Source organism: Kutzneria sp. NPDC052558 (genome assembly GCF_044547355.1).
Taxonomy (GTDB): domain Bacteria; phylum Actinomycetota; class Actinomycetes; order Mycobacteriales; family Pseudonocardiaceae; genus Kutzneria.
Genome location: NZ_JBIUAG010000047.1, coordinates 13,722 through 65,866, shown reverse-complemented (window position 1 = coordinate 65,866; position 52,145 = coordinate 13,722). Strand labels below are relative to the sequence as shown.

Below are 52,145 nucleotides of genomic sequence, written 5' to 3'. Positions count from 1 at the left end.
CAGTGGCTTTGTCGGTGACCCGCTGGCGTCCGTTTCCGTCCTGCCCTGCGGTACGTGGAGAACATTAGCAGCCGATCCAACACGCTTCCAAATCGACCCCCCGACCATCGGGTCCAAGATCGATCGCCGCAGGTCAGGGGCCACGGGCGGGCAAGCGGGGCGCCGATCGAACGGGCCGAAGCGACCGCGGCCCATCTCCGCCCGCCGGTCCAGGTGTAGACGACGAGGCCGACAGCCGCGGCCGCCATTGCCGTCTCCCTCCGGCACACCCAGCCAGCCGCCCCGATCGCCCCTCGGGTTCTCTGATTCGAGTGACCCCCGTCACATCGAATTCAGGCGGCGTACTTCGTGTCGTGGTCACCACCGAGGTCTGAGTCAGGTGTCCCAGGTCACGGGCAGGGCGGCCACGCCGTAGGCCAGTGTGCTCGCCTTGAACTCGAGCTCCTCGAACGGCACGGCCAGCCGCAGCGACGGAATCCGTCCGAACAGCCGGGAGAACACCTCTCGCAGCTCCACCCGGGCCAGCTGCTGGCCGATGCACTGGTGCGAGCCGAAGCCGAAGGCCAGGTGCTTGGTCGGGGCCCGCCGCAGGTCGAAGGTGTCGGGGTCGGCGAACACCGAGCCGTCCCGGTTGGCCGAGGCCAGCGAGGCCACCAGCCACTCGCCGGCCCTGATCGTCTGCGAGCCGTGCACGATGTCCTCGGTGGCGTAGCGAAGAAGTCCGTAGTGGACGATCGACAGATAGCGCAGGGTCTCCTCGACCGCGGACTCCGCCAGCGCGGGATCGGCCCGCAGCAGCGCCAGCTGCTCGGGATGGCGCAGCATGGCCAGGGCGCCGAGGCCGATCATGTTGGCGGTCGACTCGTGGCCGGCCATGAGCAGGAACAGGCCGAGGTTGGCCAGCTCCAACACGGTCGGCGGCTGCTTGCTGTCCCGGCCCCGCTGGATCATCCGGCTCAGCATGTCGTCGCGGGGACGCTCCATCCGGGCCGTCACCAAGCCGGTGATGTACTCGAGGACCTCCTGCACCGTCGCCATGAACAGATCGGGATCGCCATCGGTGCTGATCATGACGGTGGCCTGCTCCTGGAACCGCGCGCGGTCCTCCTGGTCCGCGCCGAGCAGCTCACAGATGACCAGCGACGGCAGCGGCAGCGCGAAGTCCCGCACGAAGTCGACGGGGCCGCCCTTGGCCAGCATCGCGTCGATGTGCGATTCGACCAGCTCCCCGATGCGGCCGCGCAGCGCGCGCATCCGCTTGACGGTGAACTCCGGGGTGAGCATCCGCCGGTACCGCACGTGCTCCGCGCCGTCGAAATGGATGATCGAGCCCGGCATGGCGTCGACGACGACGGCGCGGTCCCGGATCACGTGGTTGGACGGGGCGCCGCGGGTGCTCGTGCGGGGGTCGTTGAGCAGGGCCCGCACCTGGTCGTAGCCGCTGGCCACGTAGGCGTCGATGCCGGCCGGGCACTCGAGCACGGGCAGGGTCTCGCGGGCCCGGAACTCGGCGTATTCGGCCGGCGGGTCGAACGGGCATCCGGCCGGCCGCTCCATCGGGAAGGCACGGGACGGGGAAACGCTCGACGTGTCGGCCACCGGTGGCACCCCTTCAACTGAGACGGCGAACCAAGGGGAATAACGCCATTGTCACCAGTTGATCACTGGCGTTCGGAGCGTAACACGCCCGCATGCCGCCGAACGCCCGCGCGGACGAAGGTGCCGATATCAACTCCCGTCACGTCGCCCGGGCTTTGTGGCGGCCGCGTCGGTCCGGTATACCGCCGGCATCGGGTTCCGCGCACCGGAGGGGAATCTCATGCCTGAGCCGAGGGACGAGCTCACGATGCCGCTGCTGGAGGAGCAGACGGACGTGATCGGCGGCCCCACCACGCTGGCGCTGGCCGGCGCCACCGTGGAATACACCTACTCCACGGGCGGCCAGTACCGCATGACGTTCGGCGCCCACGAGCTCGTCTTTCACCGCTGGGACTACCCGGGCGCCGAGGAGATCGGACCGGTCCCGTATCGGGCGCGCGAGATACGGGAGGAACTGTTTCTCGTCTCCTGGCTGATGAAACCCGGTGTGCACACGGCCATGCTCTTCGATTTCCGGTCCGCCGCGGTGCACACCACCGCGGTGGTGCCGCCGAACCAGTGGGAGTTCTTCGACATCGGCGAGATCACGCGCGTCGATCGCGGCTGAGCACATCGGACACGGGGGCTGGACGACGCCCGCCAAGGAGCAGCACCCTGGGTGGGCCAACGGATTGGAGCAGGCCATGTACCCGGGCGCGCACGCGGTGACCGATCCCGACCGGCCGGCGGTGATCATGTCGGCCACGGGGGCGGCGATCACCTATCGGGAGCTGGAGGAGAACTCGCTGCGCCTGGCGCATCGGTTGCTGGACAAGGGGTTCCGGCGCGGAGACGTGGTGGCGTTGCTGTCGGGCAACGATCCCCGGGTGTTCGAGGTGTACTGGGCGGCGCAGCGCATCGGGCTGTACGTGACGGCCGTGAACCGCCACCTGAGCCCGGACGAGGTCGACTACATCCTCACCGACAGCGGGGCGCAGGCGCTGTTCCTCGGCCCCGGCATGACCGCGGCGGCGCCGGACCGTATCCGTTATGTCGTGCGGATGGACGGCCCCGACTACGCCGCCGAGCTGGCCGCGGGGTCGACCGAGCCGCTGGCCGACCAGCCGCGCGGCGGGGACATGCTGTACTCCTCGGGCACGACCGGGCGACCCAAGGGGGTGCGGCCGCCGCTGCCCGACCGCCAGGTGGACGAGCCGGGGGATTCGATGGTCCGGCTGTTCGGCGGGCAGCTCGGATTCGGGCCGGACACCGTGTACCTCTCCCCCGCCCCGCTCTACCACGCGGCGCCGCTGCGGGTGTGCGCGGCGGTGCAGGCGCTGGGCGGCACCGCCGTCGTGATGGACCGGTTCGACGCCGAGGAGGCGCTCAAGGCGATCGAGCGCTACCGGGTCACGCACAGCCAGTGGGTGCCGACGATGTTCGTGCGGATGCTGAAGCTCCCCGACGAGGTGCGCGCCCGCTACGACCTGTCCAGCCACCGGGCCGCGGTGCACGCCGCCGCCCCGTGCCCGGTCGAGGTGAAGCAGCGCATGCAGGACTGGTGGGGCCCGATCCTGCACGAGTACTACTCCTGCACCGAGGCCATCGGGTTGACGTGGATGCGGCCCGAGGAGTGGCCGGCGCATCAGGGCTCGGTGGGGCGCGCCATCCTGGGCGTGCTGCACATCTGCGACGAGCAGGGGCGAGAACTGCCGGCCGGCGAGACCGGCGTCGTCTACTTCGAACGGGACGAGCAGGTCTTCACCTACCACAACGATCCCGAGAAGACCCGCGGCGCCGAGCACCCCGACCATCCACTGTGGACGACGGTCGGCGACATCGGCCACGTCGAGGACGGTTACCTGTATCTCACCGACCGCAAGGCCTTCATGATCATCTCCGGCGGGGTGAACATCTACCCGCAGGAGGTGGAGAACGTGCTGGCGCTGCATCCGGCGGTCGCCGACGTGGCGGTGATCGGCGTGCCCGATCCCGAGATGGGCGAACGGGTCCTGGCCGTGGTGCAGCCCGCGCCGGACGCCGCCCCGGACGCCGCCGAGCTCATCGAGTACGTGAAGGCTCGGATCGCCGCCTACAAGGCGCCCAGCGCCGTGGAGTTCGTCGACCAGCTGCCGCGCACCCCCACCGGCAAGCTGGTGAAAGGCCCGCTGCGGCAACGCTATGCGCAGGCCGGGAAATAGCGGCCTGGCCTTGGCCGGTCGCGATCACCATGATGGGTCGGCACCGACACGAACCCGAGGGGTGGAGGGCCGAATGGCGGACAGGGCACGCTTGACCAGGCGGGCGATGGTGGCCGGCTCGATCGGCGCGGTCGCCGGCCTGGCCGGTGCGGCGACGGCCGAGGCAGAGCCGGACTCGCGGCCGGGCGGGGTGTCGTTCGCGCTCACGGTCACCGGGGTGAAGCCGACCGCCGGCCGCGCGTTCGTGATCATCGCGCGCACGGGCGACCTCAGCGACGACGCGCCCGAACCGAGGGACAACCTCCAGGACAGCGTGCCGCTGAGCGTGCCGTTCTTCGGCCTGGACGTGCCGATGATGCGCCCAGGTGCCGCGATCGTGTTGAGGGACGGGAACGAGGTGGTCGGCGCGCCGCTGGCGAGCTTCGCCGACATCCCGCCCGGGGAGTACGTCGTGCAGGGCTTCTTCACCACGTACGAGACCAACCGCCGCTCGGACGGCTCGGTGGTGCAGGTGCACTGGCCCAGCGGCGACGGCGGCGACATCTGGCACTCGCCCGGCAACGTCTACTCCACCCCGAAGACGATCCGCATCGACGGGCGGACCGGCACCGTGCGTCTGACGCTGGACCAGGTGATCGGCCCGGTGGACCCGATCCCGCCGGGCGGCACTGGGCAGCAGGGCAATCCCGCCGAGTCCAAGCACGTCAAGCGGATGAAGATCCGCTCGGAGCTGCTCAGCCGGTTCTGGGGCCGCGACGTCTACCTCGGCGCGGACATCCTGCTGCCCGAGGGCTACGACTCACCGGCCAACCAGCACGTGCGCTACCCGATGGAGCTGGAGGTCGGCCACTACGCGGAGGGCGGCGGCCGGCCGCACGGGTTCGACGAGGCGCTGGGCGACGACTTCTCCCGCTGGTGGGTGTCGGCCGACGCCACCCGGTTCATCTCCGTCCAGGTCCGCAGCGAGAACCCGTTCTACGACGACTCGTACAACGTGAACTCGGCCAACCTCGGCCCCTACGGCGACGCCATCAACACCGAGCTGCTGCCGGCCGTCGACCGGCGGTTCCGGACCATCGGCCAGCGCTGGGGCCGCACCGTCACCGGCGGCTCCACCGGCGGCTGGATCGCGGCGGCCACCCTCGTGCTCTACCCCGATCTCTACGCCGGGGCCTGGGCCGGCTACCCGGATCCGCTGGACTTCCGCGCCCACCAGCTGGTCAACCTCTACGACGACGCGAACGCCTACGTCATCGACAATCCCTGGGAGGTGGTGCCCCGCCCGTCGGCCCGGCGCAGGACCGGCGACACCTGGTGGACCATGGGTCAGGAGAACGCCTACGAGCGGGCGGTCGCCTCGCGCGGCCGCAGCCAGGGGCAGTGGGACATCTGGCAGGCGGTGTTCGGCCCGCAGGGCAAGGACGGCTATCCCAGCCCCATCTGGGACAAGCGCACCGGCGCCGTCGACCACACCGTCGCCGCCTACTGGCAGCAGCATTCCGAGCTGTCGAGCATCGTCACCGCCAACTGGGCGACGCTGGGCCCGAAGATCGCCGGCCGGCTGCACGTCTACGTCGGCACCGAGGACACCTACTTCCTCAACAACGGCGTCCAGCTCTTCGAGCAGAAGACCGACAAGCTCACCGGTCCGAAGCCGGACTTCCAGTTCATCTACGGCGTCGGCCAGCCGCACGGCTGGCAGCCGGTCAGCGACCAGGAGATCTTCACCACCATGGCCGACTTCCTGGCCCGCCACGCGCCCGCCGGCACGGACACCAGCGGCTGGCGCGGGCGTGAGCAGCCACCGGCGGTGATGCTCAAGCCCGGCCGCCAGGTCGTCTAGTGCGCCCGCTCGCACGCGTCGAGGTCGGCCACGGTCCGTCCGAGCAGCAGCCGGTCGAAGGACGCGCCGCCGCCGAGGGTCTGGAGGTTGAGTCCCTGCAAGGGAATCGGCTGTCCGCCCATGGCCGTCCACAGGTCGATGTCGCCGCCGGTGGCCCGGCTCCAGCCGGCGCCGGGCATGTCGGCGTTGATCTCGGCGCGGTAGATCTTCTCCGTCGGGAAGTGGAACGCGCCGGCGACGACGCACACCCCCGGCGCCACGCCGGCAAGCCCGACGCGCAGGCCGATCCCGGCCGGTGGCTTGGTCGTGCTGGCCTTCCAGTAGAAGCGCAGGTACCGGTACTGGCCGGCGGTCGGGTTCTCGGCGATCACGAAGTCCCAGTTGGGCAGCGCCTCGCCGAACTGGTAGGTGTAGTACCCGGTGGCGTACGACTCGTCCGGCAGGTCGAGGTAGTTGCCGCCGGCGACCCCGCCGCCGGCCACGGTCCGGAACGGCTTGCCCGATCCCGGCAACGTGGCCACATCGCGCTCCTGGCCGTCGAACAGCACGGCCACGGCGTTGCCGGCCACGACGTCCGGATGCGAGTTGCCGAGCATCTGGCCGTGCAGAACGAGTTCGCTCAGCCGCAGGTTGCCGCTGGGCCAGCCGCCGCCGGCGGTCTTGACCAGACGGAACTTCGACGCGACGACCGGGTCGAACCGGTGGCTGTGGACCACGGTCGGCGAGCCGTCGCGCTGGATGTCGCCCAACACCATCGGTCCGTCGTGCCAGACCCCGGTCGCGTTGTCGTACCACTGCAACAACACGTCGGTCAGCCAGGACTCGGGGTGGTCCGGGTGCTCGGCCACGCTGATGCCGTCGACCCGCACCAGGGTCCGGAAGGCGTCGAGCTGGATGGCGACGTCGGTGCCGACGGCGTTGCCGACGTCCCGCCAGCGCAGCCATGGCCGGTTCGGCGGCTGGAGACGGCCGTCGTACCAGTCGGTGCTCTGGTAGCTGATGAGGTGCGGGACCTCGTGCTCGGGGTTGACGTTCCACTGCAACGCCGCCTCGTTCGAGGGAATCGGCAGGCCGTGCCGCAGCCACATCGGGGTGATCAACGCCGTGGTCTGGGCCAGCAGGTTCGGGCTCAGCGGCCGGCGCGGGACCGTGTTGCCCCAGCCGCTCATGCGGGACGTCGGCGTCTGATCCGGGGTCCGCAGGGTCCTACGGGCGTCGGTTTCGGTGGGGGCCAACACAGTTCGCCACTTCACCCGGAGATCCGGGCCGAAGCGCACCACGGTGCCCATCCACGTCGCCGCCAGCAGATCACCGCTCGGCAGCCACGCCGGCACCGGCAGGGCGCGCAGGTCCGGCGTGCCGACGACAACGCCGGCCCCGGTCAGGACCACCAGGGTGCCCAACTCGCTGCCGGCCGCGACTCGTGAGCCGTCCGGCGAAACCCTGGGACGGCGCAGCAGATCGTCCCCGGTGTACGTCCACAGTAGACTGCCGGCCGCGTTGTAGGCCTTGAGCTGGCGGCCCGAGACGCCGACCAGCAGCGAGCCGTCGGCCGACACCGACAGCTCGGTGATCGAGGCCGGGATCGTGGCCGTGAGCACGCCATCGCGGATCACGAGCACCCGGCCGCTCTCGGCCCGGGACCAGACCACCACGGTGTGGCCGTCGGCGCTGGCCACGCCGCCGCCGAAGGCGCCGGACTGCGGGGCGGTGACCGCCCACCGGATCGAACCGTCCACTGTGGCCAGTGCGGTCACCGTGTTGTCGGACAAGGTGACCAGGGTTTCGTTGTCCAGGGCCAGCAGCCGCTGCGGGTCGCGGCGCGACTGCCACCACTCGTGGGCCCACCGCTTGGTGCCGTCGGCGCTCCACACCGCGAGGCCGAGATCGCCGGAGGTGGCGACCCACGAACCGTCCGGCCCGACGGCGAAGTTCACTAGCCCCGGGTCGTACTGCCACTCGGTGAACGCGAAGTCGGTGGCCTTCTTCGGCAGCCCGAACAACGCGAACCGCCGCTGGGCCTCGCCGGATCCGTCGAGGAGATAGAGGTGATGCCCCTCGGCGGTGTCGAGGTCGAAGCCGGCGGCGGCAAACCCGGCGGCGTGAGTCGTTGGTGTGTAGGCGAAGAAATGCCCGGCCTTCTGCCGCCACGTCGTCGCGCCGGTCTCCAGGTCCAGGCCGTAAAGGTTGTGGTCCCAGTTGAAACAGGTCAGGGCGGCGCTCGTGCCGTCGGCGGCGACGGCGAGGTCGCGCACGTGCGGGCCGAACAGATTCCGGCTCGGCGACCGGTAGATCACCGCAGGAAAGCGGGGCCACGGCGTACATCCGGGCCGGTGCGGTGCGCAGGTCGGCGGTGAACCGCCCGCCCTCGGTCGGCACGATCGCCCCGGTCAGCAGGTCGACGAGCTCGTGGCCCGGCGGCACGTCGACGGTCAGCTCGGCCAGCACCGGCAGCCGGTGCGCCACGGTCATGCTGACCCGCCACATGACCCCGGGCTCCCAGCCGATCATGGTGTTGTTGGCGACCCAGAGGTAGCGCACGTCGCCCGCGATCCATTCGCTGAGCAGCACTTCCGGGTTGTCGCACTCGGCGACCGGGCGGACGTCGGCCAAGGCCGCGCGCAGGCCGGCGGCCTGTTGGAGGAAGTACGCCCGGTAGCGCAGCGCCGCGGCGTCGTCGTCGGACGGGCCAAGCCCCTGCCGGACGGCCTCCAGCGCGATCCGGTCGAACGAGAAACCCAGCGGCACGAAGTAGTACGGGGTGATGTTGAAGTTCCCGCCGAGCCGGCAGGTGTCGTCGTAGTACACGGTGACGCTGCTGTTCTTCAACGCCAGGTACAGCGGCTCCTCAAGGTCCACCCGCTGCCCCACCAGCAGTACGGCGTCGTACTGCCGCAGCACGTCGGCGCTGACGTCCTCGGTGAACACGAACGACGCCGGGCGGTGCGCCATCAGGCAGGCGTTGTAGGCCTCGAACAGCGCGTCGAAGTACTGCGAGCCGATCGAGCCGAAAAACGTCTGGTAGTAGTCGTTGTCGTTGAGGGTCAGGCCGCTGCCGCCCTCATAGCGCAGCATGCGGGTGGACACCACGATCGCCACGCGGTTGGCCGACCGGGCCGCGGCGGTCGCCGGGCCGAACCGGTTGAGCATCTCGAAGGCGGCCCGCAGCACGGAAGCCTTGCCCGCGCCGCCGGAACGGGGATCGCCGGGGTCGGGGCCGTTGGCGGCGCCGCGCGGATCGCCGGGATCCCCGAAGCTGTGCAGGGTGTCGCCGAGCGAGACGTAGCCGGTGCCGTTCGCGCCCCGCATCGCCATCTGCGTCAGCGCCGGCAGGATCTGGCCGCCGGTGCCGTCGTCGTTGTAGATCTCGACGTGCCCCCACACCGGCTTGCCCGGGCGGCGGTAGTAGTCGACCTGGAACGCGCTGGTCATCGCCGGTCCGAGCTGTTCCCACTGGTTCTGGAGGTCGACCTCGTCGGCGTTGGCGAAGATCACCGCCGGCGGGCTCTGCAAGGCGCGGAACGGCGAGGTCATCGCGCTGATCCGGCCCGGCGTCGCCAGGTCGGCCACCTTCCGGAAGCGCGCCTCGGCGGCCGGCTTCTGCGCGAACACCCGGTCGGAGACGGTGTCCAGGATCGGCGACCACTTGCCGGTGTCGCGGGCCTGGTTGAGGGCGGCGGTGTAGGCGTCCCGTTCCGCGCCGGCGGTCGCCGCTTGCGTGCCGTAGTTCGCCACCCACCAGTTCGCGGCCCAGCTCCAGCCCCGGAAGGCCGCGTAGTCCTGAAGCCAGCGCGTCACGTTCGTGACGGCGTTGTCCATCTGCTCGGGCGTGCGGGTGTCGTTCGCCAGGCCCACCGGCAGGCCAGCGTCCATCATGAGCAGGATCGCCTGTTCCTCGATGCCGTTGGCGCCGTAGCCGGCGATCGCCTGGTACTGCGGGTCCTCGAGGCCGAGCTTGTCGGTGGCGACCCCGTCCTGCTGGTGCTGCAACGCGCTCAGCAGCGCATATCCTTGCACGTCAAGGGAAAGCGCCGGCGATGGCAGCTTCGGGTCGTCCGTGCGCAGGCCGCCGAGGCGGTCGACGAACAGGGTCAGGCCGAGCTTGGCCGCCCGGGCCACGTGATCGGCGATGACGTCGGCGGCGTCGGACAGCAGGAGTGCGTCGAAGCCGCGGTTGAGCGGGTCGCTGGGCACGCTCGCGTTGTAGTCGCCGTGCTGCACCAGGTGGTAGTTCGGCCGCTGCTGAAGACCGGGCCCGATCTCCACGTGCTGCGGGGCGACGGTGAATCCCGGCACCACCGCGTCGAGCACGTGCCGGCCGAGCTGCCAGGTCCCGGTGAACTTCGCATCGAGGATCACCTTGCCCTGCATGCGTTTGGTGGTCGGATCGATGCTCATCGCGACATCGCGGTAGCCGACCGGGATCCCGTCCCGCAGCACGGTGAGGCGGACGGTGGTGGGCAGCGCGACCGCCGGGGGCGCCTGGATGATCACGGTCACGGCGATCGCCTCGCCCCGCCCGAAGGCGAACCGGTTGCGATCGGTCATGATCGACACCGTGCCGGTCGAGCCCGGCGACCGCACCTCGACGTAACCGTCCACACCGTACTCGGAGTACCGGCCGGCGACGTCCGGTGACACCCGGATCTGGTACAGGCCACGGGCATCCGGCGGCACGACCACGGTCGTGGACCCGCCGACCGGGGCCGGCTCCACGGGCAGCTCGGCGAACTCCGGCACGCCGAGCGGCCGCAGCCACGCCCGCAGCCGGGGCGCGGACGGCCACCGACCGCCTTGGTAGCCAATGGAGAAGTCCATCCGGCTGCCGGCCGTCCACCTGATGTCCGGATAGGACACTGTGACCACTTCGACGTCGCCCGGGACGCTTCGCACGAACGTGCCGTCGAGCGCGTAGACCTCGAACAGGGTCGCCGGGTCCTCGCGCTTGAGGATGATCTGTTGGTTCAGGATCCGCAGGTCCTGGACCGCGAAACCCGGATCGCCGGCCGGCAGCCGCAGCTTCACCGCGCCGGCGGTCGCGGCGCCCGTGGTGTCCACAATGGTCACCGCCACGTACTTTCCGGTTGTGTCGGTCTGGATCGCGGTGTCGGACGGGGCCAGGAACACCCGGCCGTCCGCCGTCACGTCGAACGCGCCCCGGAAGGTCCCGGCGACGGCGGCGGATTTGGTGCTCCAGACCACGTTTCCGCTCAGGTCCGTGGCGCACAGCAGTCCCGACGGCCACGCCGTGTAGATCCGGTTCGCCGCCTCCGCCACCCGCAGCCCGACCGCGTCGGCCGTGTTGCTCTGGGTGGTGGAGTTGATCCCCGTGTTGTCGAGGCCGGTCAGCGTCACCGCGCCCTGAAGGCCGGTCGGGCCGATCACCAGGATCCTCGACGCGTGCGGGTCGACCGCGTAGATGCGGCCCGACCGCTCCCCCGTCGCCAGCCCGCTCGGCGCGCTGAACTGGTTGTCCACCGCAGTGAAGTCGTCGACCCGGGCCACCGCCCCGAAATCGCGGTCCCGGACGACGACGGTCGGCGGGTGCGGCAACGGCTCCGCGGTCGCCACCAGGCCGGTGGCGTCGGCCGCCACCGCCAGCGCGTCGCCGCCCACGTCGCCCGCGCTCAGGGGTGTCCCGTCCAGCCCCACCCGGATCACCCGCGCCCCGCCGCCGTGCCGGCCGACGAGGTAGACATTCCCGTCCAGCCCCAGGCCGATGTTCGCCGACGTCAGGTCGAAGGAGGAGGAGTACCGCGAGACGACGGTCCGCAACTGCACCATGTGGACACTCTCCCGTGGCGAACGGGCGCACACGCCGTTGCCTCGGGGATCGGGGCCGAAAGGGCGGCCGAGCGGGCGGGCCCCACCGGGATTGCCCGATATGGGAGCCTGATCACCATGTCAGCTGCGGAGCTCGTCGCCGATCTGTGGCGCCAGCAGTCGTTGTGGTCGCGGACCGCGGATCGGATGAAGCGGCGGATCAGCCGGGCTCGGACGGCGGCGCTCGCCGTCACGGTGACGGTCGCCGTGTTGGCGGCGCTGGCCGGGGTCTTGGCCGCGGAAGTCCCGGTGGCGAGCCGGGTGCTGGCGGTGGCGGCCGCGTTCGGCGCGGCGCTGCTGCCCCGGCTGCGTCCGGCGTGGAGCGGGCGGGCGTTGCGGGACTGGACCCGGGCCCGGTCGGTGTCCGAAGCCCTGAAGAGCGAGGTGTTCCTGTGGCTGGCCAAGGCCGGCCCCTATCGCGGTGACCCGGACGGGGTGGGGCTGCTCGAACGCAGCAACCAGCTGCGGGACGTCGGCGGCGACCTGCTCCGCCACCAGGCCGGCGTCACCCCCGACCAGCGGCCCACGCCGGACGTGCACGATGTCCCGTCCTACTTCGAGGCCCGGGTCAGCGACCAGATCCACACCTACTATCGGCCCCGAGCGGCGGAGTTGCAGAAGGCGTTGCGGCGTTTCCGCGCGGTCGAACTGGGGCTGGCGGTGCTCGCGGCGGCGATCGGGGCGGTCGCGGCCGTGCTCGGCGGGTCGGAGTGGACGGTGTGGATCGCCGTCGTCACGACGATCGGCGCGGCGCTGGCGGTGCACGTGGCGGCGGCCCGGCACGAGTACCAGCTGATCGAGTTCCTGCACACCGCGCAGCGCCTGGAGGTGCTCAGCGCCCGGGCCAGCACCGAGTCCACGGCGGACGGCCTTGACGCGCTGGCGGTGGCGGCGGAGCAGGTGATCTCCATCGAGAACGAGGCGTGGATGGCCAAGCTGGCCGAGGACCCGCCCGATCATCGGGCGAAGGACACGGCGTGACCACCCGGTAACGCGATCGGCCCAAGCCCCGATGACCCCACTGCGCGCTCCAAGCCCGGGGAGGCAGAGGCATGGCGACCGTGTTCATCAGCCATGCGAGCGCGGACACCCCGCACGCGGCGACGCTGCGGGAGTGGCTGGTGGCCGACGGGCACGACGTCTTCCTCGACCGGGACCTCAGCGACGGCATCGCCGTCGGCGACGAGTGGGAGCAGCGGCTGCACGAGCGGCTGCGCTGGGCCGACGCCACGGTCTGCGTGGTCACGTCGGCCTACCTCGATTCCACTTGGTGCACGGCGGAAGTCGCGATCGCTCGCGCCCGCGGCGGCCGGATGCTGCCGGTCCGGGCCGAGGCCGGGGCGCTGCATCCGCTGCTGAAATCCCTCCAGCACACCGACATGATCCGGGATCCGGCGGCGGCACGGGCCGCCCTGACCGCCGCGTTGCGCCGTGTCGACCAGAGCGGCGGCGTCGGCTGGGCCGACGGCCGGTCGCCGTTCCCGGGGCTGCGGGCCTTCGATGCCGACCTGCACAAGGCGTTCTTCGGTCGTAGCGGCGATGTCGAGGCCCTGGCCGGGCTGCTGCGCTCGCCGGCCGAACGGGCCGAGAACACGGTGTTGCTGGTGGTCGGCCCGTCCGGCTGCGGCAAGTCGTCGCTGGTGCGGGCCGGGTTGCTGCCGACGATGGCCGAGGAACCGGACTGGTGGACGCTGCCGGCGTTCACCCCCGGCGTCGATCCGACGGCCCGGCTGGCCCAGCAGCTGGCCGGCCTGGCCCGTGACCTCGACGTCGACCTGCGCCTCGGCCCGATCGAGGACGACCTGGCCGCCGGCCGGATCGTGGACGTCGTGGAACGGCTGCTGGCGGCGACGCCGGGCCCCCGACGCAAGCGGCTGTTGGTCGTCATCGATCAGCTGGAGGAGTTGCTCACCCAGACCCCCGACAACAAGGTCGTGGACTTTGCCGCCGTGCTGCGGGCCGCGTTGCGCGGGCCGATCGACATCGTCGCCACGCTGCGGCCGGAGTTCCTGAACCAGCTGCTGCTCAACCCCGATCTGGCCGGCCTGCCGACCCGCACGCACACGGTTCGGCCGCTCCGCCGGGAGGCGTTGCGGACCGTCATCGAGGGCCCGGCGCGGCTGGCCGGGATCAGGGTGTCGGACGAGCTGGTGGCCAAACTTGTCGACGACACCGACACCGGGGATGCCTTGCCGCTGCTGGCTTTCACACTGGCACAGCTGGCCGAGGGCGTCGGGCGCGGCGACGAGCTGTCGATGGCCCGCTACGACTCGATCGAGGGTGTGCAGGGGGCGTTGTCCCGTCAGGCCGAGGCGGCGCTGGCCGAGGCCATGGCGGCAACCGGCCGCGACCGCGCCGCCGTGATCGCCGGGCTGCTGGGCCTGGTCACCGTGGACGAGCAGGACCGGCCGACCCGCTGGCACGTGCGGCGGGCGGACCTGCCGGCCGAGGTCTCGACCGAGTTGGACGCCTTCGTCGCCCACCGGCTGCTGACCGTCGACACCGTCGACGACGAGGCCCTGATCGGCGCTTCGCACGAGAAGTTCTTCACCGCGTGGCGGCCCCTGGCCGAGGCGATCAAGTCCACCGCCGACGCGCTGCGCGCCCGGGCCAAGATCGAGGAGGCCGCCGCCGGCTGGGACCACGCCGGGCGCAAACCCGAAGCACTGTGGGAACGCGGGCAGCTGTCGGTCGCGGTCGGGTCGGTCGGCAAGGTCGACCTCAGCCCCGTCGGCAGAGAGTTCCTCCGCGCCAGCGCCCAACGCAACCGGTCACGCCGCCGCCGGTTGATCGCCACGGCGACCGTGCTGCTGGTCATTGCTTTGGTGGCCGGTGTCATCGCGTTGGTGCAGCAGGGAATCGCCGGCGAGCAACAACGTCAGGCCCGCGAGCAGGCCATGGTCGCCACCGCCCGGCAGCTCGTGGCCAAGTCCGACGCCTCGCTGGCCACGGACCCCCGCACCGCGTTGCAGCTGGCCGTGGCCGCGCACCGCATCAATCCCGGCCCCGAGACCTATTCCGCGCTGCAACGGGCGCTGACCACCACGCCGTACGCCGGGCAGCTGACCGGGGTGGCCAGTCCGGTCAGTTCCATGGCGTACTCGTCTACCGGTCGATACCTGGCCGCCGGGTACTCGTCTGGCGCCATCATGCTGTGGGATCTGCGCGATCCGTTGCACCCCAAGCAGGTCGGCGATCCCTTCATCGGTTTCGACTCACCCGTCCGGCTGGCGTTCGCCGCCAACGACAGCCGGCTGGTCACGGCCGGCGGCCGGGGCGCGGTGGTGATCTGGGACCTGGCCGATCCCGCGCATCCCCGGCAACTCGGCAACCCGGTGAAGGACCAGAAGAACGTCGACCTGGACGCTTGGCTGTCGCCGGACGGGACGGTGCTGGCAACGTCCGGAAAGGACAGTCCCGGGATCCAGCTGTGGGATCTGACCGATCCGGCCCAGATCCGACCGTACGGCCCGCCGCTGGCCCCCGAATCGGGTGGAATCGTGGTGCTCGCGTTCAGCGCCGACTCGACCGTGCTGGCTGAGAAGCCGAGCAACTCCCCGGTGACGCTGTGGGACGTCCGCCAGCGCACCGCGCCGCGGCAGCTCGGCCAGTTCCAGCCGGTCCCGGACGATGTCGTGGACAACATCGCGTTCGCGGCCGACGGCAAGGAACTGGCCGTCAGCGGCACGTTCCGTGGCATCCAGCTGTGGAACATCGCCGACCCGGCCGCGGCGAAGCCGGCCCGGGACCAGATCCGGGTGAACTTCGGGTCACGAGTGACCTTCTCGCCCCAGGGCCCCACCCTGGCCACCATCGGCGGCCGTGACGTCGGAGTGCTGCTGTGGGACGTCTCCAACCCGGACTTTCCCCAGCGCATCGACACGCTGGTGGGTGGCGAGGACGACCGGACACCGGCATTCGCCCCCGACGGCAAGACGCTCGCCACCGGCAGCAACGGCGGCGGGATCACCCTGTGGAACCTCGGTCGCGCCGGCCGACCCCAGGCGTTCGCCCCGCCCTTCGTCGGCCACACCGGGCGGTTCAACGAGATCTACGCGCTCGCATTGTCCCAGGACGCGTCGATGGTGGCGACCGGGGGCCGGGACACCACCACCGAGTTGTGGGACGTCGTCGATCCCCGCCGCCCCCGCAAGCTCGCCGTGCTGACCGGGCACACCGAGGAGGGCATCGACGCGGTGAGCTTCTCTCCGGACGGCAAGCTGTTGGCCACCGGCGGCAGCGACCACAAGGTCATGCTCTGGGACCTCGGCGACCGCGAGCATCCCCACACACTCGCGTCGTTCGGCGGTCCGACGGACATCGTCCGCTCGCTGCTGTTCTCCCCGGACGGTCGGACGCTCATCGCGGGCGGCGACCAGGCGACGATCTTCTGGGACGTGCGGGACCCGGCCAAGCCGCGCCAGATCGGTCAGGTTCTGTCCAAGCAGGGGGTGCTGGGCATCTGGCGGGTGCGGGACGGCCGGGTGCTCGCGGTCATCAGGGGTTCCGGCATGGCACCCAAGACCACCGCCGTCACCGCCCCGACCCTGCCCCCGACCACCGACGCGGATTCGGCCGGCAGCGCCGTTTCGAATGGCGGCAGTGCAAGCGGGCCGACCGACGGGCCGGGCGACCCGAGCGGAGTCCGGCTGTGGGAGATCACCGACCCCACCCATCCGCACCAACTGGGATCGGCGCTGCTGGGGCACCAGAGCGAGGTCTCCACCGCCGCCGTGTCACCGGCCGGCGACCTGCTGATCACCAGCGAACGCAACGGCCCGGCCATCCTGTGGGACATCAGCGACCCCAACCACGCCCGCCGGCTCGGCGATCCCCTCAACCCGCACAGCGGCACCTACGCGCTCACCGCAGCGTTCGCGCCGACGACCGACCTCATGGTGACCGGCGGCATCGAGGGCCAGGCATTTCTCTGGGACCTAGGCACCCCGATCCTGCCGCGCCAGCTGGGCACCGCGCTGACCGACAACGTCGACGCCGTCTACCACCTGCTGTTCTCCGCCGACGGCTCGAAGCTGGTCTCCGCCGGCAGCGAGGGTGACGTCGTGATGTGGGACCTGAAACCGACCTACGACCTGCGCGCCCACCTGGACGAGACCAGTTGCCAGGTGACCCGGGGCGGGCTGGATCGGGACCAGTGGGCCCGGTTCATCCCCGCGCTGGACTACCAGGACACCTGCTCGGCCTGATCCTCCAGCGGGCGCAGCGTGCCGGTCGCGGTCGGCCGGCCATGGATGTCCCGAACCGTCGTCACGACCGACTGCCCGTCCGGCACGGCCCGTACCACCATGCCCTGATGGTCGAACAACGGGGCCAGCAAACGGTATTCGTACAGCGTCGGGCCGGACCAATCGAGCTTTCGCGCGGCTTCGGCCATCGCGAGGGCCTGGAGCGGGCCATGGGTGAGCAGGCCCGGATAGCCCTCGACCTCCCGGGCGTAGTCGCGGTCGTAGTGGATGCGATGGGCGTTGTAGGTCAAGGCGGAAAAGCGAAACAGCAGGGTCGGCGTGATCTCGACCGACCACTCGTCCTCCTCCGCCGGCACCACGGGCCCCTCCTCGCCGAACGCGATCGTGCCGGCGGCGTCGCGGTAGACGATGTCCTGCTGCTCGTCCACCACCACCCGTCCGGCCTGCGCGATCTGGTGCCCCACAACAACAAACGTCAGCGGGCCCGACCGCCCCTCCTTGTCCCGCACCGACAACACCGTCGACCGCCGCGTCGCCGGCTCCCCGCAGCGCAGCGGCCCCAGGGTACGCACGCGACCCCCGGCCCACATGCGCCGCCGACCGGGCCCCGGCGGCACGGCCGTCACGTTGCGGATCGGATGCCCGTCCGGCCCGAGATCGCCCTGCGCCGGCCGGTCGAGCAGGTAAATCCAGTGCCACAGCAACGGAAGCCCCTGGTCCAGGTCTGGCACCGGCACATCCAACAGAGCTCCCAACGCGAGCGCCGGCCCCGGCACCAACAGCTCGTTCACGCCGAACGCTCCCCGAACTCGACTCGAATCGCGGCATTGTGCTCGCCTCGCGCCGGCACCCGCCCCATCACCGGCTCCCACGCATCGGACACGACCGGCGGCAGCAGGGCATCGACAACACCACCGGGTGTGTCGACCGGTCGCCATCGTTGCCGCGCCAGCAATTGCGGATGCCGGGCGAGCTCGGCCGGGCTGCGGACCCGGGCGTTGGCGATGCCGGCCTCGTCGAACAGCGTCGACACCTGCTCGGCGTCCAGGTCCGCGAACGCCCGCTCGATGATCGCGGTCAACTCGTCGTTGTTGGCCACCCGATCGTCGTTGGTCGCGAACCGTGGATCCTCGACCAGACCGGGCTGTCGCAACACATCCCGGCACAGGACCGCCCACTCCCGCTCGTTCTGCACGCCGAAGAACACGGTGCCGTCGCCGGTCCGGCACGGCCCGTACGGCGAGATCGACGGATGCCGGGCGCCGGTGCGCCGGGGCGGTTCGCCGCCGTAGCCGGAGAAGTACGCGGGCTGGCTCATCCACTCCCCCAACGCGTCGATCATCGCCACATGCAGGCTCGCGCCACGGCCGGTGCGGCGACGATCGTAGAGGGCGGTGAGAATACCGCTGTAGGCGTACATTCCGGTCGCGATGTCGGCGATGGACACACCGGCCTTAGCCGGGGCGTCCGGCGTTCCGGTCGACGCTACCAGCCCGGTTTCGCACTGCACCAACAAGTCATAGGCCTTCTTCGACCGGTACGGCCCGTCGGGCCCGTAGCCGGAGATCGCGCAGTGGATCAGCCCGGGCCGGCCGGCGCGCAGGGTCGGGGCGTCCAGGCCCAGGCGGTCGACCGCGCCCGGCGCCAGGTTGTGCACGAACACGTCCGCCTCGTCGATCAACGCAACCAGCAGTTTCCGGTCAGCTTTGATGTCCAGCTCCAGGCTTTCCTTGCCCCGGTTGAGCCAGACGAAGTAGCTCGACTGCCCGCGCACGGTCCGATCGTAGTCACGGGCGAAGTCGCCGACCCCCGGCCGCTCGATCTTGATCACCCGCGCGCCGAGGTCGGCGAGCTGCCGGGTGGCCAGCGGCGCGGCCACCGCCTGTTCCAGCGCGACAACAGTGATGCCGCGCAACGGTTCCTGCATCGGTTGGCCCCTCAGGACGGAAGTCGGTGGCGGTGAACCAACTGCCGGGCGATCACGGTGCGCTGGATCTCGTTCGTGCCCTCGCCCACGATCATCAGCGGCGCGTCCCGGAAGTAGCGCTCCACGTCGAACTCGGTCGAATAGCCGTAGCCGCCGTGGATGCGCACCGCGTCGAGCGCGATCTCCATCGCCGTCTCCGACGCGAACAGCTTGGCCATGCCGGCCTCCATGTCGGCCCGCTCGCCCGAGTCGTAGCGGCGGGCCGCGTAGAGCACGAGCTGGCGGGCGGCCTCCAGTTTCGTGGCCATGTCGGCCAGGTAGTTGCCGATGGACTGGTGCTGCCAGATCGGTTTGCCGAAACTCTCCCGTTCCTGGGCGTACCGCAGGGAATCCTCCAACGCCGCCCGGCCAACGCCCAACGCCCGGCTGGCCACCTGGATACGCCCGATCTCCAGGCCCCGCATCATCTGCGCGAACCCGTGGCCTTCGGAACCGCCCAGCAGCGCGGAAACCGGGGCCCGGAAGTCGTCGAACGCCAGCTCGCAGCTCTCCACGCCCTTGTAGCCCAGTTTCGGCAGGTCCCGCGAGACCTGAAAGCCCGGCCCCGGCTCGACCAGCAGGATGCCCATGCCCCGGTGCGCCGGCCTCGCAGCCGGATCTGTCTTGCACAGCAAGGCGATCAGCCCCGACCGGCGAGCGTTGGTGATCCACGTCTTCGAGCCGTTGACCACGTACTCGTCACCGTCCCGCCGCGCGGTCGTGCGCATGGCCTGAAGGTCCGAGCCGCCGCCGGGCTCGGTCAGCGCCATCGTGGCACGGATCTCCCCGGTGGCCAGCCTCGGCAGGTAGGTGTCCTGCTGCTCCCGGGTTCCGTGGTCCACCAACAGTTTCGAGACGACGGTGTGGCCGCCCATGGCCCCGGCCAGGCTCATCCAGCCCCGCGCCAGCTCCTCGGTGACCGCCGCGTAGCACTGCGCCGACACCCGCGCCTCGCCCCACGGCTCCGGGATCGCCAGCCCGAAGACGCCCATCTCCTTCATCTGCTCGATGAGCCGCTCGGGATAGGCGTTGTCGTGCTCAAGCTCCTGGGCGACCGGCCGCACCTGTTTGTCGACGAACTCGCCGACCAGCGCGACGATCGCCGACTCCTCCTCGCTCAGCCCGTCCATCAGCGCGCCGACAGCAGGTCGAGCGGCGGCAGTTCCCGTTGCAGCGGCAACAGTTTCTCCCGAGCCTCGTCGAGGGTGATGAAGTCATCGGGGCCGATCTCGATCAGCTCGGCCCCGTCGGAATGCCGGTAGACGTGCTCGCCGATGAGCCGGCCGCGGTCGTCGTAGGGCCAGACCATCGCGGTCGCCTGCCGGTAGATGTAGAGCTTGTCGGGATCGGCCGTCATCCAGGCCGGCACGCAGCTGCCCGGCATATACGAGTGGAACACCGCTTCCGAGGCGAAACCCCAGTCCGCGACCGCGAGCTTCTCGTCGGCGATGACCATCACCGTGGCCTGCCGCTGCTGCAAGGACGAGTAGTAGCCGAGAATCTCCTCGGTCCCCTCCAGCCGCAGGCAGGCCACCGGGCCGTTGAACAGGTACACCGGATGCTCCACGGTCATCTCCGGGGTGAAGATCTTGTCCTTGTGCCCGGTGATCTCGAAGATCGCGTGCCGGCGGTAGTTCTCGATGATCCGGCGGTGCAGCGGCTTGTCCAGGGTCGCCAGGAACGCGTCGATGCCGCGGAACTGGCTGGTGATGTCGAGTTTGGTCACTGGCCTTCCCTTCACTTCCCCGGCACGAGCACGAACTTCACGCCGTCCCCGGCGGCCGTGCGGGCGAACGCTTCGCTCCAGTCGGACAGCGGGAGCCGCTCGCTGAGCAGCGGTTCGAGCCGGACGTGGCCGTCCCGCACCAGGCGTTCGGCGCGGGCCCAGGACCGAGGCGTGCTGGCGAACCCGCTCGACAGGACGACTTCCTTGAGGCAGAACAGATCCAGCTCGACCGGAATGGCTTTGCCGCACAGTCCGATCTGGACGAACCGCCCACCCTTGCGCACGTGCCGCAGACCACTGGCGACGCCGGCCGCGCTGCCGCTGCATTCGGCGACAACGTCCACTTCGAACGATTCGATCTCATCACTGGTCGCGGTGGCGAAACCCAGCTCGTTCGCCACCGCCAGCCGCCGGCGATCACGCTCGGCGCCGACGACCAGGACCCGGCATCCCTGCGCGCACAACACTTCCGCGGCCAGCAGCCCGATCGTGCCCGGCCCGATCACCAGGGCCGAGTCGCCGGGCGAAGCCACCGCGGGATCGCACAGGCAGTTGGCCACGCAGGCCAGCGGCTCATAGAGCGCCCCCGCCTCGTCCGACAGCTCGTCGGCGATCACGTGCGCGTTGACCTGCGGCGCCACCACGTGATCGGCGAAGCCGCCGTCCAGGTGCACGCCGATGGACCGCCGCGCCGGGCACAGGTTGATCTGCCCCGAACGGCAGAACTCGCAGGCCCCGCAGACGAATCCGTAGGTCTCCAGCGCCACCCGTCGGCCCAGCAGCTCGGTGTCGCCGCCCGTTCCGACCTCGTCGACGACACCGGTGATCTCGTGCCCCATCACCACCGGCGGCGCGCTGGGGTACTCGTCGTGCAGCAGGTGCAGGTCGGTGCCGCAGATGCCGGTGGCCGTCACCCGCAGCCGGATCTGCCCCGGCCCGGCGTGCGGGACCGGCACGTCCAGCAGCTCCGTCGCCTCGGGTCCGCGCCCGGTCTTGACCAGCGCGAGCATCACGCGCTCGGGGTGAAGTAGCGGCGGACGTTGTCCACCATCATCGTGGTGATCTGCTCGTCGGTGACGCCCTGGGCCCGCAGCGCCGGCAGCACGTCGTCGCAGATGTGCCGGAAGTGCCAGTTCGGCACCGTCTTGGCCAGCAGCTCCTGGCTGGCCTCGCCGGAGAAGAAGTCGTTGTAGCAGGCGACATCGTGGGACAGCACGATGCGATCGGCGTAGCCCTCCCCGACCAGCCGGACGATGGTCTCCACGCGCTGCGCGGTCGGGTTGAACATGTCAAGGCCGAACCGGTCGCAGCCGATCGTCGCGCCCTGGTCCATGATCCAGCGCAGGTAGTCGAGGTCGTTGGTGTCCCCGGCGTGCCCGACCACGACCTTGGTCAGGTCGACCCCGTGCTCGCGGTAGAACTCCAGCGCCAGCCGCCCGGTCTGGTGCGCGGAGTTGGTGTGCACGGTGATCGGGACGCCGGTCTCCCGGTGGGCCTCGCTGATCGCGGTGTGCACCCGCACCTGGTCCGGGGTGATGCCGGCCTCCTCGACCGCGCCCTTGAGCACCGCGGCCCGGACGCCGGTGGCGGCGATGCCCTCGCGGATGTCCTTGAGGAACATGTCGGTGAGCAGCTCGGGGCCGCCGAGCAGGGTGCCAGGGCCGCGGTAGTGGAAGTAGTGCGGCAGGTGGTCGAACATGTAGAGCCCGGTCGCGGCCACGATGTTGATGTCGACTTCGGCGTTGACCCGCTGCACCCGGGGCAGGTAGCGGCCCAGGCCGAGCACGGTCAGGTCGACGATGGTGTCGATGCCGGCCGCCTTGAGCTCGGTCAGCTTCCGGACGGCGTCGGCGACCCGGGTCTCCTCGTCCCACCAGGCGTCTCCGTAGTTGTTCATCACCTCGGGGGTCTGCACGAACACGTGCTCGTGCATCAGGGTCATGCCCAACGTGTCGGTCTCGACCGGTCCGCGAACGGTTGTCACTGCCACCATGCCTGCCTCCTCGCAGCACAGCTCACCCGACCGCGACCATCATGAAACAGAATGGCCGTGGCAGGGATATAACCATCTGTGATGCTCCGATGCCCGCTGGAGATGACATGGACGTGCGGCAGCTCAAGGCCCTGGTGACGGTGGTCGAGGTCGGCAGCGTGACCCGCGCGGCCGAGCTCCTGCACCTGGTCCAGCCGGCGGTGACCCGGCAGATCCGGTCGCTGGAGCACGAGCTCGGGGTGCCGCTGTTCGAGCGGACCCGCCAGGGCATGCGGCCGACCCCGGCCGGCGTGAGCCTGGCCGAGCGGGCCCGGCGGGCGCTGACCGAGCTCGACCGGGCCCGCGCCGAGATCACGCCGACGCCGGGCGTGGTGGCCGGGATCGTCGCCGTCGGCCTGTTGGAGAGCACCGCCGAGCTGCTGGCCGAGCCGCTGGCGCGGGCGGTCATGCGCAGCCATCCCGACATCGAGCTACGGCTGCAAACCGCCTACTCCGGACACTTGCAGCGGTGGCTCGACGACGGCGACCTCGATCTGAGCCTGCTCTACAACCTGACCAGCACGCCCTCGTTGAACGTGACATCGCTCGTGCGCGAGCAGCTGTGGGCGGTGGCCCCGGCCTCGGCCGGCCTGGATCCCGCGCACCCGGTGCGTCTCGCCGATGTGGCCGGCCGACCGCTGGTCATGCCCACACCCGGGCACGGCCTGCACACCTTGATCACCAGCGGCGCCCGGCAGGCCGGCGTGGAGATCACGGCGGTCGTGCACACCAACGCCATGAACCTCCAGAAGCAGCTGGTGCGGGGCCTGCACGGCTGGACCGTGCTGCCGGCCGTCGGCATCGCCGCCGACCTGGCCGCCGGCACGCTCAGCGCGGCCCCGCTGAGCGAGCCGGAGATCTGGCGTTCGATCGTGCTGGGCATGCCCCGCACCGGCCAGGTCCCGCCGGCGGTGGAGGTCGTCGCCCGGGAGCTCGTCGTCCAGGTCGAGTCACTGGTCCACAGTGGACAATGGCCGTCCGGCCGGCTCGACCGGGGGCGATGACATCGCCTTGAGGCGGTCGAGGATCAGGTCGATGTCGGCCGGGGTGGTGCGATGGTTGGTGATGCACGCGCGGATGCCGTGACGGCCGTCGAGCAGCACCGGCCCGAGCAGCGCGGTGTTGTCGGCGGCGAGGGCTTGGAGCGCGGCGGTGTGGTCCACGCCGTCAATGGCGAAGCACACGGCGGTCAGCGTGACGGGCGCCAGCAGGGTCAGGCCGGGTGTGGCCTCGATGCCGTCGGCGAGACGCCGGGCGAGGTCGAGAGTGCGGGCCATGGTGGTGCGGAAGGCGTTGACGCCGAACGCCTGCAACGCGCTCCAGACCTTCAACGCCTTGAAGCCACGGGAAAGTTGCGGCCCGTAGTCCATGTAGTCAGTCAGCAGCGGGTCTTCGGCGACCGTGAGGTACGAGGAGTCGAAGGCGTAGGCGTCGCGCAGCTTGGCGCCGTCGCGAACCAGCAGACAGCCGGCCTCCAGGGGTGCGAACAGCGTCTTGTGGGGGTCGAGGCTGATCGAGTCGGCGCGGGCGCAGCCGCCCATCACCGCCCGCATTTCCTCACACAGCAGGAAAAGGGCGCCATACGCGCCGTCGACATGCAGCCACAGGTCCTGCTCGGCGCACAGGTCGGCGATGGCGTCCAGCGGATCCACCGCGCCGGTGTTGACCGTGCCGCAGGTGGCCACCACGCACCACGGCTGTCGGCCGGCGCTTCGGTCGGCGGCGATCGCCTCGGTGAGCGCGGTAACGTCCATGCGGTGCTGACTGTCGGTGGGGATGTGGCGCACGTGGTCCAGGCCGATGCCCAGGATTGCGGCGGCCTTGTCGACACTGCGGTGCGCCTCGACCGACGTATAGACGACCAGCGCCGGGGCCGGGCGCTGCAAGCCGGTGGCGCGGAACCCGGGCACGCGGTCGTGCAGGGCGGCGGCCAGGGCCTGAAGGGTGGCAAGCGAACCGCCGCCGGTGAGAATTCCCTTGGCGCTGCTGGGAAAGCCCACCACCTCGGCGAGCCATTCCAGCACGGCTCGCTCCACCACGCTGGCCGCCGGCGACAACTGCCAGAAGTTGCAGTTCTGGTTGATCGCGGCGGCCACCGCCTCCGCGTAGGGGCCGATGCCGTTGGGTGGGCCGAGCACGTAGGCGAGGAACCGGGGGTGCGCGACGGTGGTGGAGTTGGGCAGGATCTCGTGCTCCCACCGGTCGAACAACGCGTCGACGCCGATGCCGTCCTCCGGCATCGGGTCGGACAGCAACGCTGTCAGCGTCTCGCGGTCAGGTTCGGGCAAGACCTGGGCTGCCGGGATGCCGCGCTCGTGCCCGTTGAGGAGGGTCAGCAGCCGTGTGCCGGCCCGGTCCCGTTCCTCGTCGGTCAGCAGTAGCTCGCTCATGAGCAGCACGTTAGGCTAGTATTCGCGGCACGCGATGCTCACTTTTGGCGCTCACTAGCGTGTTGGTGGCATAATTTGCCAATGGATCGGGTTGACTGGGCAATTATCCGCCACCTCCAGGCCGAGGGGCGGCTCAGCAACACCGAACTGGCCGACCTGGTGGGCCTGACCCCGTCACCGTGCCTGCGACGGGTGCGGGCACTGGAGGAGGCCGGCGTGATCACCGGCTACCACGCGACCGTCGACCCCGCCGCCCTCGGCCGCGCATTCCGGGTCCTCGTGCACATCGACATGGCGGCCCAGGACACCGCCACCATCGAGGCCTTCGAGGAGGCAGTCGGGCGGGTCGACGCCATCGAGCAGTGCCTGCGCATGTTCGGCCAGCCCGACTACCACCTCTGGGTCGCCGTCGCCGACCTGCCCGCGTACGAGCAGTTCTACATGTCCACCCTCACCCGACTGCCCGGCGTCGCCCGCACCAACTCCCAGTTCCCGATGAAAACCGTCAAGTAGCCGCGGAATCAGGGGCGAGGCCGGGGCTCGCCCAAGGTCGGCTCACGCCGCGGCTGCGGGGCCATGCCGGCCGACGGGTCGTTGCTGACCTCGTACCCGTTCGGATGCTGCCGCTCGTTGCGGAGCTCCCGGACCTGCGCGTCGAAGCCGGAGACCACTTCCTCCTGCTTGCGGCGGGTCAGCATCCGCAGCGCCACCGCGTAGGCCAGCGCCACCAGGATCAGCAGCACCCCGATGCGCACCAGGAAAACCGTCGTCTCGCCGCCGCCGAACGGAATCGCCGCCAACAGCGCGCCCAGGCCCAGCGTCACCAGGTGAAACAGCATCGACACCAGCTGGGCGACCGAGCCCGCCGACTCGCGTTCTCTCGCCGAGACCTGCGCGCCGGCGAGGTAGCGCTTCCCGCTGAATGCCAACAGCCGTCCCACGATCACGATGACGGCCACACCGGCGACCAGGTAGTACACCGTTCCCGTGTCCACGCGAAACCACCTCTCTCGACTACCTGGGGAGTACCCAGACAGTCGAGACGAAACCCCTCTGTCTCAGGGCTTCGCGGCTCACGGCCTCGCGGCGCGGCCCAGGGTGGCCTAGCCGGCCAGGGTGGCGTAGCCGGCCTGGTGGATGAGCGAGGCGCCGGCGAGGGTCGAGAGGGCGCCGCTGATGATCATCCGTTGGCGGCGACGAAGGGGGCTGAGGGGCGGAAAATGTTTTGTCTGATGATTGCGGGATGGGGTCCGCTCGGTAGTTGAGGCTGGGTAATGAGGTGGTGAGGCGGGGGCGGGGGGTGTTATCCAGGTGACTCCGGGTGGATTTTGCGCGGAGACCTCTGGGCGATGGCGTATCAAGGCGCTATCGGGCAGGCTCCGCCTGCCTCGATACGCAAGAAGCTTATGCCATCGCCCCCCTCCGCGCAAAATCCACCCTCCGGAGCCTGGAGGTACAGATGATTGTCGCCGTGGTGCTGCGGGTGGGGTCGTGATGCCGTTTGTGGCGTCGTGATGCCGTTTGTGGGGTCGTGGTGCTGGTTGCGGGGTCGTGGTGCTGGTTGCGGGGTCGTGATGCTGGTTGCGGGGTCGTGATGCTGGTTGCGGGGTCATGATGCTGTTGGTGGGGTCGTGATGCTGTTGGTGGGGCGTCGCGATTATGCATGAAACGCAGGTTCACCCGTTAGTGATTCGATTTGGATCTTGACCGAGAGTATTCTTGAGGTATGTCAGAAATCACCCGAGAGCTGGAGTCCGTGGAGCCCTCGGGGGCGGTCATGGACCTGCTCCTGGGCGCAGATCTAGACCAGGTTAGCGATGAGCAGAAGGTCACCATGCTCGTCCTGGTCCGCAAACTCCTCGGACCATTGCAGCACCTGGAATTGGCCCTGCTGGCCGGTGTTGAGGACCTCACCGAGGCCGCCATGGCCATCCACGAACCCGAACAAGCCCTGGTCCGGGAAAAAGAACACAGCACCGCCGCCGACATCCTGCCCCGCCTGTTCGACCTGCTCCGCCAAGGACAGCTGGACGCCCGCCGGCTGGAGATCGTGCGGGAACGCGTGGTCAACCTCCCGAGCCTGGCCATGATCACCCAGGTCGAGGACGGCCTGATCGACCAGGCCTCCACCCTGACCCGCACCGAGCTGGCCCGCCTGACCACCAAGCTCGTCGCCACCATCGACCCCACCGGCTACGAACAACGCCGCCAGAAAGCCACCACACGCGACCGCCGCGTCGAATACAAGCCTCTGCCCGAAGGCCAAGCCGAACTCCGCGTCCGCCACGACGCCCTCCACATCCGGCAGATGTTCGACACCCTCACCGCCGACGCCCGCGCCCTGACCAACGACGACCGCACCACCGACCAGAAACGCGCCGACGCCGCGCTCGACCGCTTCATGGGCAACGGCGTCAACCGCACCGTCCAGGTGCATGTGACGGTCTCCCTGGAGACGTTGATGGGCCTGACCGAGGACCCCGGCCTGCTCGACGGGTACGGACCGATCTCCGCCGACGCCGCCCGCGAACTGGCCATGCACAACCCCTGGCGCGGGATCCTGCTTGACCAGTACCGCCACGCCACCGCCATGACCACCGACAAATACCGGCCCGACGCGCGGTGCCGGGAGTTCGTCAAGGTCCGCGACGGCGGCACCTGCTCCGCGCCGGGCTGCACCACCCCCATCCAGGAGATCGACCACACCGTGCCGTGGCCGCAGGGCAAGACCGACCCCGCCCAACTCCGGGGCTACTGCATGACCCACCACCACAAAAAACATGCCAACCACACCGTGACCCTGGACCCAGACGGCACCACCCACTGGACCACTCCCCAGGGCCGGCACTACACCACCCAACCCCACCAGTACTGAGCCCAGCTGACGCACGACCTGGACGCGAACACGACGAAGGGGTCTTGCCCGCCTCGACGGCGGACAAGACCCCGGGGTCAGCGACTCAGCACTCGCCGGTCCAGTCGACCGAGCCGATCAGCGGGTAGAAGTCCGGCGCGACCTGGACGTTGGCCTTGACCCGCTGGAAGGACTTCTGCTCCCAGGCGTTGTTCAGGTCCGGGCTGTCCAGGCCGCCGCTGACCGAGACGATGAACGTGCCCCGGGCGGTGCGGAACGTGAAGGACTGGTGCCAGGTGTCGTGCCACGCCGGCTGCGGATGGGCGCTGTAGACGGTGGCGGTCCACACCAGCGTGGCATTGCCGTTGTTGTCCGGACGCGTGAGCGTGACGGACGAGCCCGCCAGCTCCGCGCAACTGCCCGCGTGGTGCTCGACGGGCAGCACGGACACGACCTGGCCGAGCTCGTCCCGGCTCACGCCGACACCCGGCAGGGTGCTGGTGGAGCTCATCGGGGCCGCCGTGGCGGTCGCGGGCAGCGCGACGAGACCGGCCAGCAGTGCGCCGGCGAGACCGATTCCGACCCGCAAACTGAAGCTGCGCATCATTTCCCCTCATGTGTGACAGCGGACTCTCCGCTACGCCACACACCTTGGCGTGATCGACATCGGCGATGAATACGCAGAAGTGCGTACTACTCGGCACTCGGCCGCGGCGGGCACGATGGACAGTTCAAGATCAACCCAGAGGCAGTTTCACGCCAAGGCCTTGATCGGGCGACCACTGTCCGGTATGGACGCTCGCGAGGTCGCCGCCGGGTCCCGGTCATCCCACGATCCGAACACCCGGAGTAGGGACACCGATGTCCCTACTATCCAGCAGATAGTTCATGAGGCAAGCTGGAGGCGACGGCCGCGGCACAGGAGCGGCCGGCAGACACGGTCCTCTGGAGGGAAACAAGTCATGGCTACGGTTGTGGTGTTCGGCGCGACTGGCTACTCGGGACAGGCCATCGCCGCCGAACTCGCCCGACGGGGACACCAGGTCACGGGCGTGAGCCGGTCGGCCGACCCGGATGTGACCAAGGACGGCGTGCGGCTGGTGCGGGGCTCGGTCGAGGACCCGGCCGGCGTCGCGGAGCTGGCCAAGGGCGCGGACGTGGTGGTGGTCGCGGTGCACGCCACCGGCGGCGAGCGGAAGCTGACCGAGTACCTGCCCGACCTGCTGGCGGCGACCAGCGGCGTCCGGATCGGGTTCGTGGGCGGCGCGGGCAGCCTGAAGGTGGCCGAGGACGGGCCGCTGCTGGTGGAGACCCCGGACTTCCCGGACCAGTTCAAGGACGAGGCCTCGACGCACAAGGCGGTGCTCGACGCCCTGCGCGCGACCGACGAGTCGGTCGACTGGTTCTACGTCAGCCCGGCCGCCGGCTACGGCTCGTACGCCCCCGGCGAGACGACCGGCACGTTCCGCACCGGCGGCGACGTGCTGCTGACCGACGCCGAGGGCAACTCCCGGCTGTCGGCCGGCGACCTGGCCATCGCCTTCGCCGACGAGATCGAGCGCCCGGCGCACCGGCGCGCCCGGTTCCACCTGGCCTACTGATCGCCTATCGCGGGACGGGGCGGCCGCGCTGCCACGGCGTGCGGTCCGCCCCGTCCAGCTCGTCGTCGAAGACGCGGCGGGCGGTGTAGATCTGGTCCACGTTCTGCTCCGCCCAGTCCCGCAGCGGCGCGATGACCTGGTCCAAGGTCCGGCCCAGCGACGTCAGCTCGTACTCCACCGCCGGCGGCGAGACCGTGAGCAGGGTGCGTCGCACGAGACCGTCGCGCTCCAGATCGCGCAGGGTCCGCGACAGCACGCGCGGGCTGACGCCCTCGGTCGCGCGGGCGATCTGCCCGTAGCGGCGCGGGCCCGCGGCCAGCACGCCGATGATCAGGCTCGTCCACTTGTCCGCCACGCGATCCAGCACCTCACGCGTGGGGCACGCCGCCGAGTAGACGCTGCGCTCCATGCCAACCTCCCTCAGTACTATCCAACAGATAGTACAGGTTCGGCGGCGACCGGTCAGCGCGATCCGCCGGCCGCCTGGGCTGGCCCGGCAGTGGAGGTCGGGACACCAGGGCTGAGCACTGGCTTCCGGCCCATGGAATGATCCCGCTCGTGCGCGAAGCCTTCCACGGTGACCTGAAGCAGCTCGGCCGGCAGCTGGCGACCATGTGTGAGTCGGCGGCGGCCGCCATGCGCGATGCCACGCGGGCGCTGTTGGCGGCCGATCTCCGTCTGGCCGAGCAGGTGCTCAGCGCCGACGCCGAACTGGACGTGAAGCGCACCGAGTGCGAGGAGCAGGCCTACTCGCTGCTGGCCCTGCAAGCACCGGTCGCGCGGGACCTGCGCATCGTGCTCGCCGCCACGTACTGCGCGCAGAAGATCGAGCGCATGGGCGATCTCGCCGCGCACATCGCCGACACCGCCCGCTTCACCCACCCCGAGCACGCCGTGCCGGCCGAGTTGGCCGACGCCTTCACCGAGCTGGGCGAGGTCGCCGCCGGCATGGCCGACCGGCTGGCCGCGCTGGTCGTCGCCCCGGTCGCCGGCGCGTTCGCCGAGCTGGAGGAGATCGACACCCGGGTGGACCGCCTGCACGCCGCCGTGCTGGCGCGGATCAGCGCCGCCGACTTCCCGCACGGCCCGCAGACCGCGGCCAGCCTGGCCCTGGTGGCCCGCTTCTACGAGCGCTTCGGCGACCAGGCCGTGTCGGTGGCCAAGCGGCTGGACTTCGCCGCCACCGGCGAGACGCCCACGATCTGAGCAAGCGCCGGTCAGCGTGCCCGTACGGTGTGGCGCTGACGGTAGGTCGCGGAGCTGGCCTTCTCGCCGCAGGCGGCCATCGCGCACCAGCGGCGGGAGCCGGGCCGGGAGCGGTCGACGAAGTACAGCGAGCAGTCGTGGCCCAGACAGGCGCGGATGCGGTGCCCGTATCGGCCGCCGAACAGCTCGACGGCGTCCCTGGCCACGATGGAGATCACCGACGCCAGCGGCGCGGCGGCCGGCGGGCGCAGTGATTCGCCGTCCGGGGCGAGCAGCGACGGCGGCGGCCCGGCCAGCGCCGCGGCATTGACCACGGCGACCGCGTTGCGGGGCAGCCGCTTGCCGGCCACGCGGGCCCGGGTCATGCCGTGCAGGGTCTCCCGGAGTTCCCACACGGCGGTCATGTCGGCCGCCGTGACCGGCCCCTCGACCGCCGGCAGCCCGGCCACGTGCAGCCAGATCGCCAGCTCGGCCGGACCCTCGAGCAGCTCGCGGTCGCCCATGCCGCGTTTCGCCACGGTGGCCACGAAATCCAGGCACAGCGAGCCGGACCGGAACGGGAATCCCGCCCGGCGCAGGTCCTTGGTGGTCACCACCGGAATCGTCGAGGACACCGTCCTCTAGTACCTCAGCCGGGGCCGCTTGTCCAGGGCGTCCCACCCTGCGTGAGGGGTTTGACAACTCACGCGGCCGAGGCGACCCTCGACGCCGTGCGAGCGACCGCTCCGAAGAGCACCACGCCCCTGACCTTCGCCGAACCCACCGGCCTGAACCCCCGTGGCACGCTGGTCGTGCTGCCGGGTCGCGGCGAGCAACCCGGCCTGTACGAGCGGTTCGGCCGCCGGCTGGCCACCGACGCCTACCGCGTGCACGTGCTCGGCGAGTCGGCCGAGGACGTCGAGATCAAGGCCCTGCTGGACGAGGGCACGCCGGCGCCGGTGGTGCTGGTCGGCTCCGACACCGGCGCCCTGCGCGCGCTGCGGCTGGCCGCCGCCGGCACGCTCCGGGTCGACGGCCTGGTGCTGGCCGGCCTGCCCGACGCCGAGTCCACAGTGGACGTCGACGCGGACGCCGAGCCGGAGCTTCGGGCCTCCTGTCCGAACCACCAGAAGCTGCTACGGGACGAGAACCTGGTGCGGGCCGGCGCGCTGGCCGACTTCCCGGCGGCGCTGCGCGAGCCGGTCGACCTGTCGGCCGTGACGGTTCCCGTGCTCGGCCTGCACGGCGACAACGACGCCGTCAGCCCGGTCGACCGGGCCCGCGACACCTACGCGGCGCTCGCCCACGGCCGGCTGTCGACGGTGGCCGACGGCCGCCACGACGTGCTCAACGCCGCCAACCACCGCAGTGTCGCCGCGACCGTGGTCCTGTTCCTGGAGCGGCTGCGGCTCGGTCCCGAACTTCCCGAGGTCGTGATCCCGACATGAGCAGATACGTGATCATCGGCGCCGGCGCGGTCGGCGCCACGCTGGCCGCCGAGCTGCGGTCGGCCGGGCTGCCGGTTGTGGTCGTCGCCCGCGGCGCGAACCTGGATGCCTTGCGGTCCAACGGTTTGCGCTACATCCGCCCGGACGGCGAGCGCCGGGTCGAGCTCGACGTCGTCGGCGGTCCGGCCGAGGTCGAGCTCGCTCAGGACGACGTGCTGGTGCTGGCGACCAAGTCCCAGGACACCGAGGAGGTCACCCGCGCCTGGGCCCACGCGGCGCACCTGCCGATCGTCGTGGTGCAGAACGGGTTGGAAAACGAGCGGGTGGCGCTGCGCCGCTTCGAGCACGTCTACGGCGCGGTGGTCTGGGTGCCCAGCAGCCACCTGCGGCCGGGCGAGGTCGTGTCGCCCGGCGAGCCGGCCGCCGGCGCGCTCCAGCTCGGCCGCTACCCCGGCGGCGTGGACGACCGGATCCACGCCATCGCCGAGGACTTCGCCAAGGCCGGGCTGATCACCGAGGTCGTGCCGGACATCCAGCGGTGGAAGGCCGGCAAGCTGTTCGGCAACCTGGTCAACGGGCTCGACGCCCTGTACCGGCCGAGCCCGCTGCGGGCGGCGGCGGACCGGGCGCTGCGCCGAGAGGCCCGCATCGCGCTGGCCGCCTTCGAACCGACCCGGTACTCCCCCGGCCTGTCCATCGCGACCATCCCGGGCCATGAGCGCGGCGGCAGCTCGACGTGGCAGAGCCTGACCCGCGGCGCACCGCCGGAAACCGACTACCTCAACGGCGAGATCGTGTTGCAGGCGCGGCTGAACGGCCACCGCGCCCCGTACAACGAGGCCCTGATCGAACGGCTGCGGCGGGCCGGCGACCGGCCGCCGGGAACGCTCGACGACGCCGATCTCCTGGCCACTCTGCCGGATCTGGCCCGCCGGGACGTGCTGGTGACGGCGTCGGAACTGCACGACCTGATCGAGGCCGGGGCCGCCCCGACCTTGCTGGACGTCCGCTGGGCCCTCGGCGATCCCGACGGCCACCGGCACTACCTCGACGGGCACATCCCCGGCGCGGTCTACGTCGACCTGGACACCGAGCTCGCCGGCCACGGCGAGCCCGCCGACGGACGGCATCCGCTGCCGGACATCGCCGCCCTCCAGGCCGCCGCGCGCCGATGGGGCGTGACCACCGGGAAAGCCGTGGTGGCCTACGACAACAGCGGCGGAACCGCCGCCGCCCGGGCCTGGTGGCTGCTCAAGTGGGCCGGTGTCGAGGACGTCCGCCTGCTGGACGGCGGGCTCGACGCCTGGCGGCGCAAGAGGTCCACTGTGGACGTTCATCCCCAGGCCGGCGATATCGTGCTCACCGCCGGCAATCTGCCCACGCTCACCGCCGATCAGGCCGCGAGCGTGCCGGTGCTGCTGGATGCCCGGGCCGCCGAGCGGTATCGCGGCGAGGTCGAGCCAGTGGACCCGCGTGCCGGTCACATACCCGGCGCGATCTCCGTGCCGACCGCCGGAAACCTCGCCGCCGACGGCACTTTCCGGACCACCGAGGAGCTGCGCCGCCGGTTCGCCGCGTTCGACGGCGAAGTCGGCGTCTACTGCGGTTCCGGCGTCACCGCCGCGCACGAGATCGCCGCGCTGGCGGTGGCCGGCATACCGGCGGCGCTGTATCCGGGCTCGTGGTCGGCATGGTCCAACGACCCGTCGCGACCGGTGGAGGTCGGCGAATGAGCACCGTGTCGTCCACCCGACCGCCGGCCCCGGCCCTCGACCTCGTGACGATCGAACCGGAGCACGCCCGCCGCCGGTGGAGCCCGCCGCGTCCGCTGCGCCGCGCCGCCGGACCGGTCGCCACCCTGCTGCTCTGGTACGTGCTCAGCGCCACCGGAGTGCTGGCGCCGGACGTGCTGGCCGGGCCCGGCGTGGTGTTCGGCAAGGCGCTGAGCATGATCGCCGACGGCGAGCTGCCGACCGCGATAGCCGTGTCCGCGCAACGGGTTCTGTTCGGCTTCCTGATCGGCGCGGCCGCCGGCCTCGCCCTGGCGCTGGCCGCCGGCCTGTTCCGGCTCGGCGAGGACCTCGTCGACGCCACCGTCGGCATGTTCCGCACGCTGCCGTGGGTCGGCCTGATCCCGCTGTTCATCATCTGGTTCGGCATCAACGAGGAGCCCAAGATCGCGCTCGTCGCGCTTGGCGTGTCCTTTCCCATCTACTTCAATGTGTACGCCGGCATCCGCGGCGTGGACGCGCAGCTGGTGGAGGCCGGCCGGGTGCTGGGCCTGACCCGCTGGGGCCTGGTCCGGCACGTGGTGCTGCCCGGCACGGTGCCCAGCGCCCTGGTCGGCCTGCGCTACGCGCTCGGCACGGCCTGGCTGGCGCTGGTGTGGGCCGAGCAGGTCAACGCCTCGCAGGGCATCGGCTACCTGATGAACAACGCCCAGCAGTTCTTCCAGACCGACGTGATCGTGGTCTGCCTGGTCACCTACGCCGTGCTGGGCCTGCTCTGCGACCTGGTCGTCCGGCTCGGCGGCAAGTACCTGCTGGCCTGGCGCTCGTCCTTCGAAGGGGCCTGACATGACCGCCGTGCGCATTCGGGGCCTGACCAAGACCTTCGGCGACCGGGCCGTGCTCGACCGGCTCGACCTCGACGTCCGGCCGGGCGAGTTCGTGGCCCTGCTTGGCCGCAGCGGCTGCGGCAAGAGCACGCTGTTGCGCATCCTGGCCGGCCTGGACCGGGAGATCGACGGCGAGGTGACGGTGCCGCGCCGGCACGCCGTCGCCTTCCAGGCGCCCCGGCTCATGCCGTGGAAACGCGTGTGGCACAACGTGGTTCTCGGCCTGCCGGGCCGCCCGGACCGGGCGCTCGCGCAGCGGTACCTGGACGAGGTCGGGCTGTCGGCCAAGACCACCGTCTGGCCCAAGACGCTGTCCGGCGGCGAGGCGCAGCGCGTGTCGCTGGCCCGGGCGCTGGTCCGCGAGCCGGATCTGTTGTTGCTGGACGAGCCTTTCGGCGCGTTGGACGCGCTGACCCGGGTCAAGGCCCAGCAGCTGGTCGCCCAGCTCTGGCAGCGGCACGGCTGCGCGGTGCTGCTGGTGACGCACGACGTCGAGGAAGCGCTGCTGCTCGCCGACCGCGTGCTGGTGATGGACGGCGGGGTGATCGCCCACGAGGTCGCCGTGGACCTGGACCGGCCCCGCGACATCGGCCACCCCCATCTTGTCGGCCTGCGGGCCGAACTGCTCGGCCGGCTCGGCGTGACCGCCCCGGTCTGATCTTCAGGGAGAACCATGTTCAGCACAAGGATTCTGGCCGTGGTCGCCGCCGCCCTGCTGGCCGCCGGCTGCGCGAGCTCGCAGGGCGCCGAGTCCGGCCAGGTCACCCTGACACTAGGTGACCAGGCCAATGGGTTGCAGACGCTGCTCAAGGCGGCCGGCACCCTCGACGGCGCGCCGTACCAGGTGAAATGGGCCGAGTTCCAGGGCGCGGCCCCGCTGTTCCAGGCCATGCAGAGCGGCAGCGTGGACACCGGCACGGCGGCCGACCTGCCCACCCTGGCCGCGATCAGCGGCAAGCTGCCGATCAAGCTGGTGGCCGCCCTGCGCAGCGGCGGAGCCGGCACGGTCATCCTGGTGCGGGACGAATCCCCGGTCCACACGGTCGCGGACCTCAAGGGCAAGACCGTCGTCGTCTCATCGGCCCGGGGCAGCATCGCCGAGTACCTGCTGGCCACCGCGCTGCAACAGGCCGGCCTGAAGTACTCGGACGTCACCGTGCAGTTCGTGCTGCCGACCGCCGCGCAGGCGGCGTTCAACTCCGGGCAGACCCAGATCTGGGCGACCTTCGACCCGTACGGCTCGATCGGCGTGGCCTCCGGCGGGCGGGTGCTGGTGGACGGGCAGGACGGCCGGGTCAGCGGCATCGGCTTCATCTCGGCCGCGCAGTCCTCTTTGGACAATCCGGCCAAGAAGGCGGCCATCGCCGACTTCCTGACCCGGCTGGCCAAGGCCGAGGACTGGGCCAGCAGCCACCAGGACCAGTACGCGGCCATCTACGCCAAGACCAACGGCGTGGCCGCGCCGATCGCCGCCAAGGTCGTCGCCCACGGCAGCACCCGGCTCGGGCCGGTGTCGCCGGACGTCGTGTCCAAGGTGCAGGCCGTGTCCGACCTGATGCACCAGATCGGCTCGCTGCCGGTGGACGTCAAGGTCGCCTCGGTCGCCGACAGCACCGTCTACCAGGGGAGCTGACATGCGCGCCAGAACCGTCGCCGCCGTCCTCGCGCTCGCGGTCCTCGTCTCGGCCTGCGGCGCCACCGCGGCTTCCACCGACACCGGTTCGTCGGTGACGCTCCGGGTCGGGGCCACCGGCTGGACGCAGGCGCAGGCCGCGCTGGCGGTCGCCGGGCTCGACCAGACCCCGTACAAGGTGGAGTGGTCGGTGTTCTCCGGCGGCGACAAGCAGTTGCAGGCGTTGCAGGCCGGCGCGCTGGACGTCACCGAGACCAGCGAGATCCCGCCGATCTTCGCCGCGGCCGGCGGCAGCCCCAAGTTCAAGGTGGTCGCCGTGCAGCAGGCCAACACCCTGCTCCAGGAGGTCGTGGTCGGGCCGGGCTCGCCGATCACCGTCATCGCGCAGCTCAAGGGCCGCAAGGTCGGCTACGTGCAGAACACCACCGCCCAGTACTTCCTGGACAAGCTGTTGGAACAGAACGGTCTGCACTGGTCGGACATCACGGCCGCGCCGCTGAGCCCCAACGACGGCGTGACCGCGCTGCACAGCGGCGCGATCGACGCGCTGGCCAGCTACGGCAACTCGATCATCACCGTGCACCGGGACGGCGGCCGGACCATCGGCAGCGGCAAGGACATCCTGTCCGGCAACTTCCCGTGGGAGGCGTCCACCGAGACCATCGCCGACCCGGCCAAACGACAGGCCGCCGCCGATCTGCTGGCCCGGATCGACAAGGCGTACGCGTACATCCGCGACGGCCACGAGCAGGCCTTCGCGCAGAAGACCGCCGACGCCACCCACCAGACCCTGGCCGACGCGCTCAGCCAGTTCCACGACGGCGAAGCCCAGCGCCCCAGCAGGCTCGTGCCGACCAGCGCCGCCGCGATCGCCTCCCAGCAGGCCGTCGCCGACGTGTTCACCGATTTGAAGGTGTTGCCGCGCAAGATAGACACGGCGTCGTTCTGGACCGACGAGGTCAACGCCGACCTGACGAAGGCCCTCGGATGAGCGTGACCGCGCTGCGGGCGGCGCTCGGCGACCGGGTGCTGGTCGACTCGCTCGACGACTACCGGCACGACCGCTCGGGCTGGGAGCCGCCCGGTCGGCCGTCGGCGGTCGTGCTGGCCCGGGATGTCGCCGACGTGCAGACGACGCTGCGGATCGCCCACGAGCACCGGACACCGGTGGTCGTGCGCGGGGCCGGCACCGGGCTGTCCGGCTCGGCCACCGCCGTCGACGGCGAGATCGTGTTGTCCACCAAGGGATTGGACGCGATCACCGACCTGTCGCCGGTCGACCAGACCGCCGCCGTGCAACCCGGCGTGATCACCGCCGACCTCGACCGCGCCGCCATCGCGCACGGCCTGCGGTACGCCCCCGATCCCGGCAGCGTCGAGATCTCGACCATCGGCGGCAACATCGCCACCAACGCCGGCGGCCTGCGCTGCGCCAAGTACGGCGTGACCGGGGATTCCGTGCTGGGACTGGATGTCGTGCTCGCCGACGGCACGCTGCTCAGCACCGGCCGGCGGACCGTCAAGGGTGTCACCGGATACGACCTGACCAGCCTGTTCGTCGGCTCCGAGGGCACGCTCGGCGTTGTGGTCGGGGCGACCGTCCGGCTGCGGCCGACGCCCCCGGCGACCGCGACCGTCGCCGCCTACTTCGACTCGGTGGCGGCTGCCGCCGCGGCCAGCATCGCCATCGGGACGGCCGGCATCCAGCCGTCCGTGGCCGAGCTGCTGGATTCCGTCACGCTGTCGGCCCTCGGGCTCCAGGACCGCGGCGCGGCCCTGCTGCTCGTGCAGGTCGATGGCTACGGCGCCCGCGCCGAAGCCGACGCGGTGGTCGCCGCCGTCTCACCGCACGCGGTCGACGTCACCGCGACCGATGACCCGACGGTGGCCGACGAGCTCGTGTCCGCGCGGCGGCTTGTGCTGCCGTCACTGGAAAAGCTGGGGCGGGTGCTGATCGAGGACATCGCCGTGCCCCGCTCCCGCCTCGCCGACGCCGTCGTGGCCGTCGGGGAGATCGCCGCCCGGCACGGCGTCACGGTGGCGACCCTCGCCCATGCCGGGGACGGCAACCTCCACCCCATCTTCGTCGTCGACCGCGCCGAACCGGCCGTGCCGGACGTCGTGTGGACCGCGGCGGAGGAGGTCTTCCGCCTCGCGCTGCGCCTCGGCGGCACGCTCACCGGGGAACACGGCGTCGGACTGCTCAAGCGGCGCTGGCTGGCCGACGAACTCGGCGCCACCGGGATCGCGGTGCAGCGGGACGTCAAGCGCCTGTTCGATCCGCACGGAATCCTCAACCCGGGCAAGGTGTTCTAGGGACTCTAGCCGAGCACCCGGCGGCCGGCCGCCGCCAACGCGGCGTCCTCCTGCGGCGGATGGACCCGCACGCACAGCACGTCACGCAGGTGCCGCTCCAAGGAGTTCCGCCGCGACAGCCCCGGATTCCCCAGCGCCGCAACCGCGGTCTGCACGGCCGCGACAACCGCGCGGGCGATCGCCACCTTGATCACCGACAGCTGCGGCAGCACCGTCTGATCGCCGGCCTCGATGAGCAGCAACGCCCCGTGCAGCAGGGTTTCCGCCTGGGCGATCTGGAGATCGATCTCGCCGGCCACCGCCTGGATCCGCTCCGTGGTGGCGATGGGCCGCCCCAGCGCCGCCGGCACCCGGGACCGGGCGAAGTCGGCGAACGCCCGCCGCGCGGCCCGGGCCACACCGAGGTACAGAGCCGGATGCCCGAAGCTGTTGGGGCCGGCGGCAGCGGCCGGGTCCCGGTAAACCCCGTCCGCGCCACGGGGAATCTCCACGAACGCGTCCTCGGGCACCAGAACCCCGTCGTACACGACATCATGCGTGTTGGAGGCACGCAGCCCGAGGTGGTCCCAGGTGTCGATCCACGTGATGCCGGCCCGGTCCCCCGGCACGATCACGTGCCCGACGCGCGGCGAGTCCGGGTCGCCGCCCGGCTCGTCGGCCACCACCCACACCACGTGGTAGGCCAGCGCCGGCCCGCCGGTGGCGTAAGCCTTGTGCCCGTTGACGATCCAGCCCGAGGAGGTGCGCAGGGCAGTCGTCCTGGGCAGGCCGCCACGGGCCGGCGCGCCGAGTTCCGGCTCGGCCCGGATGGCGTTGATCGGCGAGGGTTCGACCGCCGAGCGGGCCAGCGCTTCCTCGTAGAGGCCGACGGGCCAGTGGGCGTTGGCGGCTTGGGAAGCGTGCGCCATCAACGTGTTCGCCGCGATCAAGGCAACCGACGGGTCGCCCTCGCCGAGCGCGGTGAGGATGCGCGCCGTCTCGCGCGGGCCGGCCCCGGCGCCGCCGTACTGACTTCCGACAGTGGCGGTCAGAAGCCCGGCTCGGTGGACAACTTCCAGTCCACGGACCGGAATGGCTCCGCTCTGGTCGTACTCCGCCGCCGTCTCCGCGAGTTGAGCCGTCACGGCCGCGAGGGCCTCGTCGCTGAGATCCAGGGCGGGAACGATCCGCGTCACGCCTGGCCCGCCGTCGCGTGCCGCCGGTATTCCTCGGTGTAGTTGCCGAGATGCTCGGCCTGCAGGGTGCCCCGCCGGCCGGTCGCCTCCCGGTGGGCCAATTCCTGCCGTACCAGGGGAAGAATGTGCCGCCCGTAGTCGACGGCGTCGGCCAGCGTGTCGTAGCCGCGGATGCTCACCAGGTCCGCGCCGCGGTCGACGTAGTCGAGGATCGCGGCCGCCACGGTCTCCGGCGAGCCCACCAGCGCCGTCGACGCCCCGGCGGCGTTGGTGACGGCGGCCGTCCGCGTCCACAGCGCGCGGTCGTACAGCTCGGCTCGTTCGGCGAACGCCAAAGCCCGCTGGGATCCGACGTTCTGCGGCGAACCCGACTGGAAACGCTGCTTGCCGTAGGCGGCCTTGCCGAAGGTGTCGGCGATCCGGGCCACGTACTCGTGGGCCTTGCGCCAGGCCAGTTCGTCGGTCTCGGCGACGATCGGCCGGAACGTCACCCAGATCCGGGGCAGCGTGGTCCGCCCGGCGGCCCGGGCGATCGCATGCACCCGGTCGATCTCGCCGCGCAGGTCGGCCAGCGGCTCGCCCCAGAAGCTGAAGATGTCCGCCTTCTCGCCGCCGACCTGGAACGCCTCGTCGGACTGGCCGCCGATGGAGATCGGGATCGGCCGCTCGTACGGGGCGAACCCGGGCCCGAAGTCGTCGAACCGGTAGAACTCCCCGGCGTGGCTGAACGGGGCCGGCTCGGTCCAGGCCCGGCGCAGCAGGTCGATGTACTCCGAGGTGCGGGCGTAGCGGCGGTCCTTGGGCAGGTAGTCGCCCTGGCGGGCCTGCTCGGCGTCGCTGCCGCCGGAGATCAGGTGCACCACCGCGCGGCCCTCGGTGAGCTGGTCCAGGGTGGCTAGCTTCTGCGCGCCCACCAGCGGAAACGTGGTGTTGGGCCGGAGCGCCACGATCGGCCTGATCCGCTCGGTGAGCTGGCCGACCGCCGAGGCGACGACGAAGGAGTCCGCGCCGGCCGCGCCGTAGGGCAGCAGCGTGTAGTCGAAACCGCCGTCCTCCAGCGCCCGGACGTAGGTGCGGAAGTACTTCAGGTCGATGCCCCGGGTGGGGATCGGGTTCAGCTCCGTCGAGGGGTTGAGGTGCGACAGGCTGATGAACTCGACCTTCCGGGCAGCGGTCGCCGGAATCGCCTGGTCGAAGGAAGGCGCGCTGGTCATGGCGGTTCCGATCCCCTTGTCTGCCGTGCTGTGGGCCGCTCTCGCACCGTAGGTCGGCGGCGGGCGGGCCGTCCAAGACAAGTGCGCGATGAGTTCCGATAGCCCCGCCTTATCGGATCACGCGCCCGCGGGCACGAGGCGAAGATGGGGCCGCTGCTGGAAGAACTGCACGCCGGCCGCGAGCGCCGCCTGCTCCACGTCGGCGGCCAGCCCTCGCCGGGCGACCATCCGCAGGTGCACCGTGCCGGCGTCGGGCAGCTCGCCGCGCACGGTCAGGCCCGACGGGCGACCGCCGGCGTTGGGCAGCAACGCGACGCCGAGACCGGCCCGGACCCCGGCCAGCACCCCTTCGAGCGTGGTGGACTGGGCGACGACCTCGATGCCGTGTCCTTCGTCGCCGAGGAGCGAATGGGCTCGCTCGCGCAGTCCGCACGGTTCCTCGAACGCGATCAGCGGCCACGGCCGGCCCGGGGCGGGCGGCTGCCAGCCGGCGGCCGCGTACCAGACCAGCGGCAGTTCGCCGACAAGATGCCCCGCGCCCCGACCGCCGGGGTCGAGCACGAACGCGAAGTCGACCGTGCCCTTGCCGACCGCCTCGGCCAGCTGCGTGGACCGGCCGATCTCGAATCGCGTCGCGCAGTCGGGAAACGCCGCCCGCAGCGCGCGGATCATCTCCGGCAGGATCTGCCCGGCGCTGTGCTCGGTGGAGCCGACCACGATCGTCCGGCCCTGCTCGGCGGCCAGCCGCCGCAGCGCGGCGTCGTGGACCTCGATGATGCGCCGCGCCTCGGCCAGCACCTGCTCGCCGGCCGAGGTCAGGCGCATGTTCCGCCCGTCCCGCTCGAACAGCTTGCGCTTGAGGCCCCGTTCCAGCAGCCGCACATGCTGGCTCAGCGCGGGCTGGCTGATGCGCCGCACCGCGGCGGCCCGGTTGAAGCCGCCGCACTCCGCGATCGCGACCAGCGTGCGCAGGTGTTCGAGATCGAGCGATGCCGTCATCCCCCGATTACAGCCGATCCCGGCCCCGCCCGGGCCGGCCGACCGCCATGTGGGAATCTCGCCGCCCGGTCTTGCCGCACGCCGCGCGGCCAGTGCTCCCGCCATGTGGACATCGCCGTTCGCACGGGGTGGGCACCGGCGCGCGCCTATGACACCGCCGGATCGACGGCGACCGGGAATTGCAACCCTTGCCCATGCGCCGGCGACGATTCCGGTAATCGCGAATTCGGAACGTAACGTCCGACACAGCGACGCGGCGCACATTCCGGGTACATTCGGGAAACCCGCGCCGGTAACAACGTGCACCCGCCTGTCGCCCAGGTCACAAATACAATCGATCGCGGCGATGTCGGAGATTTCAACGATTGCCGCGACAACGACTACTAGGGAAATTCACACGTGGCCGCTGGTACATTCTCTCGGGGCTCTTCATGGGCAAATCGAGGGAAAGGCGATCGAGGTGACGCGTGTTCGCACGGGCCGAGCTGGCTGATATCGGGGATCTGCTCCAACTGTACCGCCGGGTGTACGGGACCAGCTACGCGCTGCCGCTGGGCACCGACCCCGAGGTGATGGCGGCGGAGATCGCCTCGGACCGCACGATCTGGCTGGTGGCCCGGGATCCGGCGACCCACCGGCTGCTGGCCTCGATCATGGCCACCGTCGATCCCGCCGACCGCATGGGCAAGCTCCAGGGCCTGGTCGTCGACCCCGAGCACCGGCGCGGCGGCATCGCCCACGACGCGGTCGGCACGCTCGCCGACATGGTGCTGGCGCAGGGACTGGCCGATTCGGTGTACGGCACCGCCCGCACGACGTCGACCGCGCCGCAACGGATCTGCCAGCGCAACGGCTTCCACGCCATGGGCATCTTCCCCAACCTGCGCAAGGCCGACCGGCACGAGACCATGGTGCTGCTGACCCGCTACCGCGAGGGCGTGCTCGACCAGCGGCACCCGGTCGCCCGGGTCCCGGCCGAGCTGGCCGGCCTGATCGACGCCGTCGAGCAGCAGATCCCGTGGCGGCGCCGGCCGGAGATCGCCGCCGCGCCCACGGCGAGGCCGGTCCCCGCGCCGACTCCGTCCACTGTGGAGCTCGTGGACGCGCCTCGGTTCGTGCTCAAGCGGTTCGACGAGATGGTCACCGACCCGGTGCGCCGGTTCTACCCGTTCCACACGCCCAACGTGATGCTCACCGACACCGAGGCCGGCTACGAGCTCTACGCCCACCTCAGCCCGGGCGACGGCTACTGCACGCTGGTCGGCGCGGCCCCGACGCCGATGGCGGTGGCCGACCACCTGGACCGGATCATCACGCAGCTGAACAACTTCGGCGCCTACTACGTCGAGTCGCTGGTGCCGATGGACGCGTTCGAGGAGCTGACCGCGTTGCTGGGCAACGGCTTCCTGCCGGTGGCGGCCTATCCGGCGATGCGCCGGGACGGCGAGCTGTTCCGCGACTACGTGGTGATGGCGCGGACCATGCAGCCGCTGGACTTGCGCGGTCTGGCCATCGACAACGCCTTCCGGCCGTTCACCGAGCAGTACATCGACCTCTGGAAACAGCAGTACCTCAACACCCACGGAGTCTTCCGGTGAACCGCTTCCTCGGGCCGGTGACCGTGCCCGATCCGACCGCCCTGGCCGACGTGCAGCGACTGTGCGACGTGGCCGAGGGCTACACCCACGACGACGACCTGTTCCTGCGGGCCATGAACGAGTCCAACGCCTGGCACGCCGAGCGTTCGCCGTTGTTCGCCTCGCTCTACGGCGACCGCGGGCCGATCGGCGAGCTGTCCGAGCAACCGTTCGTGCACGCCAACTTCTTCAAGATGCACCAGGTCGTCTCAGTGCCCGAGAAGGACGTCCGGGCCCACATGACTTCTTCGGGCACTACCGGCCAGAAGTCGCAGATGCACTTCGACGACTGGACGCTGGGCGCGGGCCGGCGCATGGTCGCGCGACTGTTCGAGCACAACGGCTGGATCAGCGACGACCCGGTGAACTACCTGCTCTACTACTACCAGCCGCAGCCCGGCCTCCAGCTGGGCACCGCCGCGACCGGGCAGCTGACCTGCCAGTTCGCACCGGCCAACGCCACCGAGTACGGCCTGCCCAACACCGGCGCCGGCCACGAGTTCGACCCGTTCGGCGCGATCCGGGCGCTGCTGCGCTTCGCCGCCGACGGCCGGCCGGTGCGGATCTTCGGCTTCCCGTCGTTCCTGGCCTTCACCCTGGACCGGATGCTGGCCACCGGCGTGCCGACGATCGAGCTGCCCCAGGACTCGCTGGTCATGCTGGGCGGCGGCTGGAAGGGCAACGCGGACAAGCAGATCGGCAAGCCCGAGCTGTACCGACGGATTCACGAGCAGCTGGGCATCGCCGAGGACCGGATCCGCGACAGCTTCGGCTCCGTCGAGCACTCCGTGCCCTACTTCGAATGCAGTGGCCACAGCATGCACGTGCCGAGCTGGTCGCGGGTGCTGATCCGGTCGGTGCGGACCCTGGAACCGTTGCCGTACGGCGAAAAGGGCTACCTCCAGTTCCTCTCCCCCTACATCACCTCAGCCCCGGCGCAGAGCGTGCTGATGGGTGACCTGGCTTCGCTGCACCCGGCCGAGGAGTGCGGCTGCGGTCTGTCCACGCCGTGGTTCACGGTGCACGGGCGGGCCGGGGTCAGCCGCAACCGCAGCTGCGCGATCGCCGCGGCCGAGATGCTCAAGGGACGGTCGTGATGCATTACTGGCAAGGGGAATGGGTCGACGACGCGGCGGCCGACAAGCGGCTGGACACGCTGGCCGACTGCGCGCAGCGGGTGCTGGCCGGTCCGCCGCCCGGCCCACTGGTCGTGCTGAACGCCTGCGACCGGCTCGGACGCGAACTGCTCGACCCGGCCTCGCCGGTGCGGGAGCGGCTGGTCGCGCGGCTGCGCGAGTGGGACCTGCCCGAGGACGAGGTGCAGCGCACCTTCACCGACCTCGCGTCCGCACTGGACCGGGAAGCCTTGGAGCGCAAGGTGTTGCGCGAGCTGGGCGATCTGGACCCGGCCCGGTTGGCGCGGTTCGACCTGCGTGAGCCGGTGTTCGAGGCGTGGGTGCCGGTCGGCCTGCTGGTGCACTTCGCGCCGGGCAACGCCCCGGCCGCCGGCGCGCTGAGCGCGTTGGAGGGCCTGCTGGCCGGCAATCTCAACGTGGTCAAGACCAGTGGCGACGACTCGTCGTTCACCGCCGAACTGCTGGCGGCGCTGGCCGAGCAGGACGTGAGCGGCACGCTGGCCGAGCGGCTGATCGTGCTGCGCTGCCCGTCGAGCCGGCGGGACTGGCTGGTGCGGATGTGCGAGCCGGCCGACGCCGCCGCCGCGTGGGGCGGCGAGGAAGCCCTTGCCGCCGTGGCCGAACTGCTGCCCGCCGGCTGCCGGCTGATCGACTGGGGCCCGAAGCTCTCGTTCGCCTACCTGACCGCCGACACCTGGACCGACGGCCCGACGCTGGCCGCCGTGGCCGCCGACGTGTGCCGGCTGGACCAGCAGGCGTGCTCAAGTCCGCAGGTCATCTACCTGGACACCGCCGACAAGGCCGAGGTTTTCGCCTTCGCCGAGCGGTTCGCGCCGGTGCTGGCCGAGGTCGGCGCGCGGACGCAGCCGCGGGAGCCCAGCCAGCAGGAGTGGGCGGAGATCACCAACACCGTGCTGGTGACCGGCCTCGAACAGCATCTGGGGCTGACCAAGGTGATCGAGGACCCGGACGGCGGCTGGCGGGTGCTGGCCGACACCAGGTCGGCGCTGCGGGCCTCGCCGCTGTACCGAACGGTGTGGGTGAAGCCGTTGCCACGCAACGAGATCGCGGCGGTGCTGCGCCCGATGCGGCGCTACCTCCAGACGGTCGGCCTCGCGGCGGATCGTCCGGACACCGCGGCCCTGGCCCGGTTGTTCGTCGGCATCGGCGCGCAGCGGATCACGATGCCGGGCGAGATGCTGTCCAGCTACCACGGCGAGCCGCACGACGGCGTGTACGCGTTGCAGCGCTACAGCCGCCGAGTCGACGTCCAGCTGGACAAGCGGTTCCGCACGGACGCCTGCCTCGACGACCTCATCGGGTCCCGTGAGCTGCCGGCCCCGCGCGTGGCGATCACCGGCAAGGGCGAGTTCGAGCAGCTGCAAGGCGATCTGAGCCGGGCCGACGTGTTCTTCCACAGCGGCGGCAGCTCCGGCAAGCCCAAGCTGTCGGCGTTCAGCTGGGACGACTACCACGAGCACATGCGCTTCGGGGCCGAGGGACTGCTGGCCGCCGGCCTCGACCCGAGCACCGACCGCGTGATGAACCTGTTCTACGCCGGGCACCTCTACGGCGGGTTCACCAGCTTCTTCTCCACACTGGAAGTCATGGGGGCCAAGCAGTTCCCGATGGGCGCGCAGCCGGCGGCCCAGCTGGAGGTCGCGCAGTCCATTGTGGACCACGAGGTGGACACACTGGTCGGCATGCCCAGCAACCTGTTCTCGCTGTTCACCGAGGGGGCCGAGATCCTGGGCGCCTACCGGGGCGTGCGCAAGATCTTCTACGGCGGCGAGCACTTCTCCCAGCGGCAGCGCGATATCCTGACCGAGCGGTTCGGCGTCGAGGTGATCCGCTCCGCGGTCTACGGCAGTGTCGACGGCGGTCCGCTGGGCTACCAGTGCGAGCACTCCCCCAACCGCGTGCACCACCTGTTCACCGGCGTGCACACGCTGGAGATCATCGACGCCGAGCGGGACGAGCCGGTCGGGCCCGGGCAGACCGGGCGGCTGGTGTTCACCGCGCACACCCGGCGCGGGCAGCGCCTGGACCGCTACGAGATCGGCGACCTCGGCCGCTGGCTGGCCGAACCCTGTCCGTGCGGGCGGCGCACGCCCCGGTTCGAGCTGCTCGGCCGCACCGGCGACGTGTTCCGCATCGGCCCCAACTTCCTGAACTACCGCCGTTTTGTCGCCGTGGCCGAGGACTTCGGCCACACCGGCGCGCTCCAGATCGTGCTCGGCGAGAGCGGCGACCGGGAGAGCCTGACCATCCGGCTGGAGCGGGGGTGCGCGCCCGAGGACGCCGCCGAGCGCTTCTTCGCCGGCTACGAGGACCTGCGGACCATGCTGAAGCTGACCGATCTGGTGTCGGTGGACGTGGAACTGTTGCCGGTCACCGAGTTCGACCACGCCGCCGGCAGCGGCAAGCTGCGCGCGGTCGTCGACACCCGAACGAGGAACACGTGATGCTGTCTGAGCTGGTCGCGTTCGCGCGCGAGAACTCCCCGTTCTACCGGGACCTCTATGCCGGGCTGCCGGCCAAGGTGGCCCTGACCGACCTGCCGTTGATCGACCACGCCGCATTCTGGGCCGCGAACACCGTGCACGACAACACCTTGCGGACCGGCCCGCACACCGACGGCATCGTGTTCAAGACCGGCGGCACCACCAGCGCGCCGCGGATCTCGGTCTACACCAGGCCGGAGTGGCGGGAGATGGCCACCACGTTCGCGAGCGGGCTGCCCGCCGCCGGCGTGCGCGCCGGCGACCGCGTGGCGAACCTGTTCTACGCCGGCGAGCTGTACTCCAGCTTCGTCTTCACCCTCAACCTGTTCCAGGTCGCGCCGGTCGACACCGTGCAGCTGCCCATCGCCGGCGGGGCGGACCCCGAGTTCGTCGTGCGGGCGCTGACCGAGTTCAGCGCCACCGTGCTCGCCGCCCCGCCGACCTCGCTCTGCCAACTGGCCCAACACGTTCGCGACACCGTGGGCTCGCTGCCGGACGTCCGGGTCGTGCTGTTCAGCGGCGAAGCCTTCTACGGCGACCAGCGGGCCCTGCTGGCCTCGGCGTTCCCCAACTCCTCCGTGCGGTCCATCGGCTACGCCAGCGTCGACGGCGGCATCCTCGCCGCGCCAGTCGACGGCGAGCCTGATTCCCGTGTGCACCAGGCGTTCGCGCCGTCCCGGCTGTTGGAGATCCTCGACCTCGAGACCGGCGAACCCGTCACCACCCCCGGCCAGGCAGGCCGGGTTGTCGTCACCGACCTGGTGCGGCGGCTCCAACCCGTCATCCGTTACCCCGTCGGCGACCTCGCCGAGTGGGTCGATCCCGCGGCGGGCACGTTCCGGCTGCTCGGTCGCTCGGACGAGGGCGCCCGCGTCGGGCCCGTCACCCTGTACCTGGACGATCTTCGGTCCATCGTCGAGCAGGCCGTCGGGCCCGTCAGCGGCATGCAGGTGGTGCTTCGCCGGCAGGACGCCAAGGACCAGCTCGTGCTGCGGCTGGCCGGCAGCGGATGCGGCGACTCCATCGCCACGCGGCTTTCCCAGGCACGGCCGATGTTCGCCGACCACGTCCGGCGGGGCCTGATCCAGCCGCTGGCCGTCGAGTGGGTCCGGACGACGGACCTGCGCACCAATCCGCGCACCGGCAAGCTGGTTCGCCTGCTCGACGAACGCGGCGTGAATGACGGGATCGTTGGATGACGGCGTGACATCGCAAGAGTCCTTACCGGACAACGGTCTTCCGATCAAGACTGCAGTGTGAAACTGCCGGTCGCAGTCGCCGAGCACTACGCACTTCTGCGTATTCACCGTCGGCGGTGATCCACGCGCCCCGCACTCGACAGACCAGCAATGCTTGCTTGCGCGCTCAAGTTCTTGGTGGTCAGTGGAGGTTGAGCTTCGCCTCGTCGTCGATCAGGTAGCCGCAGAACCGGCGGCTCGGGTCCCGGGCGAGGCGGATCTCCCGCAGGCGCTCGAAGTTGTCGTCGGCGACGAAGCGGTCGCCGCGCCGGGTGAAGTCGGTGTCGCCGAGATAGACGCCCTTGCCGAAGTCGGCGGCGAGTTCGGCGGTGGCGCCGTGCACGAAGTCGGCCAGGGGCTCGTCCAGGGTGGGGTCGTCGTAGCAGACGTAGGTGGAGACCAGACCGGTTCCCTCGACGGAGAAGGCCATGTCAGGCAGCTCCCCCGACGGCGACCAGCCGTACCACATGGACCAGGAACGCTCGGTGGGCAAGGTGGCCCAGAACTCCCGCAGCCGGGGTGCGAGCGTCGCGGCCGGGGCGTCGGTCCAGGTGCAGTCGACGCGCCAGCGGAAACCCTCGGGGTTCTGCGGGGAGAGCAGCGCGTTCTGCTCAGGAATGCTGGTCCCGCCACGCACGCGACCGAGGTGGCGGACCGGGCACGCGTCGAAGGCAGCCAGCAGCGGCGCGATCTCGGCCTCGGAGTCTCCGATGGCGGTGGTGTGCATGATCACGATGGTGCCCTCGGGCCGGGAGACGCCGGCGTCGAGCGGAACCTCGGGCTGTCGGGTGGCGATCAGGATGGGCTCCACCCGACGGTCGAGCGCGGGCAGGATCCGTTGCAGCCAGGCCAGAAGCTCGTCGAGATCCGCGAGACGGAACGTCCTCGTGTCCTGTGCGAAGGCCGGCCGCGCGAACGTGCGGAGGTGGAATCGCGTGATGACACCGGGAAAACCCGGTCCGGCGCCGCGGGCGGCCCACAGCAGGTCCGCGTTCTCGTGCGCGCTGGCCCGGACCTTGCGACCGTCGGCGAGCACGACGTCGATGGCCTCGATGCTTTCGCAGGACCACCCGTAGTGCCGGGTCTGCCAGCCCATCCCGCCCTGCAACAGGAAACCGCCGAGCCCCACGGATTCACAGTGCCCCACCGGGAAGAACCGCCCCCGCTCGGCCAGGAACGGGTCCAACTCGGTCGCGCCGGCCACGGCCGGCGTCGCCGTGACGATGTTCGTCGCCGGGTCGAACGCCATGTCCTTCATCGCGCCGAAGTCGATGAGCAGCGCGTCGTCGCGGACACCCCAGCTCGCCCAGGAGTGGCCGCCGGCGCGGACGGACACCGGCCAGCCTTCCGCAGCGGCCAGCTTCACTCCGGCAACCACGTCGTCCTCGTCGGCCGGCCGCAGCACCGCGGCGGGCATCCGGCTGCTCAGGCGTCGGTTGAACACGTGCCCGACGCGCAGCTCCTCGTAGCGGGCGTCGCCCCGCCGGGCGAAGGTTCCTGCGAATTCCGCCATCGTGCGCTCCGTTGTGCTCAGGCGAAGACCGGCGTCATGTCCATGAAGATCTGGTACCTGGCGATCAGGCCGTCGTCGGTCAGGTCGAAGATGTTCGCGCAGGGCAGCACCAGCTGGCCGCCGTCGTGCCGGGTGTAGGTGACCCGCAGCTCGACGAGGACGGTGTCGCCGACCCGCCAGGCCCGCAGGACCTCGTGGCCGATGCCGGCGATCGCCTGCTCGAACCAGCGCACCGCGGCACGGACGCCGTCCCGGCCGGCCGCCGGGTTGTCGTTGACGCTGACCAGCACGCCGTCCGGCGCCATCCGCGCGGCCACGCCGTCGGCGTCAAACCGGTCCACGAACTCGAACAGGGACTCTGCCCAGCGATACGGGTCCGTCATGGCTTGCCTCCGGGTCTATCTTCTCATGTGTCGAGTATTCGACGCAGGCGAAGACATGTCAACCGGGCGCGTGGTAGCCTCGGCTGAGTTAGCTGTCCGAGACAGTTATTTGCCTCAAGGAGTGTCACGTGAAAGCGATCCAGTTGACGGAGCAGGGCCCGGCCGAGGTGTTGCGGCTGGTGGACCTGCCCGACCCGGTTCCCGGACCGGGACAGGTGGTGATCCGAGTGGCGGCGGCCGCGGTCAACTTCTCGGACGTGATGCGTCGCCGCGGCGACGTCTACCCGGTCCCGACGACGCCGCCGTTCGTGCCCGGCGCCGAGGTGGCCGGCACCATCGCCGCGGTCGGCGAGGGGGTCGACCTCGAACTCGGCACGCGGGTGTTCGGCATGGTCGGCGCCGACGCCTCCGGCGGCTACGCGGAGCTCGCCCTCGCCTACGCCAACGGCCTGATCCCGGTCCCGGCCGGGCTCGACCTGGACGTCGCCGCCGGCATCATCGTCACCGGCCTGGCCGCCACGGTGATGCTCGGCGACGCCGCCAAGCTCGCCCCGGGCGAGACGGTGTTCGTGCCGGCGGCGGCCGGCGGGCTCGGCAGCTACGCCGTGCAGATCGCCAAGCTGCTCGGCGCGGGCACGGTCATCGCCGGGGCCAGCACGGCCGAGAAGCGCGAGATCGCGCTCAAGCTCGGCGCCGACCACGCCGTGGACTACACCAAGCCGGGCTGGACCGACGAGGTCCGCGAGCTCACCGGCGGCCGCGGTGTCGACGTGGCGCTGGAGATGCGCGGCCCGGCCAGCCTGGCCGAGACGCTGACGATCCTGGCGCCGTTCGCCCGGCTCGTCGTCTACGGCTCGGTCTCCGGCTCCGTCGAGGGCTTCGACCCCAAGTCGCTCGAGCCGCTACTCTACGACCCCGCGCCCAGCCAGGTCCTCACCGGCTTCAACCTGGGCGTGTGGTTCGAACACCGGCTGCCCGAGGTGGGGGCATCGCTGGAGCGGCTGGTCCGCTGGGTGGCCGGCGGCGACGTCGCCACGCCCGCAGTGCAGGCGCTGCCGCTGAGCGAGGCCACGCAGGCGCACCGGCTGCTGGAAACCGGCGCCACGACAGGAAAGCTCGTGCTGAAGCCATGACCGCCGAACGGGTGGCGGTGGTCACCGGCGGCGCCGGCGCGATCGGATCGGCGATCGTGCAGGCGCTGCGGACGACCAGGCATCGCACCGTCGTGCTCGACCGCGACGGTGACGTTGCGGTCGATCTCGCGGACGAGCAGTCCACCCGGCGGGCGGCGGCGGAGGTCCTCGACCGGCACGGCCGCTGCGACGTGTTCGTGCACTGCGCGGGCGCGTTCGACGTGGCCGCGCTGGCCGATCTCACCGCCGAGACCTGGCGGCGCGTCCAGGCCGTCAACGTCGAGTCGGCGTTGTGGCTGGCGCAGGCCTTCACACCCGGTATGGCCGAGCGCGGGGTCGGTCGCATCGTGTTCATCACGTCGGACACGCTCTGGGATCCGCCTACCCCGGTGCTGCTGCCGTACGTGGCGAGCAAGGGCGCGTTGATCGGGATCATGCGATCCCTGGCCCACGCGCTCGGGCCGGACGGCATCGCGGTGACCGCCGTCGCGCCCGGCCTCACCGACACGCCGGGCTCGCGCACCGTCAACACCGAGGAGCAGTTCGACGCGGTGGTCGCCCGGCAGGCCCTCAACCGGCGGCTCACGCCGGACGACACGGCGGCCGCGGTCGCCTTCCTGGCCTCGACCGGCGGCGCGGCCCTGACCGGGCAGGTCCTCTGCGCCGACGGCGGGGCGGTCCTCCGCTAAGACGGGCGGGGGGGGGTGCCCGCCCCGCCACCCCCCCCCCCCCCCCCAACCCCGGGGCCCCGGAGGGGGTGTTTGCCCCGGGGGGGGTGGCCCCCCCCCCCCCG

Annotated in this window: 41 protein-coding genes; 23 read left to right on the top strand and 18 right to left on the bottom strand. The window is 71.0% G+C overall.

Features of this window, described 5'->3' with window-relative positions; genetic code table 11:
- Positions 1 to 375 precede the first annotated feature (375 nt).
- Positions 376 to 1,599 carry a cytochrome P450 gene (locus tag ACIG5F_RS45385; protein WP_396526474.1) on the bottom strand — a complete coding sequence of 408 codons (1,224 nt, stop codon included), beginning with the start codon at positions 1,597 to 1,599 and terminating at the stop codon, positions 376 to 378.
- A 220-nt stretch (positions 1,600 to 1,819) separates the two neighbouring features.
- On the opposite strand from ACIG5F_RS45385, the gene ACIG5F_RS45380 reads away from it, so the two are divergent.
- From ACIG5F_RS45380 to ACIG5F_RS45370, 3 genes are all read left to right on the top strand, one after another.
- Positions 1,820 to 2,206: a MoaF-related domain-containing protein gene (locus ACIG5F_RS45380; protein ID WP_396526473.1), complete on the top strand. Its 387-nt coding sequence runs from the start codon at positions 1,820 to 1,822 to the stop codon at positions 2,204 to 2,206.
- A 76-nt stretch (positions 2,207 to 2,282) separates the two neighbouring features.
- Positions 2,283 to 3,779 (top strand): acyl-CoA synthetase, encoded by a 1,497-nt coding sequence (locus ACIG5F_RS45375; protein ID WP_396526472.1) that lies wholly within the window; start codon positions 2,283 to 2,285, stop codon positions 3,777 to 3,779.
- 73 nt (positions 3,780 to 3,852) lie between these two features.
- Positions 3,853 to 5,622, top strand: coding sequence for an alpha/beta hydrolase-fold protein (locus tag ACIG5F_RS45370; RefSeq protein WP_396526471.1), 1,770 nt, complete (start codon positions 3,853 to 3,855; stop codon positions 5,620 to 5,622).
- A 1,308-nt stretch (positions 5,623 to 6,930) separates the two neighbouring features.
- Here ACIG5F_RS45370 and ACIG5F_RS45365 read toward each other — a convergent pair.
- Positions 6,931 to 11,406 carry a hypothetical protein gene (locus ACIG5F_RS45365; RefSeq protein WP_396526470.1) on the bottom strand — a complete coding sequence of 1,492 codons (4,476 nt, stop codon included), beginning with the start codon at positions 11,404 to 11,406 and terminating at the stop codon, positions 6,931 to 6,933.
- 117 nt (positions 11,407 to 11,523) lie between these two features.
- Here ACIG5F_RS45365 and ACIG5F_RS45360 point away from each other — a divergent pair, with 117 nt between their 5' ends.
- Positions 11,524 to 12,426 (top strand): DUF4231 domain-containing protein, encoded by a 903-nt coding sequence (locus ACIG5F_RS45360; RefSeq protein WP_396526469.1) that lies wholly within the window; start codon positions 11,524 to 11,526, stop codon positions 12,424 to 12,426.
- A 71-nt stretch (positions 12,427 to 12,497) separates the two neighbouring features.
- A complete protein-coding gene (locus ACIG5F_RS45355; protein WP_396526468.1) occupies positions 12,498 to 16,652 on the top strand; it encodes a TIR domain-containing protein in 4,155 nt (1,384 codons plus the stop codon).
- Here the strand turns inward: ACIG5F_RS45355 and ACIG5F_RS45350 are convergent.
- From ACIG5F_RS45350 to ACIG5F_RS45325, 6 genes are read right to left on the bottom strand one after another with little or no spacing between them, the layout of a single operon-like run.
- Positions 16,628 to 17,443, bottom strand: coding sequence for a MaoC family dehydratase N-terminal domain-containing protein (locus tag ACIG5F_RS45350; RefSeq protein WP_396526467.1), 816 nt, complete (start codon positions 17,441 to 17,443; stop codon positions 16,628 to 16,630). The two genes, ACIG5F_RS45355 and ACIG5F_RS45350, sit on opposite strands and share 25 nt — an antisense overlap.
- Positions 17,440 to 18,579 (bottom strand): CaiB/BaiF CoA transferase family protein, encoded by a 1,140-nt coding sequence (locus tag ACIG5F_RS45345; RefSeq protein WP_396526466.1) that lies wholly within the window; start codon positions 18,577 to 18,579, stop codon positions 17,440 to 17,442. The genes ACIG5F_RS45350 and ACIG5F_RS45345 overlap by 4 nt, the downstream gene beginning before the upstream one ends.
- 11 nt (positions 18,580 to 18,590) lie before the next feature.
- Positions 18,591 to 19,748, bottom strand: a complete 1,158-nt coding sequence (locus tag ACIG5F_RS45340; RefSeq protein ID WP_396526465.1) for an acyl-CoA dehydrogenase family protein — start codon at positions 19,746 to 19,748, stop codon at positions 18,591 to 18,593.
- The gene (locus tag ACIG5F_RS45335; protein WP_396526464.1) at positions 19,748 to 20,344 is read right to left on the bottom strand and encodes a hypothetical protein; all 597 of its coding nucleotides are present in this window, start codon (positions 20,342 to 20,344) and stop codon (positions 19,748 to 19,750) included. The genes ACIG5F_RS45340 and ACIG5F_RS45335 overlap by 1 nt, the downstream gene beginning before the upstream one ends.
- Positions 20,345 to 20,355: 11 nt before the next feature.
- A complete protein-coding gene (locus tag ACIG5F_RS45330) occupies positions 20,356 to 21,354 on the bottom strand; it encodes a zinc-binding dehydrogenase (RefSeq protein WP_396526475.1) in 999 nt (332 codons plus the stop codon).
- Entirely contained in the window at positions 21,354 to 22,337 is a 984-nt protein-coding gene (locus tag ACIG5F_RS45325; RefSeq protein ID WP_396526463.1) for a phosphotriesterase, read from the bottom strand. The genes ACIG5F_RS45330 and ACIG5F_RS45325 overlap by 1 nt, the downstream gene beginning before the upstream one ends.
- 89 nt (positions 22,338 to 22,426) lie before the next feature.
- Between ACIG5F_RS45325 and ACIG5F_RS45320 the strand changes: the two genes are divergently transcribed.
- Positions 22,427 to 23,380, top strand: coding sequence for a LysR family transcriptional regulator (locus ACIG5F_RS45320; RefSeq protein WP_396526462.1), 954 nt, complete (start codon positions 22,427 to 22,429; stop codon positions 23,378 to 23,380).
- Here the strand turns inward: ACIG5F_RS45320 and ACIG5F_RS45315 are convergent.
- On the bottom strand, positions 23,327 to 24,766 hold the full coding sequence (locus tag ACIG5F_RS45315) for a pyridoxal phosphate-dependent decarboxylase family protein (protein ID WP_396526461.1): 1,440 nt from the start codon (positions 24,764 to 24,766) through the stop codon (positions 23,327 to 23,329). The two genes, ACIG5F_RS45320 and ACIG5F_RS45315, sit on opposite strands and share 54 nt — an antisense overlap.
- An 81-nt stretch (positions 24,767 to 24,847) precedes the next feature.
- Between ACIG5F_RS45315 and ACIG5F_RS45310 the strand changes: the two genes are divergently transcribed.
- Positions 24,848 to 25,279 carry an Lrp/AsnC family transcriptional regulator gene (locus ACIG5F_RS45310; protein WP_396526460.1) on the top strand — a complete coding sequence of 144 codons (432 nt, stop codon included), beginning with the start codon at positions 24,848 to 24,850 and terminating at the stop codon, positions 25,277 to 25,279.
- 8 nt (positions 25,280 to 25,287) lie between these two features.
- Here ACIG5F_RS45310 and ACIG5F_RS45305 read toward each other — a convergent pair whose 3' ends face one another.
- The gene (locus tag ACIG5F_RS45305; RefSeq protein ID WP_396526459.1) at positions 25,288 to 25,761 is read right to left on the bottom strand and encodes a hypothetical protein; all 474 of its coding nucleotides are present in this window, start codon (positions 25,759 to 25,761) and stop codon (positions 25,288 to 25,290) included.
- A 731-nt stretch (positions 25,762 to 26,492) separates the two neighbouring features.
- Here ACIG5F_RS45305 and ACIG5F_RS45300 point away from each other — a divergent pair.
- Complete coding sequence (locus ACIG5F_RS45300) at positions 26,493 to 27,641, top strand: DUF222 domain-containing protein (protein WP_396526458.1); 1,149 nt, start codon at positions 26,493 to 26,495, stop codon at positions 27,639 to 27,641.
- Between the two features lie 85 nt (positions 27,642 to 27,726).
- Here the strand turns inward: ACIG5F_RS45300 and ACIG5F_RS45295 are convergent, their stop codons facing one another.
- The gene (locus ACIG5F_RS45295; protein ID WP_396526457.1) at positions 27,727 to 28,224 is read right to left on the bottom strand and encodes a hypothetical protein; all 498 of its coding nucleotides are present in this window, start codon (positions 28,222 to 28,224) and stop codon (positions 27,727 to 27,729) included.
- Positions 28,225 to 28,582: 358 nt separating this feature from the next.
- On the opposite strand from ACIG5F_RS45295, the gene ACIG5F_RS45290 reads away from it, so the two are divergent.
- Complete coding sequence (locus tag ACIG5F_RS45290) at positions 28,583 to 29,221, top strand: NAD(P)-dependent oxidoreductase (RefSeq protein WP_396526456.1); 639 nt, start codon at positions 28,583 to 28,585, stop codon at positions 29,219 to 29,221.
- A 4-nt stretch (positions 29,222 to 29,225) separates the two neighbouring features.
- Here the strand turns inward: ACIG5F_RS45290 and ACIG5F_RS45285 are convergent, their stop codons facing one another.
- Positions 29,226 to 29,630: a winged helix-turn-helix transcriptional regulator gene (locus ACIG5F_RS45285; RefSeq protein WP_396526455.1), complete on the bottom strand. Its 405-nt coding sequence runs from the start codon at positions 29,628 to 29,630 to the stop codon at positions 29,226 to 29,228.
- A gap of 149 nt (positions 29,631 to 29,779) precedes the next feature.
- Between ACIG5F_RS45285 and phoU the strand changes: the two genes are divergently transcribed.
- Entirely contained in the window at positions 29,780 to 30,427 is a 648-nt protein-coding gene (gene phoU, locus ACIG5F_RS45280) for a phosphate signaling complex protein PhoU (protein WP_396526454.1), read from the top strand.
- A gap of 11 nt (positions 30,428 to 30,438) precedes the next feature.
- Here the strand turns inward: phoU and ACIG5F_RS45275 are convergent, their stop codons facing one another.
- Positions 30,439 to 31,020, bottom strand: a complete 582-nt coding sequence (locus ACIG5F_RS45275) for a CGNR zinc finger domain-containing protein (RefSeq protein WP_396526453.1) — start codon at positions 31,018 to 31,020, stop codon at positions 30,439 to 30,441.
- 117 nt (positions 31,021 to 31,137) lie between these two features.
- Here ACIG5F_RS45275 and ACIG5F_RS45270 point away from each other — a divergent pair, with 117 nt between their 5' ends.
- Genes ACIG5F_RS45270 through ACIG5F_RS45240 form a run of 7 tightly spaced genes read left to right on the top strand, consistent with a single transcriptional unit; the run spans position 31,138 to position 38,420 of the window.
- Positions 31,138 to 31,854, top strand: a complete 717-nt coding sequence (locus ACIG5F_RS45270) for an alpha/beta hydrolase (protein WP_396526452.1) — start codon at positions 31,138 to 31,140, stop codon at positions 31,852 to 31,854.
- Entirely contained in the window at positions 31,851 to 33,587 is a 1,737-nt protein-coding gene (locus ACIG5F_RS45265; protein WP_396526451.1) for a rhodanese-like domain-containing protein, read from the top strand. The genes ACIG5F_RS45270 and ACIG5F_RS45265 overlap by 4 nt, the downstream gene beginning before the upstream one ends.
- Positions 33,584 to 34,429: an ABC transporter permease gene (locus ACIG5F_RS45260; protein WP_396526450.1), complete on the top strand. Its 846-nt coding sequence runs from the start codon at positions 33,584 to 33,586 to the stop codon at positions 34,427 to 34,429. Before ACIG5F_RS45265 ends, ACIG5F_RS45260 begins: the two co-directional genes overlap by 4 nt.
- Position 34,430: 1 nt before the next feature.
- Complete coding sequence (locus ACIG5F_RS45255) at positions 34,431 to 35,129, top strand: ABC transporter ATP-binding protein (protein WP_396526449.1); 699 nt, start codon at positions 34,431 to 34,433, stop codon at positions 35,127 to 35,129.
- A 15-nt stretch (positions 35,130 to 35,144) separates the two neighbouring features.
- The gene (locus ACIG5F_RS45250) at positions 35,145 to 36,104 is read left to right on the top strand and encodes an ABC transporter substrate-binding protein (RefSeq protein ID WP_396526448.1); all 960 of its coding nucleotides are present in this window, start codon (positions 35,145 to 35,147) and stop codon (positions 36,102 to 36,104) included.
- A 1-nt stretch (position 36,105) separates the two neighbouring features.
- Positions 36,106 to 37,095, top strand: coding sequence for an ABC transporter substrate-binding protein (locus ACIG5F_RS45245; RefSeq protein ID WP_396526447.1), 990 nt, complete (start codon positions 36,106 to 36,108; stop codon positions 37,093 to 37,095).
- Complete coding sequence (locus tag ACIG5F_RS45240; RefSeq protein WP_396526446.1) at positions 37,092 to 38,420, top strand: FAD-binding oxidoreductase; 1,329 nt, start codon at positions 37,092 to 37,094, stop codon at positions 38,418 to 38,420. Before ACIG5F_RS45245 ends, ACIG5F_RS45240 begins: the two co-directional genes overlap by 4 nt.
- 5 nt (positions 38,421 to 38,425) lie before the next feature.
- Here ACIG5F_RS45240 and ACIG5F_RS45235 read toward each other — a convergent pair whose 3' ends face one another.
- The 3 genes from ACIG5F_RS45235 to ACIG5F_RS45225 all read right to left on the bottom strand — a co-directional run bounded on the left by ACIG5F_RS45235 (position 38,426) and on the right by ACIG5F_RS45225 (position 41,808).
- Positions 38,426 to 39,595, bottom strand: coding sequence for an acyl-CoA dehydrogenase family protein (locus ACIG5F_RS45235; protein WP_396526445.1), 1,170 nt, complete (start codon positions 39,593 to 39,595; stop codon positions 38,426 to 38,428).
- The gene (locus ACIG5F_RS45230; RefSeq protein ID WP_396526444.1) at positions 39,592 to 40,809 is read right to left on the bottom strand and encodes an LLM class flavin-dependent oxidoreductase; all 1,218 of its coding nucleotides are present in this window, start codon (positions 40,807 to 40,809) and stop codon (positions 39,592 to 39,594) included. The genes ACIG5F_RS45235 and ACIG5F_RS45230 overlap by 4 nt, the downstream gene beginning before the upstream one ends.
- Before the next feature lie 117 nt (positions 40,810 to 40,926).
- Entirely contained in the window at positions 40,927 to 41,808 is an 882-nt protein-coding gene (locus tag ACIG5F_RS45225; protein WP_396526443.1) for a LysR family transcriptional regulator, read from the bottom strand.
- 467 nt (positions 41,809 to 42,275) lie between these two features.
- Here ACIG5F_RS45225 and ACIG5F_RS45220 point away from each other — a divergent pair, with 467 nt between their 5' ends.
- The 4 genes from ACIG5F_RS45220 to ACIG5F_RS45205 are packed head-to-tail and all read left to right on the top strand — an operon-like array spanning position 42,276 to position 48,284.
- Positions 42,276 to 43,406 (top strand): GNAT family N-acetyltransferase, encoded by a 1,131-nt coding sequence (locus ACIG5F_RS45220; RefSeq protein WP_396526442.1) that lies wholly within the window; start codon positions 42,276 to 42,278, stop codon positions 43,404 to 43,406.
- The gene (locus ACIG5F_RS45215; RefSeq protein WP_396526441.1) at positions 43,403 to 44,542 is read left to right on the top strand and encodes a hypothetical protein; all 1,140 of its coding nucleotides are present in this window, start codon (positions 43,403 to 43,405) and stop codon (positions 44,540 to 44,542) included. Before ACIG5F_RS45220 ends, ACIG5F_RS45215 begins: the two co-directional genes overlap by 4 nt.
- Positions 44,542 to 47,046: an acyl-CoA reductase gene (locus ACIG5F_RS45210; RefSeq protein WP_396526440.1), complete on the top strand. Its 2,505-nt coding sequence runs from the start codon at positions 44,542 to 44,544 to the stop codon at positions 47,044 to 47,046. Before ACIG5F_RS45215 ends, ACIG5F_RS45210 begins: the two co-directional genes overlap by 1 nt.
- Positions 47,046 to 48,284, top strand: a complete 1,239-nt coding sequence (locus ACIG5F_RS45205) for a phenylacetate--CoA ligase family protein (RefSeq protein ID WP_396526439.1) — start codon at positions 47,046 to 47,048, stop codon at positions 48,282 to 48,284. The genes ACIG5F_RS45210 and ACIG5F_RS45205 overlap by 1 nt, the downstream gene beginning before the upstream one ends.
- Before the next feature lie 181 nt (positions 48,285 to 48,465).
- On the opposite strand, the gene ACIG5F_RS45200 is transcribed toward ACIG5F_RS45205, so the two are convergent.
- A complete protein-coding gene (locus ACIG5F_RS45200; protein ID WP_396526438.1) occupies positions 48,466 to 49,836 on the bottom strand; it encodes an FAD-binding oxidoreductase in 1,371 nt (456 codons plus the stop codon).
- A 17-nt stretch (positions 49,837 to 49,853) separates the two neighbouring features.
- Positions 49,854 to 50,219 carry a nuclear transport factor 2 family protein gene (locus ACIG5F_RS45195; protein WP_396526437.1) on the bottom strand — a complete coding sequence of 122 codons (366 nt, stop codon included), beginning with the start codon at positions 50,217 to 50,219 and terminating at the stop codon, positions 49,854 to 49,856.
- Positions 50,220 to 50,347: 128 nt separating this feature from the next.
- Between ACIG5F_RS45195 and ACIG5F_RS45190 the strand changes: the two genes are divergently transcribed.
- On the top strand, positions 50,348 to 51,352 hold the full coding sequence (locus tag ACIG5F_RS45190) for a zinc-binding alcohol dehydrogenase family protein (RefSeq protein WP_396526436.1): 1,005 nt from the start codon (positions 50,348 to 50,350) through the stop codon (positions 51,350 to 51,352).
- Positions 51,349 to 52,041 carry an SDR family NAD(P)-dependent oxidoreductase gene (locus ACIG5F_RS45185; protein ID WP_396526435.1) on the top strand — a complete coding sequence of 231 codons (693 nt, stop codon included), beginning with the start codon at positions 51,349 to 51,351 and terminating at the stop codon, positions 52,039 to 52,041. Before ACIG5F_RS45190 ends, ACIG5F_RS45185 begins: the two co-directional genes overlap by 4 nt.
- Positions 52,042 to 52,145 lie beyond the last annotated feature (104 nt).

What these genes read in the sequence shown, in the direction of transcription:
- ACIG5F_RS45230 (WP_396526444.1), bottom strand. Translation starts at nt 40,809, where the DNA reads ATGACCAGCGCGCCTTCCTTCGACCAGGCGATTCCGGCGACCGCTGCC.
- ACIG5F_RS45240 (WP_396526446.1), top strand. Translation starts at nt 37,092, where the DNA reads ATGAGCGTGACCGCGCTGCGGGCGGCGCTCGGCGACCGGGTGCTGGTC.
- ACIG5F_RS45210 (WP_396526440.1), top strand. Translation starts at nt 44,542, where the DNA reads ATGCATTACTGGCAAGGGGAATGGGTCGACGACGCGGCGGCCGACAAG.
- ACIG5F_RS45300 (WP_396526458.1), top strand. Translation starts at nt 26,493, where the DNA reads ATGTCAGAAATCACCCGAGAGCTGGAGTCCGTGGAGCCCTCGGGGGCG.
- ACIG5F_RS45320 (WP_396526462.1), top strand. Translation starts at nt 22,427, where the DNA reads ATGCCCGCTGGAGATGACATGGACGTGCGGCAGCTCAAGGCCCTGGTG.
- ACIG5F_RS45310 (WP_396526460.1), top strand. Translation starts at nt 24,848, where the DNA reads ATGGATCGGGTTGACTGGGCAATTATCCGCCACCTCCAGGCCGAGGGG.
- ACIG5F_RS45185 (WP_396526435.1), top strand. Translation starts at nt 51,349, where the DNA reads ATGACCGCCGAACGGGTGGCGGTGGTCACCGGCGGCGCCGGCGCGATC.
- ACIG5F_RS45265 (WP_396526451.1), top strand. Translation starts at nt 31,851, where the DNA reads ATGAGCAGATACGTGATCATCGGCGCCGGCGCGGTCGGCGCCACGCTG.
- ACIG5F_RS45255 (WP_396526449.1), top strand. Translation starts at nt 34,431, where the DNA reads ATGACCGCCGTGCGCATTCGGGGCCTGACCAAGACCTTCGGCGACCGG.
- ACIG5F_RS45315 (WP_396526461.1), bottom strand. Translation starts at nt 24,766, where the DNA reads ATGAGCGAGCTACTGCTGACCGACGAGGAACGGGACCGGGCCGGCACA.
- ACIG5F_RS45285 (WP_396526455.1), bottom strand. Translation starts at nt 29,630, where the DNA reads ATGGAGCGCAGCGTCTACTCGGCGGCGTGCCCCACGCGTGAGGTGCTG.
- ACIG5F_RS45370 (WP_396526471.1), top strand. Translation starts at nt 3,853, where the DNA reads ATGGCGGACAGGGCACGCTTGACCAGGCGGGCGATGGTGGCCGGCTCG.
- ACIG5F_RS45355 (WP_396526468.1), top strand. Translation starts at nt 12,498, where the DNA reads ATGGCGACCGTGTTCATCAGCCATGCGAGCGCGGACACCCCGCACGCG.
- ACIG5F_RS45325 (WP_396526463.1), bottom strand. Translation starts at nt 22,337, where the DNA reads ATGGTGGCAGTGACAACCGTTCGCGGACCGGTCGAGACCGACACGTTG.
- ACIG5F_RS45250 (WP_396526448.1), top strand. Translation starts at nt 35,145, where the DNA reads ATGTTCAGCACAAGGATTCTGGCCGTGGTCGCCGCCGCCCTGCTGGCC.
- ACIG5F_RS45340 (WP_396526465.1), bottom strand. Translation starts at nt 19,748, where the DNA reads ATGGACGGGCTGAGCGAGGAGGAGTCGGCGATCGTCGCGCTGGTCGGC.
- ACIG5F_RS45330 (WP_396526475.1), bottom strand. Translation starts at nt 21,354, where the DNA reads ATGCTCGCGCTGGTCAAGACCGGGCGCGGACCCGAGGCGACGGAGCTG.
- ACIG5F_RS45295 (WP_396526457.1), bottom strand. Translation starts at nt 28,224, where the DNA reads ATGCGCAGCTTCAGTTTGCGGGTCGGAATCGGTCTCGCCGGCGCACTG.
- ACIG5F_RS45365 (WP_396526470.1), bottom strand. Translation starts at nt 11,406, where the DNA reads ATGGTGCAGTTGCGGACCGTCGTCTCGCGGTACTCCTCCTCCTTCGAC.
- ACIG5F_RS45345 (WP_396526466.1), bottom strand. Translation starts at nt 18,579, where the DNA reads ATGCAGGAACCGTTGCGCGGCATCACTGTTGTCGCGCTGGAACAGGCG.
- ACIG5F_RS45205 (WP_396526439.1), top strand. Translation starts at nt 47,046, where the DNA reads ATGCTGTCTGAGCTGGTCGCGTTCGCGCGCGAGAACTCCCCGTTCTAC.
- ACIG5F_RS45195 (WP_396526437.1), bottom strand. Translation starts at nt 50,219, where the DNA reads ATGACGGACCCGTATCGCTGGGCAGAGTCCCTGTTCGAGTTCGTGGAC.
- ACIG5F_RS45225 (WP_396526443.1), bottom strand. Translation starts at nt 41,808, where the DNA reads ATGACGGCATCGCTCGATCTCGAACACCTGCGCACGCTGGTCGCGATC.
- ACIG5F_RS45245 (WP_396526447.1), top strand. Translation starts at nt 36,106, where the DNA reads ATGCGCGCCAGAACCGTCGCCGCCGTCCTCGCGCTCGCGGTCCTCGTC.
- ACIG5F_RS45260 (WP_396526450.1), top strand. Translation starts at nt 33,584, where the DNA reads ATGAGCACCGTGTCGTCCACCCGACCGCCGGCCCCGGCCCTCGACCTC.
- ACIG5F_RS45360 (WP_396526469.1), top strand. Translation starts at nt 11,524, where the DNA reads ATGTCAGCTGCGGAGCTCGTCGCCGATCTGTGGCGCCAGCAGTCGTTG.
- ACIG5F_RS45200 (WP_396526438.1), bottom strand. Translation starts at nt 49,836, where the DNA reads ATGGCGGAATTCGCAGGAACCTTCGCCCGGCGGGGCGACGCCCGCTAC.
- ACIG5F_RS45375 (WP_396526472.1), top strand. Translation starts at nt 2,283, where the DNA reads ATGTACCCGGGCGCGCACGCGGTGACCGATCCCGACCGGCCGGCGGTG.
- ACIG5F_RS45380 (WP_396526473.1), top strand. Translation starts at nt 1,820, where the DNA reads ATGCCTGAGCCGAGGGACGAGCTCACGATGCCGCTGCTGGAGGAGCAG.
- ACIG5F_RS45290 (WP_396526456.1), top strand. Translation starts at nt 28,583, where the DNA reads ATGGCTACGGTTGTGGTGTTCGGCGCGACTGGCTACTCGGGACAGGCC.